This is a genomic window from Flavobacterium sp. LPB0248 (assembly GCF_013388355.1).
GTDB lineage: Bacteria > Bacteroidota > Bacteroidia > Flavobacteriales > Flavobacteriaceae > Flavobacterium.
Genome location: NZ_CP058246.1, coordinates 1,095,759 through 1,153,429, shown reverse-complemented (window position 1 = coordinate 1,153,429; position 57,671 = coordinate 1,095,759). Strand labels below are relative to the sequence as shown.

At 33.0% G+C, this 57,671-nt stretch carries 47 protein-coding genes (1 of these 47 only partly in view); 23 read left to right on the top strand and 24 right to left on the bottom strand.

Features of this window, described 5'->3' with window-relative positions:
* Positions 1–100 precede the first annotated feature (100 nt).
* The 15 genes from LPB248_RS04770 to LPB248_RS04700 form a co-directional block, all read right to left on the bottom strand.
* Positions 101–1,240, bottom strand: a complete 1,140-nt coding sequence (locus LPB248_RS04770) for an FAD-dependent oxidoreductase (protein ID WP_177210435.1) — start codon at positions 1,238–1,240, stop codon at positions 101–103.
* Between the two features lie 130 nt (positions 1,241–1,370).
* Positions 1,371–1,961 (bottom strand): TetR/AcrR family transcriptional regulator, encoded by a 591-nt coding sequence (locus LPB248_RS04765; RefSeq protein WP_177210434.1) that lies wholly within the window; start codon positions 1,959–1,961, stop codon positions 1,371–1,373.
* Positions 1,962–2,260: 299 nt separating this feature from the next.
* A complete protein-coding gene (locus LPB248_RS04760) occupies positions 2,261–3,145 on the bottom strand; it encodes a L,D-transpeptidase (protein ID WP_177210433.1) in 885 nt (294 codons plus the stop codon).
* A gap of 88 nt (positions 3,146–3,233) precedes the next feature.
* Positions 3,234–4,121, bottom strand: coding sequence for an alpha/beta hydrolase (locus LPB248_RS04755; protein ID WP_255463011.1), 888 nt, complete (start codon positions 4,119–4,121; stop codon positions 3,234–3,236).
* Positions 4,122–4,237: 116 nt separating this feature from the next.
* Positions 4,238–4,822 (bottom strand): NUDIX domain-containing protein, encoded by a 585-nt coding sequence (locus LPB248_RS04750; protein ID WP_177210431.1) that lies wholly within the window; start codon positions 4,820–4,822, stop codon positions 4,238–4,240.
* Between the two features lie 55 nt (positions 4,823–4,877).
* The gene (locus LPB248_RS04745; protein ID WP_177210430.1) at positions 4,878–6,149 is read right to left on the bottom strand and encodes an adenylosuccinate synthase; all 1,272 of its coding nucleotides are present in this window, start codon (positions 6,147–6,149) and stop codon (positions 4,878–4,880) included.
* 93 nt (positions 6,150–6,242) lie between these two features.
* Positions 6,243–6,707, bottom strand: coding sequence for a Fur family transcriptional regulator (locus tag LPB248_RS04740; RefSeq protein WP_008462215.1), 465 nt, complete (start codon positions 6,705–6,707; stop codon positions 6,243–6,245).
* Between the two features lie 88 nt (positions 6,708–6,795).
* Positions 6,796–9,015: a RelA/SpoT family protein gene (locus LPB248_RS04735; RefSeq protein WP_177210429.1), complete on the bottom strand. Its 2,220-nt coding sequence runs from the start codon at positions 9,013–9,015 to the stop codon at positions 6,796–6,798.
* A gap of 251 nt (positions 9,016–9,266) precedes the next feature.
* A complete protein-coding gene (locus tag LPB248_RS04730) occupies positions 9,267–10,055 on the bottom strand; it encodes a TrmH family RNA methyltransferase (protein WP_177210428.1) in 789 nt (262 codons plus the stop codon).
* 185 nt (positions 10,056–10,240) lie between these two features.
* Positions 10,241–11,326, bottom strand: a complete 1,086-nt coding sequence (locus LPB248_RS04725; RefSeq protein ID WP_177210427.1) for a phosphoglyceromutase — start codon at positions 11,324–11,326, stop codon at positions 10,241–10,243.
* A 119-nt stretch (positions 11,327–11,445) separates the two neighbouring features.
* The gene (locus LPB248_RS04720; RefSeq protein WP_177210426.1) at positions 11,446–12,777 is read right to left on the bottom strand and encodes a DUF58 domain-containing protein; all 1,332 of its coding nucleotides are present in this window, start codon (positions 12,775–12,777) and stop codon (positions 11,446–11,448) included.
* 83 nt (positions 12,778–12,860) lie between these two features.
* Positions 12,861–13,874, bottom strand: coding sequence for an AAA family ATPase (locus LPB248_RS04715; RefSeq protein WP_177210425.1), 1,014 nt, complete (start codon positions 13,872–13,874; stop codon positions 12,861–12,863).
* 103 nt (positions 13,875–13,977) lie between these two features.
* Positions 13,978–15,180, bottom strand: a complete 1,203-nt coding sequence (locus tag LPB248_RS04710; RefSeq protein ID WP_177210424.1) for a DUF4350 domain-containing protein — start codon at positions 15,178–15,180, stop codon at positions 13,978–13,980.
* A complete protein-coding gene (locus LPB248_RS04705) occupies positions 15,173–15,949 on the bottom strand; it encodes a DUF4129 domain-containing protein (protein ID WP_177210423.1) in 777 nt (258 codons plus the stop codon). Before LPB248_RS04705 ends, LPB248_RS04710 begins: the two co-directional genes overlap by 8 nt.
* A gap of 9 nt (positions 15,950–15,958) precedes the next feature.
* Positions 15,959–16,939 carry a stage II sporulation protein M gene (locus LPB248_RS04700; RefSeq protein WP_177210422.1) on the bottom strand — a complete coding sequence of 327 codons (981 nt, stop codon included), beginning with the start codon at positions 16,937–16,939 and terminating at the stop codon, positions 15,959–15,961.
* Positions 16,940–16,959: 20 nt separating this feature from the next.
* Between LPB248_RS04700 and LPB248_RS04695 the strand changes: the two genes are divergently transcribed.
* From LPB248_RS04695 to LPB248_RS04665, 7 genes are all read left to right on the top strand, one after another.
* A complete protein-coding gene (locus tag LPB248_RS04695; RefSeq protein ID WP_177210421.1) occupies positions 16,960–17,703 on the top strand; it encodes an RDD family protein in 744 nt (247 codons plus the stop codon).
* A 109-nt stretch (positions 17,704–17,812) separates the two neighbouring features.
* Complete coding sequence (locus LPB248_RS04690) at positions 17,813–18,664, top strand: hypothetical protein (RefSeq protein WP_177210420.1); 852 nt, start codon at positions 17,813–17,815, stop codon at positions 18,662–18,664.
* An 85-nt stretch (positions 18,665–18,749) separates the two neighbouring features.
* Entirely contained in the window at positions 18,750–19,352 is a 603-nt protein-coding gene (locus tag LPB248_RS04685; protein WP_177210419.1) for a trimeric intracellular cation channel family protein, read from the top strand.
* A gap of 2 nt (positions 19,353–19,354) precedes the next feature.
* The gene (locus tag LPB248_RS04680) at positions 19,355–20,302 is read left to right on the top strand and encodes a GNAT family N-acetyltransferase (RefSeq protein WP_177210418.1); all 948 of its coding nucleotides are present in this window, start codon (positions 19,355–19,357) and stop codon (positions 20,300–20,302) included.
* Positions 20,299–21,411: a DegT/DnrJ/EryC1/StrS family aminotransferase gene (locus LPB248_RS04675; RefSeq protein WP_177210417.1), complete on the top strand. Its 1,113-nt coding sequence runs from the start codon at positions 20,299–20,301 to the stop codon at positions 21,409–21,411. The genes LPB248_RS04680 and LPB248_RS04675 overlap by 4 nt, the downstream gene beginning before the upstream one ends.
* Entirely contained in the window at positions 21,411–22,904 is a 1,494-nt protein-coding gene (locus LPB248_RS04670) for an oligosaccharide flippase family protein (protein ID WP_177210416.1), read from the top strand. The genes LPB248_RS04675 and LPB248_RS04670 overlap by 1 nt, the downstream gene beginning before the upstream one ends.
* The gene (locus tag LPB248_RS04665) at positions 22,901–23,635 is read left to right on the top strand and encodes an acyltransferase (RefSeq protein ID WP_177210415.1); all 735 of its coding nucleotides are present in this window, start codon (positions 22,901–22,903) and stop codon (positions 23,633–23,635) included. The genes LPB248_RS04670 and LPB248_RS04665 overlap by 4 nt, the downstream gene beginning before the upstream one ends.
* A gap of 4 nt (positions 23,636–23,639) precedes the next feature.
* Here the strand turns inward: LPB248_RS04665 and LPB248_RS04660 are convergent, their stop codons facing one another.
* Positions 23,640–24,776 (bottom strand): glycosyltransferase, encoded by a 1,137-nt coding sequence (locus LPB248_RS04660; protein ID WP_177210414.1) that lies wholly within the window; start codon positions 24,774–24,776, stop codon positions 23,640–23,642.
* A gap of 45 nt (positions 24,777–24,821) precedes the next feature.
* Between LPB248_RS04660 and LPB248_RS04655 the strand changes: the two genes are divergently transcribed.
* Together LPB248_RS04655 and LPB248_RS04650 are read left to right on the top strand one after the other, a co-directional pair.
* On the top strand, positions 24,822–25,904 hold the full coding sequence (locus tag LPB248_RS04655; RefSeq protein WP_177210413.1) for a glycosyltransferase: 1,083 nt from the start codon (positions 24,822–24,824) through the stop codon (positions 25,902–25,904).
* Positions 25,904–26,311 (top strand): sugar 3,4-ketoisomerase, encoded by a 408-nt coding sequence (locus tag LPB248_RS04650; protein WP_255463010.1) that lies wholly within the window; start codon positions 25,904–25,906, stop codon positions 26,309–26,311. Before LPB248_RS04655 ends, LPB248_RS04650 begins: the two co-directional genes overlap by 1 nt.
* Here the strand turns inward: LPB248_RS04650 and LPB248_RS04645 are convergent.
* From LPB248_RS04645 to LPB248_RS04635, 3 genes are read right to left on the bottom strand one after another with little or no spacing between them, the layout of a single operon-like run.
* The gene (locus LPB248_RS04645; RefSeq protein WP_177210411.1) at positions 26,294–27,220 is read right to left on the bottom strand and encodes a glycosyltransferase family 2 protein; all 927 of its coding nucleotides are present in this window, start codon (positions 27,218–27,220) and stop codon (positions 26,294–26,296) included. The genes LPB248_RS04650 and LPB248_RS04645 overlap by 18 nt on opposite strands.
* Entirely contained in the window at positions 27,221–28,102 is an 882-nt protein-coding gene (locus LPB248_RS04640) for a glycosyltransferase family 2 protein (RefSeq protein ID WP_177210410.1), read from the bottom strand. It abuts the gene before it with no gap.
* Complete coding sequence (locus tag LPB248_RS04635) at positions 28,102–28,785, bottom strand: cell division ATP-binding protein FtsE (RefSeq protein WP_177212503.1); 684 nt, start codon at positions 28,783–28,785, stop codon at positions 28,102–28,104. The genes LPB248_RS04640 and LPB248_RS04635 overlap by 1 nt, the downstream gene beginning before the upstream one ends.
* Before the next feature lie 308 nt (positions 28,786–29,093).
* Here LPB248_RS04635 and LPB248_RS04630 point away from each other — a divergent pair, with 308 nt between their 5' ends.
* From LPB248_RS04630 to LPB248_RS04580, 11 genes are all read left to right on the top strand, one after another.
* Positions 29,094–32,108, top strand: a complete 3,015-nt coding sequence (locus tag LPB248_RS04630; RefSeq protein WP_177210409.1) for a tetratricopeptide repeat protein — start codon at positions 29,094–29,096, stop codon at positions 32,106–32,108.
* Positions 32,109–32,200: 92 nt separating this feature from the next.
* On the top strand, positions 32,201–33,064 hold the full coding sequence (locus LPB248_RS04625) for a PhzF family phenazine biosynthesis protein (RefSeq protein WP_177210408.1): 864 nt from the start codon (positions 32,201–32,203) through the stop codon (positions 33,062–33,064).
* Positions 33,065–33,205: 141 nt separating this feature from the next.
* Positions 33,206–34,957 (top strand): TonB-dependent receptor, encoded by a 1,752-nt coding sequence (locus LPB248_RS04620; protein ID WP_177210407.1) that lies wholly within the window; start codon positions 33,206–33,208, stop codon positions 34,955–34,957.
* Between the two features lie 133 nt (positions 34,958–35,090).
* Entirely contained in the window at positions 35,091–35,621 is a 531-nt protein-coding gene (locus tag LPB248_RS04615; RefSeq protein ID WP_177210406.1) for a GNAT family N-acetyltransferase, read from the top strand.
* A 66-nt stretch (positions 35,622–35,687) separates the two neighbouring features.
* Positions 35,688–36,137, top strand: coding sequence for a hypothetical protein (locus LPB248_RS04610; protein WP_177210405.1), 450 nt, complete (start codon positions 35,688–35,690; stop codon positions 36,135–36,137).
* A gap of 518 nt (positions 36,138–36,655) precedes the next feature.
* Positions 36,656–38,329: an asparagine synthase B gene (gene asnB, locus LPB248_RS04605; RefSeq protein ID WP_177210404.1), complete on the top strand. Its 1,674-nt coding sequence runs from the start codon at positions 36,656–36,658 to the stop codon at positions 38,327–38,329.
* A gap of 310 nt (positions 38,330–38,639) precedes the next feature.
* Entirely contained in the window at positions 38,640–40,253 is a 1,614-nt protein-coding gene (gene asnB, locus LPB248_RS04600) for an asparagine synthase B (RefSeq protein ID WP_177210403.1), read from the top strand.
* Positions 40,254–40,574: 321 nt separating this feature from the next.
* The gene (gyrB, locus tag LPB248_RS04595; RefSeq protein WP_177210402.1) at positions 40,575–42,515 is read left to right on the top strand and encodes a DNA topoisomerase (ATP-hydrolyzing) subunit B; all 1,941 of its coding nucleotides are present in this window, start codon (positions 40,575–40,577) and stop codon (positions 42,513–42,515) included.
* A gap of 110 nt (positions 42,516–42,625) precedes the next feature.
* Complete coding sequence (gene mdh, locus LPB248_RS04590; protein WP_177210401.1) at positions 42,626–43,561, top strand: malate dehydrogenase; 936 nt, start codon at positions 42,626–42,628, stop codon at positions 43,559–43,561.
* 225 nt (positions 43,562–43,786) lie between these two features.
* On the top strand, positions 43,787–46,777 hold the full coding sequence (gene secDF, locus LPB248_RS04585; protein WP_177210400.1) for a protein translocase subunit SecDF: 2,991 nt from the start codon (positions 43,787–43,789) through the stop codon (positions 46,775–46,777).
* Between the two features lie 87 nt (positions 46,778–46,864).
* A complete protein-coding gene (locus LPB248_RS04580; RefSeq protein ID WP_255463009.1) occupies positions 46,865–47,479 on the top strand; it encodes an acyloxyacyl hydrolase in 615 nt (204 codons plus the stop codon).
* Positions 47,480–47,534: 55 nt separating this feature from the next.
* On the opposite strand, the gene lgt is transcribed toward LPB248_RS04580, so the two are convergent.
* The 5 genes from lgt to LPB248_RS04555 all read right to left on the bottom strand — a co-directional run bounded on the left by lgt (position 47,535) and on the right by LPB248_RS04555 (position 52,560).
* Complete coding sequence (gene lgt, locus LPB248_RS04575) at positions 47,535–48,467, bottom strand: prolipoprotein diacylglyceryl transferase (protein ID WP_177210398.1); 933 nt, start codon at positions 48,465–48,467, stop codon at positions 47,535–47,537.
* Positions 48,468–48,531: 64 nt separating this feature from the next.
* Positions 48,532–48,780: a membrane protein insertion efficiency factor YidD gene (gene yidD, locus LPB248_RS04570; RefSeq protein ID WP_008462282.1), complete on the bottom strand. Its 249-nt coding sequence runs from the start codon at positions 48,778–48,780 to the stop codon at positions 48,532–48,534.
* 93 nt (positions 48,781–48,873) lie between these two features.
* Positions 48,874–50,355 (bottom strand): cysteine--tRNA ligase, encoded by a 1,482-nt coding sequence (gene cysS / locus LPB248_RS04565; protein WP_177210397.1) that lies wholly within the window; start codon positions 50,353–50,355, stop codon positions 48,874–48,876.
* Positions 50,356–50,486: 131 nt separating this feature from the next.
* On the bottom strand, positions 50,487–51,158 hold the full coding sequence (gene folE, locus LPB248_RS04560) for a GTP cyclohydrolase I FolE (protein WP_177210396.1): 672 nt from the start codon (positions 51,156–51,158) through the stop codon (positions 50,487–50,489).
* A 205-nt stretch (positions 51,159–51,363) separates the two neighbouring features.
* Positions 51,364–52,560 carry a pyridoxal phosphate-dependent aminotransferase gene (locus LPB248_RS04555; protein WP_177210395.1) on the bottom strand — a complete coding sequence of 399 codons (1,197 nt, stop codon included), beginning with the start codon at positions 52,558–52,560 and terminating at the stop codon, positions 51,364–51,366.
* Between the two features lie 123 nt (positions 52,561–52,683).
* Between LPB248_RS04555 and LPB248_RS04550 the strand changes: the two genes are divergently transcribed.
* The 3 genes from LPB248_RS04550 to LPB248_RS04540 all read left to right on the top strand — a co-directional run.
* A complete protein-coding gene (locus LPB248_RS04550; protein WP_177210394.1) occupies positions 52,684–54,009 on the top strand; it encodes a PDZ domain-containing protein in 1,326 nt (441 codons plus the stop codon).
* Between the two features lie 149 nt (positions 54,010–54,158).
* A complete protein-coding gene (locus tag LPB248_RS04545) occupies positions 54,159–56,795 on the top strand; it encodes a gliding motility-associated C-terminal domain-containing protein (protein WP_177210393.1) in 2,637 nt (878 codons plus the stop codon).
* A gap of 31 nt (positions 56,796–56,826) precedes the next feature.
* A protein-coding gene (locus LPB248_RS04540; RefSeq protein WP_177210392.1) for a type IX secretion system membrane protein PorP/SprF crosses the window boundary here: on the top strand, positions 56,827–57,671 show its 5' portion. It continues 82 nt past the right edge of the window; only the first 845 of its 927 coding nucleotides appear in the window; its start codon is at positions 56,827–56,829; its stop codon lies beyond the right edge, outside the window.

Genomic DNA, 57,671 nt, shown 5'->3' with positions numbered 1-57,671 from the left:
ACATATTATCTTAGATCTGATATATGTCGCTCCGCTGGAGCTTCTTTAATTTGTTAATGAAATTCTATAAATATTTTGCCCCGCTGGGGCTTTATCTAATTTAAAATCTGCTATTCAAAATATCGTCGGCAACAATATCGGAATGCAGTAAATCTTCCATTTTCTTTGTCATACGTTGTGCTTCTAGAGCGTAACCAAACATTTTCTTTTCGTAATCAGCAATTGCTTCGTCAATGGTTTCAAATTTTCCGTTGGTTAAATTCTCGGTTAAATGGAAAGCATCAAATAGTCCCATATTTACACCTTCGCCAGCAAATGGTGGCATTAAGTGAGCTGCGTCACCAACAAGCGTAATATTTGAATGTTCTTTCCAAGGTTCTTCTAAAGAGAATAATCTTAAAGGCAAACCAGAAAATTCAGTAGAAACAGCAAAGAATTTTTTATAATCATCACCCCAGTTCTCAAAAGTTTCGTTTAAAAAAGAAATTACAGATTGATCGTCTTCAAAATTGATTCCGTGGTTCGAAATCCAATCTTCATCTGCTTTAAAAGAAACGCCAAAGTGAACAGAACCATCCCGCATAGTATGTGTGTAGAACATTTTATGTTCGCCCATTGCCATAACATTTCCGTTTCCGTATTTCGGTTTAAATTCAGGATAATCTTGATCCGGATTTACAATTTCACCCTGAATAATATAAGTTCCAGAAAGTTGAGGTTCTTGATCGCTTACAAATTTTCTAGCGTTTGATCTTCCTCCATTTGCCACAATAACAAAATCTGCAGTTGTTTTTGTGCCGTTTTTAAATTCCAAAATATATTGGTTTTCATGTTTTTCGAGATTAATCAATTGACTGTCCCAAACAACGGTATTTTCTTTAAGATTGTCCAGCATAATTTTTCTAAGATCATTTCGATCAATTTCTGGACGTGAAAAGGCATTGGTTTCGTCTGACATTTCATCAGAAGTGATATTTCCATCTATGTCAGCCATTTTTTCGCCAGTTGGTCTCGCATATTGGTAAAATTCATCCATCAAACCCGCTTTCTGAATGGCGTATTGACCAGAATCGGAGTGAATATCTAGAGTTCCTCCTGACGTTCTGGCTTGTGCATTAATGTCTCTTTCGTAAACTGTAACATCAGCACCGTTTATTTGTAAAATTCTTGCAGTTGTTAATCCAACTGGTCCACCGCCAATAATGGCAATTTTTTTATTTTCTATAATTGAAGTTTTCATTTTTATTGATATTAATATTGTAAGTGCTCTTCGACTTCGCTCAGAGTGACAAATTATTTGAATTTGGAATTTTTGAAATTAAGTTTTTTAATTGTAATTGATTTTTGAAATTGTGATTGAAATTGAAAAATCATGGAGTTAGAGCTTTTAGGACTAAATTGAAAGCTTCATTTTTAATCTTATCATTAAGAACAAAAGATTTTCCAGACATGGATTTTCCGTCTCGATGAAATTCTAAAAGAGAATAAAGTGATCCGTAAGCAATACTCCAAAATATTTCATAAGGAACAGAAATGAGTTCTTTTCGCTCAATGGCCAAAAGCATAAATTCGGTCATCATTTGCTTATACTTTCCTGTTACTTCTTGTATAATTGCATCGCCATGAGTAGAATGTCTTAAAAGTTCAAAACAGGTAGCTTGTTGAGTAAAATTTAGATTAAAATAAATACGATTTTCCCATTGATTTCGTAATCCATCTCTAAAAGACATATCTGTAGAAAAACCATCAAACATCTTTTCAAAGAAATTTTGACCAATTTCAATTCCGATTTTACGAATCAGATCCTCTTTGTCTGAATAATAGATATAAAGTGTCGCGACAGAAATACCGCATTCTTTAGCAAGACGATTCATTCCGAAACCTTCTACGCCTTGCGTAACAATCATTTCTATTGCTTTTTGTTTTACAATTTCCTCTTTATTTGTGTCTCTAGTTCTCATAATTCTAATTGATTATGGCACAAAGATACGAATAATAATAAATGAACGATCGCTTATTTATTATTTTTTTTGAGATGCTAAGATTCTAAGGTGCTGAGGTGCTGAGTTTTTTTTGGGGGTTCAAAGGTGCAAAGAGATAAAGGTTCAAAGGTTTGAAAATATGAATTGCCTCCAGCTTTAGCTGGATGTTTATAATAATTGCATGAGAGGCTTCAGCCAAATTTTGCGTTTATAGCAAATAAAAAAAAGCTGAAACGATTTTTCTATCATTTCAGCTGATTCTGTATTTAGAGTATATTTTATAAAGTTTTTGTTGGCTCGGCTTCTCTTAGGTTTTGATTCTCTAAGATTTCCTTTAAATAAGGATTTACGATGTTTTCAATATCACCTTCAGAGATGTTTAAAGCTTCGGGATCTGATGTTAATTGCAGCCATGGTTTTGGACCATCAAAATTATAACTTCCAAAAACTATAACCGGCGTACCTTTTACTTTTACATTTTCTTTATCCTTCAGAATCCATTCGTCAGCAAATTTATAAAGGTATTTAGCGTCTTTTTCTAATAGTCGTAAGCAAGAATGTGATGCTGGATATCCTGGAAGCGCATATTGATGAAAACCGACTCCCAATTTATTTTCAATATTAAAATTCCATTTTAAATCCCATTCGTCATTAAATGTACTGGTAGTTTGTTCAGCTTTCCAATTGGTGAAAAACAATCCAGTAGGAGTAGGGTCTTTTTTTCTTCCCATATTAGTTGGACCTGTACGAACCAATTCGCCATTTTCATAAGCGGCAAAAGCCTGTGCAGGATACGAAAAAAGGATAATTTTAGATACTTCTTCTAATGCTGAAACATGCAGTGGAAAGGGTAAGTAATAAACCAAATCACCACTAAAATCTGCCGGAATTACAACTGAATCTAGTTTTTTGAAATTGGCTTTATCAGTTCTATTCAATGCATACACAATATCCATTTTAGAACTGTCAGCTTCATTTAACTTGAGCCAGTCTTTGGTTTTCTCGATTTGATACCCAATCGTTTCAGGCTTTTTGTGTTCAATTACCTTTTTTTTCTCTTTTTTATTTTCAGTCAGTGTGATGGTATCGGTTTTTTTACATGAACCTAATAAAACCAACATCAAGATCAGTAGTATGTTTGCTGTGTAATATAACTTTTTCATAGGTCGAATTTTTATGAATATAAAGTTATAAATCTGATAGCTGAAAAGGGTTACATAATTTTTTGAATTGGTTTCGGGATTTACATTTTTAGATTGATGTTAAAAAAGCATTGACATCCTGACTCCACTGAGTTTTGTTTTTTAATAGATAATTTTCATGTCCAGTATCTTTATAGATACGTAATTTTTTTAAGCCTTTCAGGTTTTTATAAATCTCGTCAATTTCTAATCTGCTGACACTTTTATCTTTTTCACCGTAAAGTAATAAAGTTGGACAATGTATTTTTGTTGCGTATTCTGATGGATTATGATTAAAACCCCAAAAGCCATTTTGTATGCCACCCCAAAAAAGTAAAATTCCAGCCATTGGAATAGTAGGGGCATTCATTTTCTTAAATCTAGCGCATACAGTTTGATACATTGATCCGAATGGACATTCTATGATTATACCTTTTGGTTTTATGTTGGTGTCGTTAATGCATTTCATTATAGCAACAGCTCCCATAGAAGTTCCAAATAAATAAATATTTGTTTCTCCAGTCGAAGCGACATAATTAAAACAGGTTTTTACTTCTTCAGCTTCTTTAAAGCCTATTGTAGTTTGATTGCCTTCAGAATTACCACTTCCCATAAAATCAACTAGCAGAGTGCTGAAACCTAATTTTAAGAATTCATCTGATTTATCTAACATGGACGATTTTTCAGATCCATAACCGTGAAAAAGTATTACTGTTCCCTTTGAATTGGTGTTTTGAATTAGCCAGCATTCAATCTCTTTATTACTTTTTAATCGTAAGGTTTGATATTTTTGGTTTGGAACTTTTTTGTTCTTTGGTTTGGGATTGTTTACTCCAAGAAACAATGTTTTTACTTTTTCAAATTTGGTGAGTCTATCAGGAGTTTTAGTTTTTTCAGAATTATCTTTTGTGAAATGAGTAAATTTATAAGCATGAAAGTATGCGATAATATTTATCATTAGAAAAAATAGTATGATTATTCTAATACATTTTTGCTTATTAGATACGGTCATTTTATTATTTAAAAAAGGTTAAATTTATTTTGATAATGTAACCCTAAAATACTCAAAAACTTTTAAATCAAACCTTTAATTTTTGCATGCTGCAAAAGCATAATAGTTTTTGCATCAGTGATTTCTCCAGATTCAATCATGGCGTAAGCTTCATCAAAAGTATATTCTAAAACCTCAATATTTTCCTGTTCAGCATCAAGGCCTCCGCCAGAACTTACTTTCATGTTTTCATCATATTCTCCCACAAACAAATACAAAATTTCTGTTACAGATCCTGGAGACATATAGGTTTCGATTACTTTTTGAACTTTTGTTAAACGATATCCCGTTTCTTCTTCTGTTTCACGAATAATAGCTTGTTCGGCATTGTCTTTGTCTAAAAGTCCTGCACAAACCTCGATCATCATTCCTGTTTTATTTCCGTTAAGATAAGTCGGTAAACGAAATTGTCTTGTTAGTACAACTGTTTTTTTAGCGGTATTATATAATAATATTCCAGCACCATTTCCGCGATCGTAAACTTCGCGAATATGAGATTCTATTTTTTCGTTTTCCTTTTTGTAGTTAAAAGTAACTTTGTTTAATATATACCAATTATCGGATAATAATTTGGTGTCTGTTATTTCGATTTCTGGATTCTTTCTCATCTGAAAAATTATTTCATAAAAAAAAACGCCCTGATTATCAGAGCGTTTAAATGTATTATTTTGTTATTGTTTGTTTTCTATCTGGTCCAACCGATACAATTTTGATTGGCACTTCGATTTCTTTTTCAATAAACTCAATATATTCTTTTAGCTCAATTGGTAATTGATCGTAAGATGTTAATCCAGTTAAATCTTGTTTCCATCCTTTAAACTCTTTGTAAACCGGAGTAACGTTTTCTGGTTCAATGTTATAAGGGAAGTGAGAAATGTTTTGTCCTTTGTAGTTATACTCTGTACAAACTTTTAAAGTTTCAAAACCAGAAAGAACATCACCTTTCATCATCATTAACTGAGTAACTCCATTAACTTGAACTGCATATTTTAAAGCAACAAGGTCTAACCATCCGCAACGTCTTTGTCTTCCTGTTACAGAACCAAATTCGTTACCCACTTTAGCCATTGTAGCACCAACTTCGTCAAAAAGTTCCGTTGGGAAAGGTCCGCTACCTACACGTGTAACGTAAGCTTTGAAAATTCCGTATACTTCTTTGATTTTGTTAGGAGCAATTCCTAAACCAGTACAAGCTCCAGCAGCAGTAGTATTTGATGAAGTTACGAAAGGATAAGTTCCGAAATCAACATCTAATAAAGATCCTTGAGCTCCTTCGCAAAGAATAGATTTTCCAGCTTTTTGAGCTTGGTGCATGTATTCTTCACTATCAATAAAATCTAATTTTTTAAGTTCTTCGATAGCTTCAAAGAATTCTTTTTCTAATTCAGCTAAATTGTATTGGATGTTCACATCGTAAAAAGCAATCATCGCTTCGTGTTTGTCAGCCAAAGCTCTGTAACGATCTTTGAAATCTTCTAATTCGATATCTCCAACACGTAAACCATTTCTACCTGTTTTGTCCATATAAGTTGGCCCAATTCCTTTAAGAGTAGAACCAATTTTTGCTTTTCCTTTTGAAGCTTCAGAAGCTGCATCAAGCAAACGGTGAGTAGGTAAAATTAAATGTGCTTTTCTAGAAATGATTAATTTCTTTTTGATGTCAAGGTTGAATTTTTCTAACCCTTCAATTTCTTTTTGAAAAACTACAGGATCAATTACAACACCATTTCCGATGATGTTTACTGAGTTTTTATGAAAAATTCCAGAAGGAATTGTTCTAAGTACGTGTTTAATTCCGTCAAATTCTAATGTATGTCCTGCATTTGGTCCTCCTTGAAAACGTGCAATAATATCATAATTTGAGGTAAGTACGTCAACAATTTTTCCTTTACCTTCATCTCCCCATTGTAATCCTAGTAATAAATCTACGGTCATTCTGTTTTAATTTGCGTTGGGACAATCTAAGTCGTCCTACTGATTATGTAGTTAATTTTCTTTTTTAATTTTTTGAAAAAGTCTGTTTAAAGACTATGAATTTGAATTTTGCTTTTTGTTTCCGTAGAAATAAAGCGAATGATTTGTGATTTCAATATCAAAAATTTCTTCGATAGTTTTTTTGATGGTTTGAATTCTTGGATCGCAAAATTCAATTACCTCACCAGAATCTGTCATAATGATGTGATCGTGCTGTTTATCAAAATATGATTTTTCGTAGTAAGCCTGATTTTGCCCAAATTGATGTTTTCTAACCAAAGCGCAGTCCAACAATAACTCAATCGTGTTGTATAAAGTAGCTCTACTCACACGATAGTTTTTGTTTTTCATTTTGATGTAAAGGTTCTCTATATCAAAATGCTCCTCGCTATCGTAAATTTCCTGAAGTATAGCATAACGCTCAGGAGTTTTGCGATGCCCTTTTTGTTCAAGATATAGTGTAAAAACATTTTTTACAATTTCTTGATTCTTAGTGTTGTCAGTTGAAATAAGTGTCATATCTGGCAAAGATAATTTTTTATTTTTAATGAATAAAAGTTTCGGGTTTAAAGTTTCGTTACAAAATTCTTATAGTTTCCCTAAAAAGTTAGGTTCTATACTCTCTAGTAACCTTATCGACCCCATCAATTTTCTTGATAGCGCTAATCATTTTTTTCAAAATCGTATTGTTTTTAACAATCACAGCAACTTGTCCGTGGAAAATTCCTGCATCGGTACTTAACGAAATACTCTGAATGTTTACGCTCATATTGTTGGAAATTACCTTTGTCAATTGGTTGGTAAGTCCTAAAACGTCCATTCCTGTAATATTGATAATGGCTTTAAATTCTTCTTGAGAAGAGTCAATCCATTTGGCACTCATGATTCTGTAAGCATAATTAGACTGCATTCCAATTGCGTTCGGGCAATCTTTTTTATGCACTTTTATTCCTTCATTAATGGTAACAAAACCAAAAACATCGTCACCAGGAATTGGGTTACAGCATTGCGAAAGTTTATAGTCTAACTTGTCATGTTCGGTTCCGAAAACCAACATGTCATAATTGCTGCTGATGACGGGTTTATGAATGTCCTCGTCTGCAGTGTCTTTTGTTCGCTTAATTTTATTTTTGAAGAAATTGATAAACGAATTGCTTTTCTGCGCAGCATAATCTTTTAACTGCTGATTTTCAATCGCACCAATTCCAACTCGGTAAAATAAATCTAAACTTGTTTTTAATTTGAAGAAGTTAACTAACTCGTTGGTAACTTGTTCGTTGAATGTTACTTTTAAGTGTTTTAATTTTCTAACAAGTAATTCTTTTCCTTCTTCTGCAATTTTTTTGGTGTTCTCGTTTAGAACGTTTTTGATTTTATTTTTAGCTCTAGAAGTGGTTACATATTCCAACCAGTTTACGGTTGGTTTCTGGTTTGGAGAAGTAATTACTTCAACTTGATCACCGCTTTTTAATTCGTAATTCAACGGCACTAGACGACCGTTTACACGAGTTCCTCGAGTTTTAATTCCGATTTCAGAGTGAATGCTGAAAGCAAAATCAAGAGAAGTGGCACCTTTTGGCAGCGATTTGATTTCTCCTTTTGGCGTAAAGACGAAGATTTCTTTAGAATACAGATTCATTTTAAAATCTTCCACAAAATCGACTGCATTGGTTTCTGGGTTTTCTAAAGCTTCGCGAAGAAGATTCAGCCAAGTATCCAGACCGCTTTCTTCTGTTGCGCCGTTTTTATATTTGTAATGCGCTGCATATCCTTTTTCGGCGATTTCGTCCATACGTTCGCTTCGAACCTGAACTTCGACCCAACGTCCTTTTGGACCCATTACGGTAATGTGAAGCGCTTCATAACCAGTCGATTTTGGAGATGAAATCCAGTCACGCAAACGGCTCGGACTTGGTCTATAATGATCTGTTACGATAGAATATATTTTCCAGGCAATAAATTTTTCTTCATGCGGATCGGCTTTATATACAATTCTAAGAGCGAACTTATCGTAAACTTCATCGAAAGTTACGTTTTGAGCACGCATTTTTCGACGAATAGAATAAATCGATTTTGGACGCCCTTTGATGATGTAATCTACACCTTCATTGTCTAAAGATTTTTTCAAAACATCCGAAATATCTTTGATGTATGCATCCTGTTCTTCCTTAGTTTCACGAATTTTACTTACGATATCGTCATAAACTGCAGGTTCAGTATATTTTAATCCTAAATCTTCTAATTTGGTTTTGATATTATACAATCCCAAACGGTGGGCAAGGGGAGCATAAATATATAAAGTTTCAGATGCGATTTTGGTTTGTTTGTATTCCGCCATCGAATCCATTGTTTGCATATTATGAAGACGATCGGCAAGCTTAATTAAAATCACACGAACATCATCATTCAGCGTTAGAATCATTTTTCTGAAATTCTCAGCCTGCATTGAGGCATTCAAATCTTTTTGAACTAACGAAATCTTCGTAAGTCCCTCAACCAGCTGTGCCACTTTTGGGTTAAACAAACGTTCAATATCCTCAACTGTCATTGGTGTATCTTCGACAACATCGTGAAGTAAGGCCGCGGCGATAGAGGTCGCACCCAGACCAATTTCTGAGGCAACGATTTTTGCAACTGCAATAGGATGAAAGATATAGGCTTCGCCCGATTTACGTCTTTGTTCTTTGTGAGCATCAACGGCAACATCAAAAGCTTTTCTAATTAATTTCTTGTCAGTAGGGCTTAAAGTTTGGTAACTTATTCGAAGTAATTCCTTGTATTCCTGCGCAATAGCTTTGTTTTCTTTTTCTATATCTATTTCTGTCATAACGGCATAGTTCAAGTACTAAAAATAAGAATTAGTTTGAACATACGCAAGGCTTTGCCATTGTAGATTTTAGAGTGCAGATTTTAGATTTTTCCATGTAGGAATAAGGCTTCGACTCGGCTCAGCCTGACATTGAAGCAGTTATTTTTTTAAACTAAAAATTGAAGATTAAAAATTAAAAGTTGAAGACTTTTAATTTGAACCTCAGAACCTCAGAACCTCAGAACCTTTGTCCCTTTGAGCCTTTAAAACTAAAACCCTCTCTGTCTTTTTGCTTCGAAAATTAAAATAGCGGCAGCAACAGAAACGTTCATACTGTCAATTTCGCCTTGCATTGGAATAATGATATTTTGAGTTGCTTCGTCACGCCATTGCTGGGTTAAACCAGTAGCTTCTGTACCTACGACTAAAGCAGTTGGAGTAGTAAAGTTTTGTGTATGATATGAAGTTGAATTTTGTAAAGTCGCACTGTAGAAATTGATTTTTTTCTCTTTCAAAAAAGCAATAATTTCTTCTGATGTTCCAGTTGCGATTTGGTTGGTAAAAAGGCATCCAACGCTAGATCGCACAATATTCGGATTGTATAAATCGCTTTTCGGATTGGCTATCAAAACAGCATCTAAATTGGCTGCATCGGCGGTACGCAAAACAGCACCGATGTTACCTGGCTTTTCTAAAGATTCGACAACCAGAATTAATGGATTATCAGATAACTTTAAATCGGATAATTTTAAAGATTTAGTTTTCGCTACAGCTAAAATTCCTTCTGTGGTATCGCGATAAGCTAGTTTTTGGTAGACTTCTTTATTGATTTCGATAATCTGAAATGAATTCTGAATCAGTTTATTGATTTCTGATTCTGAAACTAATTCTGGTAAAAATAGAACAGTTTCAATTTCGTAACCACCTTTTATGGCTAATGAAATTTCGCGTTGTCCTTCAATCAAAAATGTGCCGGTTTGTTTTCTGGCTTTGGATTTTTCTTGAAGTAAAACCAAAGATTTGATAAACGGATTTTGAATTGAAGTGATTTGTTTCATTTTTTTAAGCGACTAAGATTCTAAGGCGCTAAGGTACTGAGTTTTTTTCTTCTTGCAAGGTTTTTAAAACCTTGTAGGTATAGTAATAAAGTTTTTTTAGCCACGAATTACCCGAATTTTCACAAATTTATTTTGATTATGTTCAATTATAATTCGTGAAAATTCGTGTAATTCGTGGCTAAAAACTATTTCTCAAAAATTTCTTTAATCTCAGTTTCTACAGGGTGATCGGTTTTGAAATCATATCCCATCAATTTTGCCAAAGTTTGAGCAAACTGTTTTTGATAAAGTTGAGAATTTGTCTTGATTTCGCCTTTTGCTGCAATTTCTGGTCCCATTGCTGCGAACCAAATTTCTGAAGCACCTGGAACATCAGAACCGTGATCGGTCCATTGTGCTTTTACTTTGTCTCCGCGCCCGTGATCGACTGTTATAAAAAGCGTCGTTTTGTTTTTGTATTGTGGATCATTTTGAACAAAATTCCATATTTCCTGAATCCATTTATCAACTTGATTGGCTGCGTCCAAATAAGAACGATATTGTGCATGATGCGCCCATTCGTCGGTTTCGCCATAAGCGATATAAAGTACTTTTGGTTTTTTATTTTTTAATTCATCCATTGCCTCATAATGCGTAAAAACATCTAGGCATTCATCCATATGAAATGGTTTGTAAGAGTTGTCACGCATCTCATTTAATAAGTGTTGCGCTGCTGTTGGTTTATTTCCGCCCACTTTATCAAATGCTGAAATTACAGGAAATCCACTTCTTTCCTCGTTTAAGATTCTGTCAAAAGCATCCCAAGCGCCAAAAGCAGCAACTTTTCCTTTTAGTTTAGACTGCTTATTTAAAAATTCCAAAACATTTACATTCGGATTGGCTTTGTAACCGTTTGAATTGACTTTTAAATCTACATTTCCAGTCATGATTTCGCTATAACCAGGATAACTAAACCAATACGGATTGGCAACATCGACTTTGTTTCCTAAATCACGATTTCCATAAATCTGACCTTTAGTAGCAATTTCAGACCAGAAAAAAGGCATTAGTTTTTTGCGCGCTTCTTTTACATTAGCATCACTATATTTTTTATAAATGTAAGCGCTGTCTCCCTGATTGAATTTTTTATCGTTGGCAATTGCAGGATCAAGTCCTTTAAAAACTTCCTGCCATCTAAAACCGTCTGTAGTGATGATGATGATATTTTCTGTTTTTTGGGCTTGAGATTGAATGCCTAATAAAACGAACAGAATTAGAATTGTCTTTTTCATTTTTATCTGTTTTTAAGTTGTTATATTCAGATTGATATTTTATTTCAAAACTAATTTAATAATAAAGATAACAGTAAAGCCAATCTGTAAAATAACCATAAGTTAACAGATTAAAATGCCTACAAAATCCCTCGCGACTTAATCTCCAAATATTTATTAATAGCGTCAAGCGTAAGATTTTCGGGTTGTGTTAAAACAGAATGGATTCCGTATTTTTTGAGTTCGTTTACAATTAATCGTTTTTCGAACATGAATTTTTCGGCAATTACTTTGTCGTACACTTCCTGAATTGTTGCTGTTTTTTTATTGATGATTGAATTCAGTTCTGTGTTTTGAAAGAAAACCACAACCAATAAATGACTTTTGGCAATTCCTTTTAAATAAGGTAATTGGCGGTTTAAACCGTCCATGGTTTCGAAATTGGTGTACAAAATTATTAAGCTTCGCTGATTGATATTTTTCTTAATATCAACGTACAATCTGCTGTAATCACTTTCGAAGAAATCGGTTTTTACGTTGTATAACGTTTCAAGAATTTTCTGCATCTGTGAGCCTCTTCTTTCTGCAAAAACTCTATTTTCTACTTTTTTAGAAAAAGAAAAAAGTCCCGCTTTGTCCTGTTTTTTCAAAATCACATTAGATAAAACCAAAGAAGAGTTAATCGCATAATCTAACAAACTTAATCCATCAAAAGGCATTTGCATCACACGACCTTTGTCGATTGCCATGTAAACCGATTGCGATTTTTCGTCCTGAAACTGATTAACCATCAAGGAATTTCTTTTGGCTGTAGCTTTCCAGTTTAAAGTTCGTAAATCGTCGCCCTGAACGTATTCTTTAATCTGTTCAAACTCCATGGTATGACCAATGCGACGTATTTTTTTAATTCCGTATTGAAACAGATTATTCGAAAAAGCAATTAAATCGTATTTTCTTAGCTGAATATAAGATGGATATGTTGGAACCATTTGACCATTGTCGAAAATAAATCTTCTGGAAATCAATCTTAATGGAGATGAAACATAAATATTCAAAGAGCCAAAATGGTATTCTCCACGTTCTGTTGGACGAAGATCATAACCAATTTCTTTTTGTGTTGCTGCTTTTATTGTTTTTACAATTTTAAAATCGCGAACCTGAAATTGAAACGGAATCTCGTCAATAATTTTAGCCGAAACAGGAAAAGTATAATGGTTTTTTAAATTAATTTTTATCGGATTTAAATCTCCATTTGATAGTTTTTCGGGCGTAATTCTTTCAGCTTCAAGTCCTGTTCTTGCTAAATATAAAAGTAAGATATCAAGTCCCAAAAAAGTAATTAAACCTAGAACTAGCAGCCAAACTGCATGATACATATTCGGAAAAATAAAAGCGCAGACAAACAATCCTATAATACCAATCAGTATATAGAAAAAGAAATTGTTCAGATATAGACTTTTTATGAATTTCATTTTTTTAGTTTTCGGTCTCAGTTTTCAGCTTCAATTTTGGTCTCAGAATTACGGTAAACTGAGACTACGACTGAAAACTTAAACTATCTTGGTATTTCCACCGTTTCAATAATCTGTTTAATAATTTCTGAACTCGTAATCCCTTCCATTTCGCGTTCTGGTGCTACAATAACACGGTGTTGTAAAACGGGAATCGCTGCTTCTTTAATATCTTCTGGAGTAACAAAATCGCGTCCTCGGATTGCAGCAAAACCTTTTGATGCATTTAAAATGGCGATTGAAGCACGAGGCGAAGCTCCTAAATATAAAAAGGCATTTTCGCGTGTGTTTACCACAATTCTGGCAATGTATTCTAACAGATTTTGTTCCACTCTAATTTGTTTGACCAAACCTTGATATTCTTTGATTTCTTCAGCAGAAAGAATTGTTTTTATTGCATCCAATTTTCCGTGATCTTGCAAAGTATGTTCTCTCTGAATGATTAAAATCTCTTCGTTTAATTTTGGATAATCAATGGTGATTTTAAAAAGAAAACGATCCAATTGCGCTTCTGGCAAACGATACGTTCCTTCCTGTTCAATTGGATTTTGAGTAGCAATAACCAAAAACGGTGCGTCTAACTGATAGGCAGAACCATCAATTGTAATTTGGCGCTCTTCCATAACTTCAAAAAGTGCGGCTTGTGTTTTTGCTGGCGCACGATTAATCTCGTCAATTAAAATCAGATTAGAGAAAATAGGCCCTTTTTTGAATTCGAATTCTGAGCTTTTCAAATTAAAAATAGAAGTTCCCAGAATATCTGAAGGCATTAAATCGGGTGTAAACTGAATTCTGCTGAAACCGATATTTAAGGTTTTAGCCAATAATTTTGCTGTTATTGTTTTGGCAACTCCAGGGACACCTTCTAAAAGTACGTGACCATTTGACAAAATAGCAACCAAAAGTTGATCTACCATTTTGTGCTGTCCTACAATTACTGTTTCAATCTCTTTTTTGATCGTGTTGACGTGATCTAAAAGCGGTCCTAAATTAATTCTTGTTTCAAAATTCACATTTTCATTTGTGATTTCGCCTGATGTTGTATTGATATCGTCCATAATTTGGTCAGTTATTTTATGTTTTTTGCCACAGATTAAAATGATTAACGCAGATTATTTTTTATAAAATCATTTTAATTCTTTTAATGTATGACTAAATAAATTAATGTAAAATCTTTTCTATTGCTGTATTAATTCTAATCAAATCTTCTTCAAGACTTCCATGATAACTATTTCTATGATCATTGATTAGCTGAATCACATCGCGTATATCTTTTTCGTCTTTCCCTGTTTTATAATGCAATTTGGTTATAAAATCGTCATCGAGTTTGCTAGTATCAAGCAGATAATCGGTTCTAATTTTTTCTAAAAAGTAAATAATCTTTTTATCAATAATATTAGTATGATCTCCTTCTTGATAATATAAATTACCAATAGTTTTGGTAAAATCAACCGTTAAATTCTGCAATGGTTTTATGATAGGCACAATACGCTGTTTGCGTTTTGCATTAAAAATCATAAAAATTAGAATTCCGATTAAGCCTAAATACCACGCCGATTTTAAAGCGGGCTGACTCCAAATATAACGGAGCGGAGAAGTTGAAATTCGCTTATCGTTAAAAGGTTTATTGTACCAGAAAATATTTCCTTTTGGAATATAAGAAAGTACATTTTCTGCATATTGATAATGATCTTTTTTTAGCAGATTATAATTGGTAAATGCCACTGGCTGTGTGTGCAGATAGAGATAACCGTTTTTATAAGGGACTTCTATAAAATTGACCTGTTTTTCTTTTTTACGATTGATTTGATATCCTAAAACTTTTGTATTTAAAGTATCTATTTTAGAAAAATAATCACTTAATCCAGTATTTAAAGTATATTTTTTTGTGCTAACTTTTTTGTTTGCCATCCAAGTCGAAATACTGTCATTAGGCATAAAATCGGTTTTTAGCTCAATTTTTAAAGAATCTAGTAACGTTTTCGGAAACACTTTCATGCTTAAAAATGCGTTATTTCCGTGCGAAACAAAATATAGAATTTCTTTCATCGAACCTTCGTCAATATTATCGGCTTCAGAAATATTCATGAAAGTACCTTTAATTCTATACGATTCTACATTTTCTCTATCATCATATTGAGAATCGAAATATTCGTAAGGAGTCTGTGTTGAAATTCTTTCCACTTTTTGTTTAAAAATACCTTCGACTTCTTGATCGAAAACGTACAATCCGAACGGGATTTTGTCTTCAACAGAATAGGTTGGAGTCCAATCAATAGGTTTTGGCTCTCCTTTGTCTACGAGTAATGTTATTCCGAAAATTAAAACCAGAATAGCAATGTATATTTTAATTTTATTATCCATTACCAAAGGTTTTTAATGCTTTTTTAAATCTGTTTTCAGTTTTTCTGAATGTTGCATCATCAATTTCAAATTCTCCATACCAAATATAATTGTATAGATAAGAAAGATAAGTAAACTCTTCTTTATGAGCAGGGTTATAAAGTTCGTACAAATAATCAGAATTGGTTTTTTCGATATCCCATTCAATATAATGATGCTGTGCCATTACTTTTAAAAGCCATAAATAGTAATAACGTATAGCAATTCTTTTTTCGCCAGCTTCTATACTTTCTTTAATGAGTTTTTCAAAATCTAAAAGATGGATGTTTTTTTCGGCATCAGAATAAAACAATGTTCTTTTATTGGCATTTTTGCCAAAAATCCATCTTCCTTCTTGCTTGGTTAAAGCTCTAACGATAAAATAAATTAGGACAATAACTACCAAAATGGCAATTATTCTAAATAGAATAGAAACAAAATTGAGAGACGTTTTTACACTGCTGAAATTAAAGAAATTAAAAATTTGTCTTGCTAGCCAATGTTTGAAATGATCCCACCAGCTTTTTTCGGGAGCTTTGTATTCGTAGACAAAATCTTTATCAGTATATTTTTTTTTGAAATCCTTTTCAAAATGTCTAATCTGTATATTGCTAGAATCTACCTTAATATCTTTTTCGGTATACTTAATTCCGCTAATTTTTGGAGGATCTTGAGCCATGATAATAGTATCCTGAGCCTGAGAAATACTGCAGCAAAAAAGAAAAGATAAAATAAAAAATAATCTTGTCATTACTTGGTCTTAAAGTTTTTCGGCGGTTAAAGAGTGAACTTTTTTGTGTACAATAAAAGGGTATATCAAGTAATAGAACGAAATTATTGCAAGCGTCACTAAGATAATAAAACTGCTTAGCCAATTGGGCATATCGATAGAATATCGAGTAATAAAACCTTCTAAAAAACCAGCGCTTATGGTAAAGGGGAATGTGCTTAAGAATATTTTAAAGCTGTTTTTAAAACCTATTTTAAAAGAATTCATTCTCGAAAAAGTTTTAGGAAATAGGATAGAAGCTCCTAAAATAAATCCAGCAGTTGTTTCGATTACAATTGCGAAAATTTCCATAGAACCATGAATCCAAATTCCTCGCACACTTTTCCAAAAAACGCCCTGTTCGTAGAAAAAGTATTGAAAAGAACCCAGCATAATACAGTTTTGAAGAAAAACATTAAAAGTTCCGATTCCCGCAAAAATGCCATAGAAATAACATTTGGCTCCTACAAATAAGTTATTTACAGTAATTCCGATGAAACTTCCCCAATTGCTGCCAGAACCATATACGGCCATCGGATTGCCTTTTTTGATGTTTTCTAAAGTCATGTTTACGTATTCGTCGCCCAAAATTAAGCGGACAAAATCACGATCATAACGAGCAGAAAGAACACCAATTGAAACCGTAACAAAAAATAAAACAAAAGCATAAACCAAATATCTTCTGTATTCGTAAACCAATAAAGGGACTTCGGTTTTAAAGAAATCTATTAAGCGATTTTGGTCAGTGCGTTTGGTTTTGTAAATTTTCTGATAAATCTGAGAGGCGAGATGATTGAGGTATACAACCGTTTTACTTTTAGGGTAATACGTTTGAGCATACGACAAATCATTCATCATTTGAATGTACAAATTAGCTAATTCATCAGGATTTTTTTTAGCTTTACCAAAAATTGCCAGCTCAAACTCGAGCCACTTTTCTCTGTTTTGTTTTATAAAGGCGATTTCTCTCATTGTAGGCTAAAATATGAAATATGTCAGAATTATCTATTAATACGACACAAAATGTCAAAATAAATTTTATTGCTGCTTCTGTAGGTGAAAGATTAGGTGCTTTCTTTATCGATTTGTTCATCGTAATCTGCTATATAACGGCGCTTTCGATAATTCTTTTTGACTGGTTACAGCTCGATAGATTGATGGTCAATTTGGATGGCTGGTCACGAGGAGCCATTTTTTTATTACTCTATTCGCCAGTTATAGTGTATTCGTTAGTTTTAGAAAGTGTTTTTGAAGGACAGTCACTTGGAAAAAAATTACTGAAAATTAAAGTCGTAAAAATTGATGGTTATCAGGCTGGTTTTGGAGACTATTTAATCCGCTGGTTTTTTAGAGTGATAGACTTTTTTACCTTTTTCGGACTTCCCGGACTTATCTCAGTTATTACAAGTCAGAAATCGCAAAGATTGGGCGATATGGCAGCCGGAACTGCGGTTATTACTTTGAAGAATAGAATTAACATCAGCCATACTATTTTGGAAGAAATTGGAGAAGCTTATGTTCCAACTTATCCTTTGGTAATTAAACTTTCAGATAATGATATGCGTATTATTAAAGAAACTTTTCAAAAAGCGGTGGCTAAAAACGATCATGAAATTATTTACAAATTGGTTGCTAAGATCGAAAGTGTTACGGGGATTAAAAATCAATCAGGAAACAATAGCGATTTTATTAGGGTAATTTTAAAAGATTATAATTTTTATACACAGAACATGTGATTTTTTTTCTTTGAATAATTGATGATTTTTTCGGGTTTTTACTGATAATTGTTTAAGATTTATTCGTAAATTTATATGTACATAATTAATTCATAAAATTTCCAATACAATGAAAGTTACAAAGCCATTTTTATTCTTATTAGTATTATTGTCTGCTTTTGTTAGTTTTGCTCAAAGCGGAAAAAAATTAGATAAAATTATAAAAAGAGATTATCAGATTATTGAATGTACCGTTTTAAAAATGTCTGATAAAACAGTAGAATATTCACTTCCTGGCGAAACGGTTCAGATTTCGCTAGATGTTTCGCAGATTGCTAAAATCGATTTTGCAAGTGGAAGATCTCAAACCTTTGATGTTTCTGCAGATGCAAGCACTACTTCTCAGAGTTCCTCTCAAAGTATTGCGAGTGCAGATATGAAACACAATACAATTGCGGTATTGCCAGTTCCTTATGTAAATGCAGATAATCAACAAGGTTCTGAGGATATGGCAAAATTTGCTCAAAACGATTTATATAACAAATTGTTAGACAAATCTTCTAACATTTTTCCGTTGACAGTTCAGGATTTAAGAACCACAAATAGCTTATTGCACAAAGCAGGAATAGATCATACGAACATTGATGAAACGCCAATTGAGGATCTAGAAAAAATATTAGGAGTTGATAATATTGTGGCCGCAAAAGTTTCATATACAATTGGAACAGGTACTACAGCTACTACTTATAATAGCGGAAATGCGAAAGTGAGCAATAACAACAAAAAAGTAACTACAAACGACATTTCTACAACAACAGCAAACAATCAGACGTATTACTACTATACGGTTTATTTTGACATGTATAGAAATACTGACAAAATCTATTCGCAAACCCGCAAGCCATTCTTGGCGGTAAAAGACGGTTGGATGGATTCGATTACGTATTTGCTAAAAAGAAGTCCGATTTACGTAAAAAAATAAGGAATGTTTTATGAGCGAGAGTTGTTAAGATTATTCGTTGCAACTTTGTAACTTTGACCCTTTGCATCTTTGTAACTCAAAAAAAATGTTTCACTTACTTGATATTATTGGGACAATGGCATTTGCAATGTCAGGCGCCTTAACCGCAATGCATAAAAAACTCGATCCGTTTGGGGTTTTTATCATTGCATTTGTTACTGCCGTTGGAGGCGGAACACTTCGCGATGTCTTAATCGGAAGAACTCCTGTTGGCTGGATGCGTGACATGCAATATGTGTATGTGATCATTTTAGGATTTTTTTTAGCAATTCTTTTTAGAAAAAGTTTCGATAAACTTCGAACCTCATTGTTTCTTTTTGATACAATTGGGCTCGGAGTTTTTACTTTGATAGGTCTTGAAAGAGGAATTGTAACAGGTCTTCATCCGGCAATTTGTATTGCATTAGGAACAATGACGGCTTGTTTTGGCGGTGTAATTCGAGATATTTTATGTAACGAAATTCCAAACGTTTTTCGAGAAGAAATTTACGCGACGATCTGTATTTTTGGCGGAATTGTATTTTTTGGACTACGAAAACTAAACTTAGAAGATGATATATTGTATTTGGTTACTTCGCTGGTTATCATTATCATCAGATTAATGGCGGTTAAATACAAATGGCATTTAAAAGCATTTGATCATAAGTAAATATGAAATATACCATAAAAAAGTATTCTCAAGACGATTATTCAATTTGGAACGATTTTGTTGCTCAAGCTAAAAATGCTACATTTTTGTTTCATCGCGATTTTATGGAATATCACAAAGATCGTTTTGAAGATTTTTCTCTTTTAATTTTTGAAGAAGAAAAACTGCGAGCTGTCTTACCAGCCAATAAAAAAGAAAATGCTGTTTATTCGCATCAAGGACTTACTTATGGAGGTTTGGTTTATTTACCAAAATTGAAAGCAGTAAAAGTTGAATTAATTTTAGACGAAATTTTATTTTTTCTGAAAGAGAACAAAATCGATACTTTTTATTATAAACCTATTCCAGATTTTTATTTTTCTGAAGGAAACAAAGAAGCGGACTTTTTCTTAATGAAAAGAGGAGCAGTTCTAGAACGAAAAGAAATGAATCTGGCAATTAATCTTACAGCTTCTTTAAAGATTTCTAAAAGTAAAATGAAGCATTTTAGAAGAATTGAAAATTTGGATTTAGATATTTTTGAAGAAGAAAATTTTGATCCTTTTTGGGAAAAAATTTTGGAGCCGAGATTAGCAGAAAAATTTAGTGCAAAACCAGTTCATTCCAAAGAAGAAATCTCACTTTTAAGATCTAAATTTCCTAAAAATATCAGACAATATTCTGCTTACAGAAATGACGAAATTATAGCGGGAATAACGATTTTTGAAACCAAAAATGTTGTAAAATCGCAATATGGCGCCACTTCAAAAATTGGAGAAGAATTTAGAGCATTAGACTTTTTATTCATTAATCTGATTCATAAGTACAAACGAAAAGGGAAACACTTTTTTGATATGGGAATTGTGGATGATGAAAATGAATCTGGATATAATCTTGGACTTTTGGCGCAGAAAGAAGAATTAGGCTGTACGGTTTACAATCAGGATTTTTATAAAATAGCAATAAAGTGATACCATTTTTAGATCTAAAAAAAATAAACGAACCATATGAAACTGCATTTCAGGAAAAACTGAAATTGGTTTTAGAAAACGGGTGGTATATTTTAGGAAAAGAAGTGGAAACATTTGAAAAAGCTTTTGCGCAATATTGTGAATCAAAATATTGTATTGGTGTAGGAAATGGTTTTGATGCTTTAGTTTTAATTTTTAAAGGATATATTGAACTCGGAAGACTTAAAAAAGGGGATGAGGTTATTGTTCCCGCAAACACCTACATTGCAAGTATTCTAGCTATTTTACAAGCCGATTTGATTCCCGTTTTGGTCGAGCCTAGATTAGAAACCTATAACATAAATCCAGATTTAATTGAGGAGAAAATTACTTCAAGAACAAAAGCCATTTTAGCGGTTCATTTATACGGACAATTGGCTGAAATGGAAGCAATAAATGAGATTGCAGAAAAACACCATTTAATTGTTGTAGAAGATTGTGCGCAATCACATGGAGTAATTAATAACCAACAATTAACAAATAACAATTTAAGTTCGGCTCAGGCTTACAGTTTTTACCCTGGGAAAAATCTGGGTTGTTTAGGCGACGGCGGAACAATTACAACAAATGACGAAGCATTAGCAGAAGTCCTTTTTTCGCTTCGAAATTATGGTTCAGAAAAAAAATATCACAACGAATATATCGGTATAAATTCAAGATTAGATGAATTGCAAGCTGGATTTTTGAATTTGAAATTACCAAACTTAGATTCGGATAATGAGAAACGAAGAACTATTGCAAAACGTTATTTGGCTGAAATTAAAAACAATAAAATAATACTTCCGTTCTGGGATTTTTCTAGCAATCATGTTTTTCATTTGTTTGTTATTCGAACAGAAAATAGAGAAAAGTTGCAAGAGTATTTAGCTCAAAACAAGATCCAAACCGTAATTCATTATCCGATTCCACCACATCAGCAAAAAGCTTTTTCTTCCGAAAGTTTAGGATGGAATAATTTATCATTTCCGATTACGGAAAAGATTCATAAAGAGGTTTTAAGCTTGCCAATGAGTCCGGTTTTGACTGAATCTGAAGTGGATTATGTTATTAAAATTATTAATGAATTTTAATGTCTGATAATAAAGCTTCATATCAGCAGATTTTAAAAGCAACTTCTATTCTTGGAAGTGTGCAGTTTTTAACCATTTTATTTTCAGTTATCAGAACTAAAATAATTGCAGTATTTATTGGACCTTCAGGAATGGGAATTATAGCTTTGCTAAATTCAACATTGAATTTAATAGGCGGCGTAACTGGGTTAGGAATTGAAACTAGCGCCATAAAAAGCATTTCTGAAAATTATAAGGATGATAATATTAAATCGGTTTCTAAAATTGCAGAAATAGTAAAAAAAATAATGTTTTTTGCGGGCATTTTTGGAGCTTTTTTAACCATTGTTTTTTCAAAATGGATAAGCATTTTAAGTTTTGGAAATGATGATCAAATGTACGCTCTCATTTTTCTGTCTATAACTTTAATTTTTAAGCAATTGACATCTAGTCAGATGGTTGTTTTACAGGGGTTAAGAAAACTCAAATTATTAGCAAAAGCTAATTTGTATGGAAATCTGTTTGGGTTGTTATTTTCGATTCCTATTTATTATTTTTTTAGGATTGACGCCATTGTTCCCACTATTATTTTAAGTTCTTTTATCGCACTAGTTTTTTCATTTTATTATGCATCAAAAATTAGATTGCAAAAAGAAAATATTGATACAAAACAGCTTTTAAGTGAAGGGAAAAGTATTGTCAAACTCGGAATAATGCTTACTGTAAGCTCCTTATTAACGTTATTATCGGCTTATCTTACCCAGATTTATATAAGCAATGTAAGCAGTACAGAACAAGTTGGATTGTATAGCGCTGGTTTTACTTTGTTGAATTCTTATGTGGGGATAATTTTTACAGTTATGAGTACAGATTACTATCCTAGATTAGCAGCAATAAATAGTGATAATACCAAAATAAGAACTGTTGTTTTACAGCAATCCTATATTTCAATACTAATAATTACACCAATTATAGTTTTATTTTTAACATTCGTCCCATTTATTATTAAGGCCTTATATACTTCTAAATTTATCGTGATAGTTTCTATGGTTTGTTTTGGAATTGTTGGAATGCTTTTTAGAGCAGTTTCATTTGCAATGGGATATATTTTGATTGCTAAAGGAGATGCTGCAATGTTTACAAAAACAGCAATTGCATTTAACACCTTATCTCTTGCGCTGAATATAGTTGGATATTATTTTTATGGTTTAGAGGGACTGGGAATCAGTTTTTTAATTTATTCTGTTTTTCATTTTTTTGCTTTGAAATTAATTACTAAAAAGAATTATGACTTTTATTTGAATAAAAAAATCAGCGTCACTTTTTCGATTTGTTTTTTATTATGTATTGCCAGCTTTTTTGCGAGATATATTGAATTAACAATTTTAAGATCTCTATTGATGGGAATACTTTGCATGATTGCGATTGCTTATTTTTTATATGAAATGAATAGAGAAATCTATTTAAAGGAAATTGTAAGTGCAGTATTCAGAAATAACAAAAAGGAATCATGAAAGCAAGGTTGAGACTTCTGTATAATCAGTTGAAATTTTATTATTCAGTAAACTGGACTAAAACTTTGTATTTTAATTTTAAGAAATTTCCATTTGGTGTTGCTAAAAAGCTTCCAGTTTTCTTTTATGGAAGAGTTAAGTTTACTTCTTTATCAGGAGAGATTTTTATTAATGCACCAATTCGCAAGGCAATGATTGGTTTTGGACAACCTTATGAAATGAACACCGTGCATAAAGGAATAGCAGAAATTAATCTATCAGGCAGCTTAACATTTAATGGACATGTGCAATTTGGAAAAGACTATTTTGTCTATATAAAAAAAGGCGGATTTTGTGAGTTTGGCCATATGTCCTCAATTGCATCTAATGGAAAAGTGATTTGTGTCGAAAAAATTAGTTTTGGAAATTATGCGAGATTAGGTTCTGAATGTCAGCTAATGGATACCAATTTTCACACAATGATTGATACCGAAAACGGTGAAATCTACAAAATGACTGCTCCAATACAAATCGGGAATTATAATTTTATTAGTAATAGAGTTTCAATTATGAAGGGTACAATAACTCCGGATTATTGTACAATTGCTTCAAACAGTTTATGTACTAAAGATTATTCTATATTGGGAGAAAATATTTTGATTGGAGGAATTCCTGCGAAACTGCTTAAAAATAATATTTCGAGAGATTGGAAAGGAGAATTGGAAGATATGGACAGATGGTTAATAATCTAAAACATTAGTTAACAGTCCACATTTCGATATATTTTTGCGCAATTTTCACAAAGCGATGTTCTCTCTCAATAAAAGCTCTCGCACGTTTTCCAATGGCAATAATTTCGTGTGGATTTTCAATTAAAAAAGACAACTCATTTACCAGATCATCTACGTTTGGAATGGCGTTTATGCACACTTTTTCAGAAAGATTATATTGCGCGGTAAATTCTTTTTCGGCGCCTGTAAAAACTACTTTCCCTTTTGCCATTGCTTCCAGTGCATTGTAGCCTTGATCGTACGCATAAACCTGATCCAGCAAAATATGACAACTACGGTACAGATTGATATATTCAGCATAAGGAACGCTTCGAACTGTTATAATTTCTACTTTAGAAGCATATTTATGCTCGATTATTTCTAACGCTTTTTCAAAATAATCATTTCCTTTTTTTAAATAATTCTCATTATTGATTCCGTGAAAAATGATGATTTTATTAGTGATTTCTAACGGCTTAAAAAGAAGTTTATCAATATTAATTGGATTCGGAATCATTCCTAAATATTTTTCATTTCCTTTTAATGGAAGATGGTAATCTAAATCTGTAGCAATAATTCCACGAATGTTTTTATAGATAAACTGATGCAGTTTGAAAAAAGCTTTTTCTCGGAATTTTAAAACATTTCCAAAAGATTTTTTATCAATTTTATGATTAAGATATAACGGAATTACAGATTTAAAATCAGGATTTTCAAAACAATATTTCACATTCAAATAATCGTAACCTGTACTTAAAAGAAATAGTTCCTGGTTGTTTTTTAAGAGGTTTGAAATGATTTTTTTTTCAAAATAATAAGTGCAATAAAAGCTGTTTTCGTTAATCAGCTGTACAACATCAAAACCAGAACATTGTTTTTTGAATTTTAAAAATTGTCTAAAGGTTAGATACGAACTAATATCAAATCCAGAGATTTTATAAATTCCAATTTTTACTTTTTTCAGAAAGCCAGAATCCCATTTTTTTTGAATAGGAAAATCAACAGGAAAATTTTTAAAACCATCATTGTGACCAATAATAAAAACTTCATGTCCTAAAGCCTGCAAACCATCTTTTAGAGAATTGTGTAAATGGCTGTATTCGCCTACCAGTAAAACTTTCATTTATATGTATATTTGACAAATATATTTACTTTTTCGCTTAAAAACATGAATAAAAAGAAAGTTGCTATTGTTTCAATTTCCTTAGGAAAAGGAGGTGCAGAACGTTTTGCTGCTTTGCTTACTTTTATGTTAGAAAGTTCTGGTTTTGAAGTTCATTCTATTGTTATTAATGATGATGTAGATTATGAGTATACAGGAACTTTATTCAATTTAGAAAAAGAAAGTTTAGGTTCGTTTTCTGTTTTTAGAAAATTAAGAAAAGGGAAATTGCTAAGAAATTATTTAGTCCAAAATAAGATTGATATTGTGATCGACAGCCGGCCTAAAAATGTTTTATTACGCGAATTAATTACGAACTTTATTTACCGCGATTCAAAAGTCTATTACATTGTCCATAGCTTTAATTTTAAGGATTATTTTCCTTCTTCAAAAATTTGGTCGCGAATACTTTATAAGGACGTAAATACTGTGATCTGCGTTTCAAAAACGATTGAAGAAAAAGTGAAGAAGTGGTATGGATTTGAAAATACAATTACAATTTACAATCCTTTTTTTATTGCTCAAGAAGAATTGAAAAAAGCAGTTTTAGAACCGCAAAAAATAATCTTATATTTTGGACGATTTGAAGAAAAAGTGAAAAATTTCACCTTGATGTTAGACGCTTTTTTGCAATCAAAAATATATGAGAAAGGATATCGTTTGCATTTAATGGGATCTGGAGATGATGAAGATTTTATCCAACAGAAAATAAAAACTTTGAATTTAAATGATTATATAAAAATTCTTCCCTTTAAACCAACACCTTTCGATGAGGTTCGTGAAGCAAAATTTACGATTTTGACCAGTAAATACGAAGGTTTCCCTTTATCAATAGTAGAATCTTTGGCATTAGGAACGCCTGTTATTGCCGTTGATTGTAATTCTGGACCGCGAGAAATTATTCAGAATGCATTTAATGGTTTATTGGTCGAAAATCACAATTCTGAAGCTCTTGCTCAAGCAATGAATCGATTTGCAGATGACGCCGAATTGTATCATTTTTGCAAACAAAATGCTGCTGAAAGCGTAAAACATTTGTCTTTAAAACCTATTTCAGATCAATGGAAAAATCTTCTAAATTCTCAATAATGACAAATATTTCAGACATTCAATTGATTGAAATTCCTAAAATTCAGGATCGAAGAGGAAATCTTTCGGTTGTAGAAGGCAATACAATTCCGTTTGTTTCTAAAAGGGTATATTATTTATACGATATACCAAGCGGAAGCAAAAGGGGAGGACATGCACATATTGAACAGCAAGAATTTTTAATCGCTTTGAGCGGTAGTTTTGACGTGGTTTTGAAAGACGGAAAAAGTATAAAAACAATTACACTAAATAAGCCAAATGTAGGTTTGCTTATTGTTTCTGGAATTTGGCGTGAACTTAAAAATTTCTCTTCAGGAAGTGTTTGTCTTGTTTTGTCTTCTGGCGAATTTAGCGAAGAAGATTATATTCGAGAATACAAAAAGTTTCGATTATTTAAAGACAGATGATCCAATTCCTAAATTTGCTAAAAAGGTTTTAAAAGAAATTAAAAAACGTAAAGCGAATGCAGGTAAAAGCAACAAAGTTCTTTTCATCCAGCCAATTTTTTTTAAATCAATTGGATTGTAATAGTTGTAAAAAAGTTGCTTTTCTCCAGCTAACTTGCTTTTTACAGTAAGTGAAAAACGGTTTAAATCTAAAAAGTATTTTAGGTCTAAATTTGTTTTTTCGACCTCTTCAAATTTCGAAAAATCAATGTTTTCTTTTACATTGTTTATTTTAGATAAACTTTTAGAATCGTAAACATAACGTGCCAAAATTTTCCATGAAAACACAATTGGATAAATTAGTCCAATTCGAATCCATAAATCAGTGTCTTCGCCACTTTTAATTTTGGTGTCAAATTTTCCAATTTCTTGGAAAACAGATTTATGAAAGACAGAACTAGAAGTCCAGAGAACAGATTCTTTTATACTGGATTTAAAGTAATTTATAATTTCAAATTCTTCATTTGTTTTGAGAATAGAATACTCTGCCGGAATTATTTTTTTTGAAGTATCAAATTCTATAGCAGCAGAAAACACTTTCTGGTCTGGAAGTTTTGAAATATTGGTAAACATAGTTTCCAAAAAAGTTGGATACCAATAATCATCTGCATCAAGAAAAGTAATGAAATTAGAATTTGCTTTTTCGATTCCGTAATTTCTAGTTGCAGAAGCACCTTCATTTTTTTTGCTAAAATAATGGATTCTAGAATCTTTAAATTGAAGTAATTTCTCTTCGCTTTTATCCGTTGATCCGTCATTTACAACAATAATTTCGAAGTTCTGAAAAGTTTGATTCAAAATACTTTGAATCGTATTTTGAATGAAGTTTTCTTTGTTGTAAAGCGGAATTATGATTGAAAAGAAAGCCATTTATTTTGTTTTAAGAAAACAGTAATAACCTAATTTGTAAATGTCAAACAGAAAAAGCGAAGGTTTGTTTGAAAGCAAATTTCGTTCAATTTTTTGTTTCGATTTTTTAAAAACTAAATTAAAAATAGAAATCAGTTTTATTTTTTTTAAGAAGTCAAAAGAACCAATGATTTTACTTTCGTTTTTCGATATCTTATTCAAATAATCTAAAAGAACTAGATTTTCTAATGCAGTTTTTGTTTTGTTTAGAAATAAACAGGAAGATTCTAAATTTAAATGAAAAACAGGATTTTCAATATGTTTAATCTCAATTTGATTGGATTTTAAAACGGTAAAAAAAAGCAGATCTTCATAACCATATTTTGTTAGATTTTCATCGAAAGGGAAGTGATTAAGAATTTCTTTCTTTATCAATAAATTAGAAACCAATGCAGTATTTGATGGGTTTTTATTTCTTTCTGATAGACTTAGGGCTTCTCTTTTTTTTCCATAAATCCAGCGTAAAATTTGTTCTGGGAGTGGCTTTTTATTTTCATACAAAAGTCCACCAAAAACAATTTTGTTTTCTATTTCTGAAATATATTTCGAAATAAAATTACGGTGGACAGGAATAGTATCGGCATCCAGAAAAAGCAGATTTTCATAAACTGCTTTTTGAGCCAATAGATTTCGGATTGCGCTTCGTCCGATATTTTTTTCTAAAATAGAATAACAGGTATTTTCGAATTGATTAATTCTTTGGTTTTCTATAGTAAACTCTTGTGAAGCATCGTCCAGACAAATAATTTCAAAAGGAATATGGCATTCTAAAGTTTGCTCATATAACGTTTCTACAAGAGCAAAAACATCATAATTGTAAACCGGAATTAAAATAGAAAGCATTACACGCTTCTTTGCACCACTTCGAAGATTCTTTCATCTTCACATTTTAATGTTTTCGATGGGAATTTCATTAATAAAGCATAATCGTGAGTTGCCATGATAACAGTTTTACCTGCAGCATTGATTGCTTTTAGTACTTCTAATACTTCAGAACTGGTTTGAGGATCAAGGTTTCCTGTTGGTTCGTCAGCTAAAATAAACTCTGGATCGTTAAGCAATGCTCTTGCAATCGCAACACGTTGCTGTTCTCCGCCAGAAAGCTGATGGGGCATTTTGTTCATAAAGTCTTTCATGCCTACTTTATCCAAAACTTCATCAATTTTGTGCTGCATGGCTTCTTTTTCGACCCATCCTGTAGCTCTTAAAACAAAAAGCATATTGTCTTTGATTGAACGGTCTGGAAGTAGTTTAAAGTCTTGAAATACGATTCCGATTTTACGTCTTAAATATGGAATGTCGTTTTCTTTTAAAGTAGCCAAATCAAATTCAACAATATGTCCTTCACCTTCAATTAACGGTAAATCAGCATATAAAGTTTTTAGGAAACTACTTTTTCCAGAACCGGTTTTCCCGATAATGTAGATAAACTCACCATGGTTAACATCTAGGTTAATATGAGATATAATTTTTCTTCCTTCTTGATATATAGTGACTTCTTTAAGAGATAGTACGGTTTGTGACATAATAAAATTGGTTTGAATGGTAAAAGTAATAAGATAACGCTTGTATTCAAAATAAATTTCAATCATTTCTTAAGAAAAGTTCTAGAAAAAGGACGAAAATTTAAATCGTATAATCAGCCTTAGTTCATTTTAATTAATATGTCAAAAGCTCCTAACTTAGAATAACTTATAATGTCTCTTATGGTTCAGATTCCTTTTTTATAATGCTCTTAAATGTTTAGTATCGAATATTTGTTCATAATAAAACCTCAAAACGTTTCGTTATAAACCGTATAAAATGATAAATTTGAATACTAAATATTATTACAATGCGTAAACTTTCCAGGTTCTTTTTATTCCAAATTATCCTTACCTCGACTATAGCCTCGGCACAAAAATCGGCTATTTATACTTACGAATTAAAGGATTTTGACAAAGCACTGGCTTTATATAATGACAAACAATACGCTTCGGCTCAATTGATTTTTGAAAAAGTAAAAAACAATACTACAAATGAAGAAGTACAGTCTGACTGTGCTTTTTATATTGCTAATTCTGCCATAAGAACCAACAAAGCAAATGCTGATGCTTTGGTGGAACAATTCGTAAATGATTATCCGACAAGCACCAAACAGAATCAGGCTTACATTGAGGCTGCTCAATTTTTCTTTGAGCAGGGAAATTACCCAAAAGCATTGCAATGGTTTGATAAAGTAGACGAAAGTTACATGAGTAAAACCGAATCGGATAAGTTTAACTTCATGAAAGGCTACAGCTATTTTAATGCTAAAAAGAAAAAAGAAGCCACCAATTATTTTAATAAAGTTGTCAATTCTAAAGAATATGGTTCTCAAGCCAAATATTACTTAGGTTTTATGGCTTATGAAGGCGACGATTATAAAGAAGCTACCAAATATTTTGATGAGGTTTCGGGCGAAGAAAAATACAAAGAAAAACTGTCGTACTATCAAGCCGATATGAATTTCAAATTAGGAAATTTCCAAAAAGCAATTGATTTAGGTTTGGTAGCCATGAATAAATCAAACGATATTGAAAAATCGGAACTGAATAAAATTATCGGAGAAAGTTATTTCAATTTAAAACAATACGGAAAAGCAATTCCGTATTTAGAGCAATATGCAGGCAAAAAAGGGAAATGGAACAACACCGATTTCTATCAGTTGGGTTATGCATATTATGAGCAAAAAGAGTACGAAAAAGCAATTTCTCAATTCAATAAAATTATTGAAGGAAAAGATTTTGTTGCGCAGAATGCCTACTACCATTTAGGATTAAGCTATTTAAATACAGGAAAAAAGCAGGAAGCTTTAAATGCTTTCAAAAATGCTTCAGAAATGGATTTTAATGCTCAAATTCAAGAAGATGCAGCTTTAAATTATGCTAAATTGAGTTATGATATCGGAAATGCATATCAAGCTGTTCCAGGTATTTTATTGGATTTTCTTAAAAAATATCCAAATAATTCAAGCCGTGCAGAAGTAGAAAAATTATTGGTGGATTCTTATATTTCTTCTAAAAACTATAAAGAAGCTTTGGCTTTATTAGAGAAAAACAGAACTGCTGAAAACAAAGCGGCGTACCAAAAAGTGCTTTTTTATCACGGATTGGAATTGTATAACGAAAATAATTACCAAGAAGCGGGTAAAATGTTCAAAAGTGCTATCAGCGAACAAAAAACACCTGAGTTTACAGCTCGTGCTACATTCTGGAAAGCAGAAACAGAATATCTAAACGATGACATGCAGAATGCTTTGTTAACGTACAAGCAATTTGCTGGAATGGCTGCGGCAAAATCTACAGACGAATATAAAAACATCAATTATAATATTGGCTACACCTATTTTAAACTGAAAGATTACGATCAGGCAGCAAATTCTTTTCAAGCCCAGATTGATAATTCGCCTTCAGATAAAAACCGTTTAAACGATTCTTATTTACGTTTAGGAGATTGTCGTTTTGTAACTTCAAAATATACTGCGGCAAACGAAGCATATTCAAAAGCAATTGCTGCAAAGGGCGTAGATGCGGATTACGCACAGTTCCAAAAAGCACTTTCTTTTGGGTTTATGTCGAAACATGATAAAAAAGTAGAGGAATTGAATAATTTCCTTCAGATGTACAAAAAATCATCTTATCGTGATGATGCTTTGTTCGAATTAGGAAACACTTATGTCACGGAAAAGAAAAACGATCAGGCAATTAAAACTTACGATCAATTGATTTCGGAGTTTAAAAACGGATCTTTTACTTCAAAAGCAATTTTAAGACAAGGTCTTATTTATTATAATTCTGATCGTGACGAACAAGCTTTAACAAAATTCAAAAAAGTAGCTGCCGAATTTCCAAAAACTCCGGAAGCTCTTGAAGCAGTTGCCACAGCAAGATTAATCTATGTAGATTCTGGAAAAGTAGACGAATATGCAACTTGGGTTCGTACATTAGATTTTGTTGCCGTTACAGATGCTGAATTGGATAATGATACTTACGATGCAGCTTTTAAACAATACAGCCAAAATAATTCGAAACAAGCAATTACTGGTTTCGCGGGTTATGTGTCTAAATTCCCGAACGGAATGCACGCATTGGAAGCTAATTTCTATTTGGCACAGCTGACTTATGCAGAAGGTTCTGAAACGAAATCAATTGCTAATTACCAATTTGTAATTGATCAGCCTAGAAATGAGTTTACAGAGCAGGCTTTAAACAGATTGGCTCAGATTTATTTGAAAGCTAAAGATTGTGATAAAGCAATTCCAGTTTTAACCAGATTGGAAAGTGAAGCCGATTATCCTCAGAATAAAACTTTCGCACAAGCAAACCTGATGAAATGTTATTATGATAAAAAGGATTATGACAATTCTGTTATCGCTGCCGATAAAGTTTTGGAAAATGCAAAATCTGATGCTGGAGTAAAAGCCGATGCGCAAATTATTGTAGCAAGAGCAGCAATTCAAACAGGAAATGAAGATAAAGCAAAAACAGCTTACGCTAAATTATTGACCACTTCTAAAGGTGAATTAGCTGCAGAAGCGTTGTATTATGATGCGTATTTTAAAACGAAAGAAGGAAAATATGATGCGTCGAATACTGCCGTTCAGAAATTAGCAAAAAGCTATTCGGCTTATAAATATTATGGAGCAAAAGGTTTAGTGTTAATGGCGAAAAACTTCTACGGATTAAAAGACAGTTATCAGGCGACTTATATTTTGGATAACGTAATCAACAATTTTACAGATTATCCAGATGTTGTAGAAGAAGCGAAGAAAGAATTAACAACAATTAAATCGGAAGAGTCTAAAACAAATTCGTCGATTAATAAATAGTTTAAGTAGTGAAAAGTGAAATGTTTTCTGTGAAATAGAAAATAACGAAAAACATTTTACATCTCACAAATCACATTTTACAAGAAAAAACAATGAGTTTACCTTTTTATATAGTTGATGTTTTTGCTGATAAAAAATATGCTGGAAATCAGCTGGCGGTTTTTATGGATGCAGAAAATCTAAGTACAGCACAAATGCAACAGATGGCACGTGAAATTAATTTTGCAGAAAGCACATTTGTAACTAAACTGGATAAAGCCAATAACAAAGCAGAAATTAGAATTTTTACCCCAGCTCACGAAATGCAATTTGCGGGACATCCAATAATTGGGACTTCTTGGGTTTTGATGAATAAGATTTTTGAAAATTCGCCTAACGAAATAAAATTAGAAGTTCCTATTGGACCAATTGCAATTAATAAAACCGAAGATTTGATTTGGCTAAAAGCAGCTCAGCCAAAGTTTTGGGACACTTTTTCTAAAATAGATTTTACTTTTTTCAGCAACTTGAAAGTAAGTGATTTCGAAAATCAGTTTCCAATTCAGGAAGTCACAACTGGAAGTGCTTTTGTAATGGTTGGATTAAGCAGTAAGAGAGCTTTAGAAAATTTGGTTTTGGATAAAGATAAAGCTGATGAATGGATGAAACAGCATTGCAAAACAGATCATAGAGGTTTATACTTTTATTATTTAGAAGGAGAAAAATTGTTTAGTAGAATGTTGTGTATTGAACATAATCAATTGGTAGAAGATGCCGCAACAGGAAGCGCTAGTACTTGTTTGCAGGCCTTTTTATTAAAATATCATAAACCTGAATTTGAATTGACAAATCATCAAGGAGATTACATTGGCCGTCCGTCTGAGATCTATTTTGATGGGAAACTAAACGGAGAGCAATTCGACATTAAAATAGGAGGAAAAGCTCAGTTTGTGGCTAAAGGAGAGTGGGAAGCTTAGAAATTAGATAATTGAGATAATTAGAAAATTAGATAATGTAAAAAGTGAAATGTGAAAAGAAAGATGTAAATGTGAAAAGAGAATATTGGTTGAAAACACATTTTACATTTTACAAACAACATTTTACACAATAATATAAATATGAAATTAAACTGCCGACATAAAATAATCATTTTGTTAGTGTTATTTGCTGCTCAGTTTTCGATTGCGCAAAAGAAAAATGAAACCATTGGAACCGAAACTGTAAACGTAGTAAAACCTTATTCGCCGACTATTTCAGATGCTTTTAAAGTGAAAGAAACGCCTTCGCTTGACGATAGCGGTAATCAGCCGAAAGAAGTTATTAAATACAGTATTTTGTCTGTTCCTGTGGCTTCTACTTTTACGCCTTCAAAAGGAAAAGCAGAAGGCGTTGAGAAGGCTAAAAGAGAAAAACTGTTTAATAATTATGCGACTGTGGGAGTTGGAAATTATGGTACTTTAAACGGAGAATTATTCGTAAATCAGGATTTAGGGAATAATGATTATGTGGCGGGAATGTTTCGTCATCACTCTTCTCAAGGCGGAATTAAAGATGTGGAATTGAATGATGAATTTTACGATACTGCAATAAATGTTGGTTACGGTCAAAATAACAGAGATAATAACTGGAACGTTGATTTAGGATATCAAAACCAGATTTATAATTGGTACGGACTTCCATCAGATTTTGGCTCTACAATTCCAGATCAGCGTTATGATTTGGTAAACAGCATTAATCCGGATCATTCTTATAATACAATTTGGCTTGGCGGAAATGCTGAATTTACAGAAAGTATTTTTAGTAAGCTTTCTGCGAAATTTACTCATTTTTCAGACAGTTATTCTTCTTCAGAAAACAGATTTTATGTAAAGCCGACTTTTACTGTTGATGTAATGGATCAGGCAATTAAAACTAATGTAATTGTAGATCACGTAAGCGGTTCTTTCAAAAATAATTATTTCCAAGATAACACAGAAGCTTTAAAATACAGTTTTACCAATGTTGGAATTGAACCAAGTTTTGTGATTAATGAAAATGAGTGGACATTAGAATTAGGAGCTGGAATTTACTACAGTGCAGATTCTGAAAATAGCGGCAATAAATTCTATTTCTATCCAAAGGTAAATGCTTCTTATAAATTAGTTGGCGATTTAATGATTTTCTATACTGGAGTAAACGGAGGTTTAAATCAGAATTCTTATGCCGATTTTGTGACCGAAAATCCGTTTTTGTCTCCGACATTAAACATGCGTCCATCGAGCACACAATACAATGTTTTTGCTGGATTAAAAGGGAAACTGGCGAACAATGTAAATTATAACGTGACTGCTTCTTATTTAAATGAAAAAGACAAAGCGCTGTTTAAAGCAAATGATTACACAGAAGTAGTTACAAACGAAGATTATGCTTTCGGAAACTCGTTTGGAGTAGTTTATGAAGATATTAGAACGTTCCGTTTCTATGGAGAATTAAAAGCCGATTTTTCTCAAAATGTAACTTTTGGAATCAACGGAACTTTTAATAGTTACAATACTGACAATGTGGTTGAAGCTTGGAATTTGCCAACAATGAAATTAAGTTCGACTTTAGACGTTAATATTACAAAGCAATGGTACGCAGGATTGAATGTGTTTTATGTTGGAGAAAGAAAAGATATGCAGACAAATACTTCTTTAGGAATCGATGCTACGCCAATTACCTTAAAAAGCTATTTTGACGCGAATGCTCATGTAGGTTATAAATTCAATGAAAGATTAACGTTTTTGTTGAAATTGAATAATATAGGAAATCAAGCTTACGAAAAATGGTTGAATTATCCTGTACAAGGATTCCAAGTTTTAGGAGGCGCAAATTATAAATTTGATTTTTAAGAGATCTTTGCCATAAAGATACTTAGGCACAAAAACATTTTTAAATGAATGTGCCTTTTTTTTTCAGCCATGAACTCATGAATTTTTTGGAGTAGATTCGTGAATTCGTGGCTGTTTTTTTTAATTTTATAAAATGGAAATTAAATTACGTCAAGAAAATAAAAACGATTTTGAAAGTGTTTTTCATTTGATTGAAAAAGCTTTCGAAAAGGAAGAATGCAGCGACCATAAAGAACAGTTTTTGGTAGAAAGACTAAGGAATTCTGAAGCTTTTATTCCTGAATTGTCAATCGTTGCCGAAGTGGATAATAAAATAGTCGGACATATTTTATTTACTAAATTGCAGATAAAAAATGAATCGCAAACCTTTCCTTCATTAGCACTTGCTCCAGTTTCGGTTTTACCTGAATTTCAAGGAAAAGGAATAGGTTCTAAACTCATTTTGCATGGACATGAAATCGCAAAAAGCTTAGGTTACAAATCGGTTATTTTATTAGGACATCAAGATTATTACCCGAGGTTTGGATATGAACTTTGTAGAAAATACAATATCAAAATGCCGTTTGATGTTCCGGCTGAAAACTGTATGGTTATCGCATTAACGGAAGATGCTTTAAAAGGGATAAGCGGAGAAGTAGTATACCCAAAAGCTTTTTTCGAATAAAAATTTAGACCAAGAAAGAAAACCTTTGCACCTTTGTCCCTTAAAACCTCAGTACCTTTAAAAAAAATGACTTTCAAAGAAAAAATATATTCTCACTACACTCAAATGGTTCAAGATCGAATAGATGTTTTTAAAGACATGATTTCGGGCTTGACCGAAGATTCAAAAAATGATGCCAAAGGTTCTGCAGGCGATAAGCATGAAACGGCTTTGTCAATGATGCATATCGAGCAAGAAAAATTGACTAATAAATTAAAAGAAGCTTTAGAGCAAAAAGCAATTTTAGATAAGATAGATCCGCTAAAAACGACAGAAAATATTGTTTTAGGAAGTTTGGTGAAAGCAAACGGAATCTATCTGTATGTTAGTGTTGCACTTCCTAAAATTACAATTGACGGAATTAATGTCATTGCGCTTTCTCCACAATCTCCTTTGGGGAATCATTTAATGGGCAATAAAGTTGGGTTTCAGTTTGAAATAAACAAGACGCATTATACTATTCAAAGCGTTGAATAATGTATTGGTCTATAAACAACTTTGTCAAAGTTTCAAACTTTGACAAAGTTCTCTAAAGATTAGACATAAAGTAATTCCACACAGTTTGTCATCCTGACGAAGGAAGGATCACACTAGAAACTCGATAAAGATTGGCGAACTAGCATTTGGAATTACTTGTGTGATCTTTCTTTCGTCAAGATGAGATGTAAGACTCAAAATCTAGGCAACACTAGATAAACAATAATTTCAGAACAACTTTCTATCTCTTCTTTACGAATCTTTCATTTGTAATGGAATAACTCAAAAATTAACTCAAAAAACTGCTTAAAACTTTCAATTTTCAACCAGTTTTATAGTCAAAATTAAAATTTTCAAGTTTTAAGCTCATTTTTACTTCTAAATTTTACATTTTATATGTAAAAATCAAATTATGGTTTTAAATTGTAATTGAAATCAATGTTTATGTTTTTCAATTATAACTAATATCACATCTTTGCCCTATCAAATTAAAATTTAAAGAATTAAAATATAAAATTATGTGTGGAATTGTATGTGCCTTTGATCTTAAACAAAAAGCCGAAGCGTTAAGACCTCAAGTATTAGAAATGTCAAAAATCATTCGTCACCGTGGACCAGACTGGAGCGGAATTTACAGCAATGATAAAGCGATTCTTTCTCATGAGCGTTTGGCAATTGTAGATCCAGCTTCAGGAAAACAGCCTTTATTTACAGAAGACAAAAAACTAGTTTTAGCTGCAAATGGTGAGATTTACAACCACAGAGATTTGCGTAAACAATTTGAAGGAAAATATAACTTTCAAACTGAAAGTGACTGTGAAGTTATTTTAGCACTTTACAGAGAAAAAGGAGTAAGTTTTGTTGATGAATTAAATGGAATCTTCGGTTTCGCAATTTATGATGTTGATAAAGACGAGTATTTCGTAGCTCGTGACCACATGGGAATTATTCCATTATATATTGGTTGGGATCAGCACGGAACTTTCTATGTAGCTTCTGAGTTAAAAGCTTTAGAAGGATATTGTACAAAAATCGAATTATTCCCTCCAGGACATTATTTATCAAGTAAAGACGGTGAATTTGTACAATGGTACAAAAGAGACTGGACAGAATATGATGCAGTAAAAGATAACGAAACTAGCATTCCAGAAATCAGAAAAGCGTTGGAAGCTGCGGTTCACAGACAATTAATGAGTGACGTTCCTTACGGAGTTTTACTTTCTGGAGGTTTAGATTCTTCTATTACTTCGGCTGTAGCTAAGAAATTTGCTCAAAAAAGAATCGAGTCAGATGATACTACAGATGCGTGGTATCCGCAATTGCACTCTTTTTCTGTTGGATTGGAAGGTTCTCCAGATTTAGCTGCAGCAAGAAAAGTAGCAGATCATATCGGAACTATTCACCACGAAATTAAATTTACAATCCAAGAAGGTTTAGATGCAGTTCGTGATGTAATTTACAACTTAGAAACGTATGATGTAACTACAGTTAGAGCTTCAACTCCAATGTGGTTAATGGCGAGAGTGATCAAATCTATGGGGATCAAAATGGTTCTTTCAGGAGAAGGAGCAGATGAGTTGTTTGGAGGATATTTATATTTCCACAAAGCGCCAAACGCTAAAGAATTCCACGAAGAAAACGTTCGTAAATTAGGAAAACTTCACATGTACGATTGTTTACGTGCAAACAAAAGTTTAGCAGCTTGGGGAATCGAAGGTCGTGTGCCATTCTTAGATAAAGAATTTATGGATGTTGCAATGCGCATCAACCCACAAGATAAAATGATCAACAAAGAGCATCCGATGGAAAAATGGGTTGTTCGTAAAGCTTTTGAAGATATGCTTCCAGAAAGTGTTGCTTGGAGACAAAAAGAGCAATTTTCTGATGGAGTAGGATACAGCTGGATTGATACTTTAAAAGAAGTGGTAGCTAGAGAAGTTTCAGATGAGCAATTAGCAAACGCTAGATTCAAATTCCCATTGCAGACTCCAACTTCAAAAGAAGAGTATTACTATCGTTCAATTTTTACAGAACATTTCCCAAGTGATGCTGCAGCATTATGCGTTCCTCAGGAGGCAAGTGTAGCTTGTAGTACAAAAATTGCTTTGGAGTGGGATGAAGCTTTCAAAAACTTAAACGACCCATCAGGAAGAGCAGTAGCAAATGTTCATGATGATGCTTATGTTAAATAATTAAGAGTTTAATTTTTAGAATTAGTATATATATTGCCGAAAGACGTTCTTTTATGAGAGCGTCTTTCTTGTCTAAAAAAGTTTCTGTTTTTCAATGTATTAAAATAATTTTTTTTGGTAATCGATTGAAATTTATTTCATATTGGACTTTCATCGAAATAAAAGTTAAACCATGAAATTTTAGGATGTAAAATGTAGGAAAGCAGAAAATAATATTTAGTTTTGCTTTTAAGCGGAAATTTTAATGATTTTTTAATGTACAGTTTATTTGAGGCTGGTACATCAGAATAAAAATAAAAAATAAAATAGTATGTCTGGATTGTTAGCCGTTATTGGCAAAGGAAAAGACCCCAAGCTTGTAAAAGAACTTTCTGAGAGAATGTCACATCGCGGACCTGATGAAAGCGATATTCATATTATGGAAAATGGCAGTATACTTTGTCATGAAAGTCTGTCTATAATTGATCTTAATTCAGGAAAACAACCTATTCAAGGAACGAACAAAGCTTGGATGGTTCATGATGGAGAGATTTATAATTATCAGGAACTTAAAGAAACCATTTTAAAAGATCATACTTTTAGAACCGAATCAGATTCAGAGGTAATTGTACACTTGTATGAAGAATTTGGATATGATTTCTGTAACAAATTGGATGGCGATTTTGCCTTTGTTGTAATTGACGGTGATAAATATATTGCGGGTCGTGATCCGATTGGAGTAAAACCTTTGTATTATGGTTTGGATGAAAGAGGACGAATTTATTTTTCGTCAGAAATGAAATCTATTGCAGATCAGTGCAAGTCGTTTTCTACTTTTCCTCCGGGACATTATTATACGGCAAAAACAGGTTTTGTAAAATACTATCGTCCAGAATACGAAGATCATAAAAACGCAACTCATGCATTAGATTTAGGGTTGATTCGTGAAAGTTTGATTCAAGCTACAAATAAACGATTATTAGGCAATGTGCCTTTAGGGACTGTTTTGTCAGGAGGTTTAGACACTTCGTTGATTTCTTCTATTGCTTCTCGATTGCTGAAAGAAAAAGGACAAAAATTGCATTCGTTTTCTATCGGATTAGATGCTGAAGCGCCTGATAATATCGCAGCAAGAAAAGCGGCAGAATTTTTAGGAACAGAGCATCACGAAATCCATTTTTCTGTTGAAGAGGGAGTTAAAGCATTAGAAAAAGTAATTTATCATTTGGAGACATACGATATTATTTCTGTAAGATCTGGTGTTCCTATGTATTTGCTTTCTAAAGCGATTGCTGATCAAGGCATCAAAGTAATTCTTTCTGGCGAAGGAGCCGATGAGGTTTTTGGAGGGCATTTGTATTTTAGAAATGCACCATCAGAAGAAGAATTTCAAGATGAAACGATAGAAAGAGTTCAAAAGTTATTTACAGCTGATTTGCTTCGTGCAGATAAAACGACAATGGCAAATGGATTAGAAGTTCGTATTCCATTTTTGGATACAGAATTTTTAGATGTTGCCATTCGAATAAAAACAGAAGAAAAACAGCCAAAAACTTATGATGGCGTTGAGAAATACATTCTAAGAAAAGCTTTTGATACTGAAGATGCTTATTTACCGTCGGAAGTTTTATGGAGACAAAAAGAGCAATTTTCTGATGGAGTAGGATATAAATGGGTAGATGAATTAATTGAATATTGTGCTTCGCAAGTTACAGATGAGCAATTAGCTGGTGCAAGTGCCGAATTTCCGTATAATTCGCCAACGACGAAAGAAGCGTACTTATATCGATCAATTTTTCATAAATACTATCCACAGGTCAGCGCGGCGCAAACCGTTCGTAAATGGATTCCGAAATGGCAAGAAAACCTCGATCCGAGCGGACGAGCAAATGCAGCTCATTTAAATGGAAATTTTGAACCTGTAAAAACTACTGTTATTGCTTAAAAAATGAAATTCCAAATTCGAAGTTGGAATCGATATAGAAAAACCGAAATGCGTTAAAAATGCATTTCGGTTTTTTGATTTTAAAATTTCAAAGCTAGAATTTGGAATTTTAGAAAGAGTTGGTTTTTTGCGTTATTTCCATTTTTAGAATTTGGAATTTCAGAAAATTGGAATTTAAATTCATTTTTAAGTCTATTTTTAGGTTTTTCAGACAATTGTGTTGATAACTTAAGTGCTTTAAGTCGTATTTTACTGGGTATATAGCTCGCGTTTTTATATATTTGCGTGTTAGACATTAATTACATTTTTAGAATAAATTATATGAGCGAAGAAATCAAGAAGAACAATTATTCAGCAGATAGTATTCAGGCATTAGAAGGGATGGAGCACGTAAGAATGCGTCCGTCGATGTATATTGGTGATGTAGGGGTTCGAGGACTACACCATTTGGTTTACGAGGTTGTTGATAACTCTATTGATGAGGCCATGGGAGGACATTGTGATACAATTAGTGTCGCAATAAACGAAGATGGTTCTGTTACAGTTGAAGATAATGGTCGTGGTATTCCAGTTGATTTGCATAAAAAAGAAGGTGTTTCTGCACTTGAGGTTGTAATGACAAAGATTGGTGCTGGAGGTAAATTCGACAAAGATTCATATAAAGTTTCAGGAGGTTTGCACGGAGTTGGGGTTTCTGTAGTAAATGCCCTTTCTGTTCACATGAAATCTACTGTATTTAGAGAAGGTAAAATTTATGAGCAGGAATACGAAAGAGGTAAATCTTTATATCCAGTAAAACAAATTGGAGAGACTGATAAACGAGGAACTCGCCAGACTTTCTATCCAGATGATACGATCTTTACTCAGACTACTGAGTTTTCATATGATACACTTTCAGCGCGTATGCGTGAGCTTTCTTTCTTGAATAAAGGAATTACAATCACATTTACAGATAAGAGAGAAGTGGATGAAAAAGGCGAATTCAGAAGTGAAGTATTTCATTCTGATGAAGGTCTTAAAGAATACATTCGTTACTTAGATGGTAACCGTGAGCCAATTGTTTCTCACGTTATCAGTATGGATAATGATAAAGGCGAAATTCCAGTTGAGGTTGCCTTGATTTACAATACAAGTTATACAGAGAATATTTTTTCTTACGTAAATAATATCAATACTCACGAAGGAGGAACGCACTTACAAGGTTTTAGAAGTGGTTTGACAAGAACGCTTAAAAAATATGCTGATGCTTCTGGTTTATTAGATAAATTAAAATTCGAAATTTCTGGAGATGACTTCCGTGAAGGATTAACAGCAATTATTTCGGTAAAAGTATCTGAGCCTCAATTTGAAGGTCAAACGAAAACTAAGCTTGGAAATAGAGAGGTTGTTTCTCCAGTTTCTCAAGCGGTTGGAGAAATGCTAGAGAATTATTTGGAAGAAAATCCAAATGATGCGAAATTAATTATCCAAAAAGTAATCTTAGCGGCGCAAGCACGTCACGCAGCGAAAAAAGCGCGTGAAATGGTACAGCGTAAAACCGTTATGGGCGGTGGAGGATTGCCAGGTAAATTATCTGATTGCTCTGAGCAAGATCCAGCAAGATGTGAGGTTTATCTTGTCGAGGGAGATTCGGCTGGTGGAACAGCAAAACAAGGACGTGATCGTAACTTTCAAGCGATTTTGCCATTACGTGGTAAAATCTTGAACGTTGAAAAAGCGATGCACCATAAAGTATTCGAAAACGAAGAGATTAGAAATATCTTTACTGCTCTTGGAGTAACTGTTGGAACTGCAGAAGATAGTAAAGCGTTAAATTTAGAAAAACTTAGATATCATAAGGTAATCATCATGTGTGATGCCGATGTCGATGGTAGCCACATTTCTACCTTAATATTAACGTTTTTCTTCCGTTTCATGAAAGAGCTAATTGAAGAAGGTCATGTTTACATTGCAGCACCACCTTTATACTTAGTTAAAAAAGGAAACAAAAAAGAATATGCTTGGAATGATGTTCAGCGTGATCAGGCCAACGAAAGAATGGGAGGAAGTGCTAATATTCAGCGTTATAAAGGTCTTGGAGAGATGAACGCGGAGCAATTATGGGAAACTACAATGGATCCGAATTTCAGAACTTTACGCCAAGTAAATATTGATAGTCTTGCTGAAGCTGATCAAGTTTTCTCTATGTTAATGGGTGATGAAGTGCCGCCTCGTAGAGAATTTATCGAGAAAAATGCAGTTTATGCAAATATTGATGCATAAAATAAAAATTTAATAATTCCAATTCGTTTAATTGTTTAAATTTACTAGACAATTAAACGAATTGTCTTTTTAAAGAATAGACAAAATTAATAACCGATAAAGTATAAAATATGAAAGTTACCATTGTAGGAGCAGGAAATGTTGGAGCTACATGTGCAGATGTTATTTCTTATAGAGGAATTGCAAGCGAAGTAGTATTGTTGGATATTAAAGAAGGTTTTGCCGAAGGTAAAGCATTGGATATTACACAATGTGCGACAAATACTGGTTTTAATACTAAAGTATCTGGCGTTACCAACGATTATTCTAAAACTGCAGGAAGCGATGTAGTAGTAATTACATCAGGAATTCCGAGAAAGCCAGGAATGACAAGAGAAGAATTAATAGGCATCAATGCAGGAATTGTGAAAACAGTTGCTGAGAATGTATTGAAATATTCTCCAAATACAATTATTGTTGTAGTTTCCAATCCGATGGATACTATGACGTATTTAGCTTTAAAGGCTACAGGTCTTCCAAAAAACAGAATTATAGGTATGGGTGGAGCTTTGGATAGTTCTCGTTTTAGAACGTACCTTTCATTAGCTTTAGACAAACCAGCAAATGATATTTCGGCAATGGTAATTGGAGGGCATGGAGATACTACTATGATTCCGTTAACGCGTTTAGCTTCTTATAACGGTATTCCGGTATCGCAATTTCTTTCAGAAGAAGTATTGCAAAAAGTTGCTGCAGATACAATGGTAGGAGGAGCAACCCTTACAGGTCTTCTAGGAACTTCTGCTTGGTATGCGCCAGGAGCTTCTGTTGCATATTTAGTGGATAGTATTTTGAACGATCAGAAAAAAATGATTGCATGTTCTGTTTTTGTAGAAGGAGAATATGGGCAAAATGATATCTGTATAGGAGTGCCTTGTATAATTGGTAAAAACGGTGTAGAAGAAATTCTGGATATAAACTTAAACGATCAGGAAAAGGCTTTATTTGCGAAAAGTGCAGATGCAGTTCGTAGTATGAATGATGCCTTAAAAACGATTTTAGTATAATAAAAACGGCAAAAAAGAAAAGAAGCTGCACTTTTGCAGCTTTTTTTTTGAGATTAATTAATAAATAAATTGGTTAATATTTTCGTTAATTATATATTTGCTCGGTTTAAAAAAAAATTGGTAATTCGTGATCTCGTTTTTTTGTTTTAAAAAATCATGTCAGGGCTTATTTTATGGGACTTTAAAACAAAAACAAAAATAAAACATAATTAATTTTTAGTAATAATGCAGAATAAAGGACTTATTAAATTTTTCGCAATTCTATTTGCATTGGTAAGTATTTACCAACTATCATTCACTTTTGTGGCAAATGGTGTCAAAAGTGAAGCTAAAGCTTTTGCAGGAGATAATCCTGATAAAGAGCTGAAATATTTAGATTCTATTGGTAAAGAAAAAGTATTAAACCTTGGTTTTACTGATTTCACTTATAATGAAGTGAAAAACAAACAACTTAATAAAGGTCTTGACTTAGAAGGAGGAATCAACGTAATTCTTCAAATTTCTATTAAAGATGTATTAAAAGGTTTGGCTAATAATTCTAAAAATCCAGTTTTTAATAAATCATTAGCTGATGCATCTGCAAATTTAGAAGGAAACAAAACGTATTTAAATAAGTTTTTTGAAGCTTTTGAAGCAAATTCAAAAGGAACTGTAAAACTTGCATCTCCAGATATTTTCGCTAACAGAAGTCTTCAAGGAGAAGGTGGAGTAGACTTTCAAATGTCTGATGCGCAAGTTCAAAAAGTTATCAAAAGAAAAGTTGATGAGTCTGTAGAAAGTGCTTTTAAAGTATTAAGAGAGCGTATCGACAAATTTGGTGTTACACAGCCAAACATCCAGAAATTAGGAGAAACAGGAAGAATCTTAGTAGAGCTTCCAGGTGCTAAGGATGTTGATAGAATTAAAAAATTATTGGGTGGAAAAGCTCAATTAGAGTTCTGGGAAACTTATAAAATTGAAGAAATTGGTAATTTCTTAGTTTCTGCTAACGAGGCTTTGAAGAAAACTGAAGTTAAGAAAACTGAAACTAAAACAGTTGCTAAAGATTCATTAAATGCATTATTAACTGATGCGAAAGATTCTTCAGAAGTTAAAAAAGGAAACAATCCTTTATTTGATAAAATAATTGGTAACGGTGGTGGACCAGTTTTAGGTTACTTTGCTCCTAAAGATACTGCAACTATCAATGATTATTTTAAAAGACCTGAGATTAGAGTTTTATTGGCAGCTGACCAACACTATGCAAAATTTGTATGGAGTAAGCCAACAACTATAAAAGATCCAAAAGCTAAAGATGCAAAAAGTGCAGCTGATATCGAAGTTGTAGAATTATACGCTTTAAAAGGAAACAGAGACAATACTCCAGCAATGAGCGGTGGTGTTGTTACTGATGCAAAAGATACTTTTGACCAAATGGGTAAACCTGCAGTTTCTATGCAGATGAACAGCCAAGGTGCTAAAGTTTGGGAAGAACTTACAGGAAGAGCATTTGCTCAAAAAAGCTACATTGCTATTGTATTAGATGATATCGTATATTCTGCTCCAGGTGTAACAAGCGGTCCTATTGCTGGAGGAAGATCTGAGATTACAGGTTCATTTGATGTAGCTGAAACTAAAGATTTAGCTAACGTATTAAATGCAGGTAAATTACCAGCTTCTGCAGATATTATCCAATCAACTGTTGTAGGTCCATCTTTAGGACAAGCGGCTATTGATGCAGGTACAATTTCTTCTGTATTAGGTTTCTTATTAGTTTGTGTTTGGATGGTATTCTATTATGGTAAAGCTGGTTGGTATGCAAACCTTGCGTTATTATTAAACTTACTATTCTTATTCGGAATTATGGCAAGTTTTGGTTTTGTATTGACATTGCCAGGTATTGCAGGTATCGTATTAACATTAGGTACTGCGGTAGATGCGAATATTATTATCTACGAAAGAGCGAAAGAAGAATTGCGTGAAGGAAAATCTCTTTCTGAAGCAGTTCGAGCTTCTTACGGATGGCATGGTGCAATGCGTTCTATTATTGATGCTAACGTTACTCACGTTTTAACTGGAGCTATCTTATTTATTTTCGGAACAGGTCCTATTAAAGGTTTCGCTTTAACATTATTAATTGGTATCGTAACTTCATTGTTTACTTCTATTTTTATTGCTAGAATTTTCATTGACAGAAATATTGCTGGAAAAGGTGATTTAACTTTTTCTACAAACATTACTAAAAACTGGTTTACAAACTTCCACTTTGACTTTATCAAGATTAAAAAATTTACTTACATCTTCTCTTCAATTGTAGTTGTGGTAAGTTTAGTTTCTATCTTCTTCGTTAACGGATTGGATGAAGGTGTTGATTTTGTTGGAGGAAGAACTTTCCAAGTTAAATTTGAAAAACCGGTTGATGCAACTGCAGTTTCAGATGAATTATCCGCTGCTTTCGGTACGCCAGTTGAAGCTAAAATTTTAGGTGATGATGATCAATTGAAAATCACTACTAAATATAAAATTAAAGAAGACGGTGTCGCAATTGACGAAGAAGTAAACCAAAAATTATACGCTGCTTTACAGAAATATTTCCCAAATACAACTTACGATAAATTCATCAACTCATTTGATGGTAAAAGAGTAGGTGTGTTGCAAGCTTCTAAAGTTGGAGCTTCTATTTCTGAGGATATCAAAACTAACTCTTACTGGGCAGTTCTAGGTGCAATGGCAGTTATTTTCTTATACTTAATGGTTTCTTTCCGTAAATGGCAATATTCATTAGGTGCAATTGCAGCTGTTGCGCACGACGTAATCTTCGTATTAGGAATTTACTCTTTATGTTATAAATTTATGCCATTCCACATGGAAATGGATCAGCACTTTATCGCTGCGATCTTAACAGTAATTGGTTACTCTATGAACGATACTGTAATCGTATTTGACAGGGTGAGAGAGTTTATCATCGGAAACCGTAAAGGAAGTTTCGAAGATATCGTAAACGCTTCTATTAATACTACATTATCTAGAACATTGAATACTTCATTAATGATGATCATCGTATTATTAACGATGTTTATCTTCGGTGGAGAATCTATCAGAGGATTTATCTTCGCGATGTTAATTGGTATTATCGTTGGTACTTACTCTTCATTATTTATCGCTACGCCAGTATTGGTTGACACGATTTCAAGTGATGAGAAACACACAATTGAAGACAAACACAATAAGGCATAATTAAAAACCTTATTCTAAATAAAAAAAAAGATCCAGTGAAAGCTGGATCTTTTTTTTATGTTTGTATCTGCCAACCCAAAACAAATTATGATTCTAAGACAAATATTCTTTGTGCTTTTTTTATTCGCTATATTCCAGCTTAAAGCGCAAGAGAAAAATAGTAATTTCAGAGTAGGTTTGAGTTATGGTTTTGGAAGTGAATTTAGTAACACGGATTATACTTTTGAAAATCATTTTTATAAAGCACAACTCTATTACAAAATAAAAGAGACTACGAATTTTGTTTATGAAGTTTTAATTCAACCCGAAATCAATTTTGGGAAGCACCAATTGCTGAATTATTATTTTGTAAAACCAGAGACACCCAATTTCGAACAGAAAAGAATAGAATATATGAAACTAAAAGAGGTGAGGGAGTATGTTCTTAATATTGGTTTTGTAGTTAGAAAACCCATTGGTAAGATCTTTTCGGTTTATGCATTAGGAAGTGTCGGTCCTCTTATTACAGATACAGAAACAGAAAGAATGTCTAAAGGTTTTGCTTTTGCCGATGTTTTTGCGCTTGGTTTTGCTGTTGATTACAATAAATTGCGGTTTGATATCCGTCCTAGTGTGAGGCATGTTTCTAATGCCGGTTTAGGAAGCAGTAATGCAGGATATAATACTAAGAATATCGAATTTGGTATTTCGTATCAGTTATAAAAAGAAAAAGCCCAATATTTGAATATTGGGCTTTTTTATAATGGTAAATTATTTTTTATGATTCTGCTAAAGGATTTCTCTGCGCTCTAATGACAAAGAAAAGCCCGATAATGATAAATGGTATACTTAACCATTGTCCTGTCGAAAACAAGCCTAATTCGCTCTCAAAACCACCTTGGCTTTCTTTTACAAACTCTACGATGAAACGTACAACGAATAAAAGAACTAAAAATAATCCGAATAATAGACCAGATTTAAGTCTTGCATTTGTTTTCCAGTATAAAAAGTATAAAATAGCAAAAACAAAAACATAACAGATTGCTTCGTAAAGTTGAGTAGGATGTCTTGAAGGTACTTCTGCTAATAAATTAGCAAATCTTGGGTCCGAAACGATTGCATTATAAGCTTCTTTTGGATCTGCTATTCCTGTTTTTTGAACTGCTTCAGCCTTACTGAATTTATCATGAAGAAAACGGATTCCAAAAGCAGAGTCAGTTTCGTTTCCGATAATTTCTGAGTTAAAGAAATTCCCTAAACGAACAAAGATCGCACCACTAGCAACTGGAATTACAACACGGTCTAAAATCCATAATAACGGACGTTTTAGTATCTTTTTACTGTAATAATACATGGCAACAATAATCGCAATTGCTGCTCCATGACTTGCTAATCCTTGGAAGCCTGTAAATTGAAATTCTGGTTCAAATCTAAACGGAAGGAAAATTTCTAGTAAGTGATTTCTGAAATATTCCCAATCATAAAATAAAACATGACCTAAACGAGCTCCAATTAAAGTGGCTAATACTGTCCAAACAAATAAAGAATCTAGTTTTTCTATTGATTCGTTTTCTCGTTCGAACATCTTTTTCATTAGGAACCATCCTAAACCAAAAGCAATTACAAACATTAAGCTGTAATAGCGAATCATAAAAAATCCTAAGTTGATTCCCTCCGAAGGATTCCAAACTAAATTTAAGGCGTGTGTCATGTATTGATTTTTTTATATAGCTGTAAAAATAAATATTTAATGTAAAGTACCGCTTTCTAAAAAGTTAATGTTTGTGGTTGCATTTCTTTTCTGGTACAGGATCATATCCGCTTCTTCCCCAAGGATGACAGCTTAAGATACGTTTGATGCCTAAAAATCCGCCATAAAACAATCCGTGAATTTGTAACGCCTGAATCATGTAAGTGGAACAAGTTGGCTCAAATCTGCAGGCGGCAGGTGTAAAAGGTGAGATAGCAGTCTGATAAAAACGGACTAACAATACAAAGGGATATATTAGAATTTTTGAAAACATATTTTTTTGTATCAGTTAGTTTAGTGTTCAGTTTTTAGTATTCAGTATAAAGTTTGAAACTGAATACTAAAAACTGAACACTGATCACTTTTTTTATTGAATGCTAAACGTAGTTCCTTCTTTTCCGTCTTTAAGCTGAATTCCTAAAGCGATTAATTGATCACGAATTTGGTCAGAAAGCGCAAAGTTTTTATCTGCTCTCGCCTGATTTCTCATTTCGATAAGCATGTTTACCACGCCATCCAATTTGTCGCTATCGCCATCGGCAGCTTTATCATCGTTAAGTCCTAAAACGTCAAAAACAAAAGCATTTACTGCTGTTTTGAAATCGGCTAAATCTTCAGCAGAAATCGTTTCTTTGCCATCTTTTAATAAGTTGATGTAGCGAACGGCTTCAAACAATTGCGCAATTAAAATTGGCGTATTGAAATCGTCATTCATAGCGTCGTAGCAAAGCTGTTTCCATGCTGCAAAATCTATAGAGCTAGAAGCGCTTGCATTGATATTTGGTAAAGCATCTAGTGCTTCCATTAATCTTTTGTATCCTTTTTCGGCTGCAACAATGGCATCATCAGAAAAGTCTAAAATGCTTCTATAGTGTGCTTGAAGCATGAAAAAACGTGTTACAGAAGCAGAAAATGGTTTGCTTAAGATGTTATTATCTCCGCTTAAAATCTCACCTGGAAGAATGTTGTTTCCAGTTGATTTTGCCATTTTCTTTCCGTTTAAGGTAAGCATGTTAGCATGCATCCAGTAATTTACTGGAGCTTGACCAGTGCAAGCCTCATTTTGGGCAATTTCACATTCGTGGTGTGGGAATTTTAAATCCATTCCGCCTCCGTGAATGTCAAAATGATTGCCAAGATATTTGGTGCTCATTGCCGTACATTCTAGATGCCATCCTGGGAAACCATCGCTCCAAGGAGAAGGCCATCTCATAATATGTTCTGGCTCTGCTTTTTTCCACAACGCAAAATCCTGAGGGTTTCTTTTATCTGACTGTCCGTCAAGATCACGCGTGTTAGCCAACATATCATCGATATTTCTACCGCTTAAAATACCGTAATTGTTAGTCTCGTTATATTTTACAACATCAAAATATACCGATCCATTAGCTACATAAGCGATGCCTTTATCAATAATTTTTTTAATAATTTCAATCTGTTCAATAATATGACCAGTTGCTGTAGGCTCAATACTTGGCGGTAAAAAGTTGAATGCCTTTAGGATGTTATGAAAATCAACAGTGTAGCGTTGTACTACTTCCATTGGTTCCAATTGTTCTAAACGTGCTTTTTTAGCGATTTTATCTTCACCTTCATCGACATCGTCTACAATATGCCCAACATCGGTAATATTTCGGACATAACGAACTTTATAATCCAAATGAAGAAAATATCTAAAAATTACATCAAAAGACATAAAAGTTCTCACGTTTCCTAAATGGACATTACTATATACGGTAGGTCCACAAACATACATTCCAACGTTTCCTTCATGGATTGGTTTGAAATCTTCTTTTTCACCCGAAAGTGAATTGTATATTTTCAGAGGTTGTGTTGTATATAATGGCATATTAAGTTTATTGATGTTTTATAGGAGCTAATCCTGCTATCAGCTATATCTTTTATGGTGAACCCCACCATAAAAGGATGCCGCTTCTATCAGGGCTAGATCATAAATATAATAGAAATAACCGTAAAAAATTAAAACTGCGTTTCCAGTTTGATATAGTCAAGAAATTCTCTCTTCGTTTGAGGATCTTTGAATTTTCCGCCAAACTCAGAAGTTACTGTACTGCTTTCGATATCTTTAATTCCGCGAGAGTTTACACAAAGGTGTTTTGCATCAATTACGCAAGCAACATCTTCTGTTCCTAAAGCTTTTTGAAGTTCCTGAACAATCTGCATAGTTAAACGTTCTTGTACTTGAGGTCTTTTTGCATAATACTCAACGATACGGTTCATTTTTGATAAACCAATCACACGTCCGCTTGAGATGTAAGCAACGTGAGCACGCCCGATAATTGGCAGTAAATGGTGTTCGCAAGTAGAATAAACCGTGATGTTTTTTTCTACAAGCATTTCTCCATATTTGTAATTATTGTCAAAAGTAGAAGCTTTTGGCTGTTTTGCAGGATTAAGACCTCCAAAAATTTCTTTTACAAACATTTTTGCAACTCGATTTGGAGTTCCTTTAATGCTGTCATCTGTCAAATCCATTCCTAATGTTTGTAGAATGCTTTCGACATCTTTTTTAATTTTTTCTATTTTTTCTTCATCAGTGATGTCAAAAGCATCCTCTCTTAAAGGGTTTTTTGCATTACTGCTGAAGTGACTGTCACCTATTTCGTCTAAAAAATCTTCGTTATTTATCATTAAGAACTACTATTATAATGTGGTATATCTTTTTAAGGCGGTAAAGATAATTAATAAATAGGAAACCTATTCTATGGTTTTTAGGATTTAATTGCTGCTTTTTGGATATAATTTAAAATTTGAAGATAAATACTATTATTAAAAATAAAAAAAGACAACAACGAAAAACGTTATTGTCTTTTTAAAGTGTATTATAATGAATTGATTATCTGTTATTGTAAACTAATAAAGCTTCTTTTAAAATGTTTACGGCTGTAATCAAATCTTTTTTGTTTAAAACATAGGCAATACGAACTTGATTTAGTCCCATTCCAGGTGTCGAATAAAAACCTTTAGCAGGAGCAATCATTACTGTTTCGCCATTTAAATCATAACTTTCAAGAAGCCATTGTGCAAAATCATCTGAATCCTCTATCGGAAGTTCGGCAATACAATAAAAAGCACCTTTTGGTTTTGTAACCACAACGCCATCAATTTTGTTTAATTCAGCGATTAAAGTGTTTCGGCGCTCTTTGTATTCTCCAATTACTTCGTCAAAATAACTTTGCGGTGTGTCTATTGCGGCTTCACAAGCAATCTGTTCAATAGTTGGCGGACTCAAACGTGCCTGGGCAAACTTCATTACAGTTGCTAAAACATCTTTGTTTTTTGTCACCAAACAGCCAATTCTTGCTCCGCACATACTGTAACGTTTAGAAACAGAATCGACCATAATTACATTTTGCTGTACATCTTCTAAATTCATTACAGAAAAGTGCACATCATCGCCATCGTATAAAAATTCACGGTAAACTTCATCGGCGATTAAGTATAAATCGTGTTTTTTAATCAAATGAGCTAGTTGTTTAATTTCGGCTTCAGAATATAAATATCCAGTCGGATTTCCAGGGTTGCAAATCAGAATGGCTTTTGTTTTTGGTGTTATTAGTTTTTCAACTTCGTCAATGCTTGGCAAAGCAAATCCTGTTTCAATTGTAGAAACAAGAGGCACTACAGTTGCACTTGTAGAAGAAGCAAACGCATGATAATTAGCATAAAAAGGTTCTGGGATAATAATTTCATCTCCTGGATCTGTAATTGTGGCCAGTGCAAAAAGTAAGGCTTCAGAACCACCAGTTGTAACAATGATGTCTTCTGTGTTAACGTTTACGTTTTGGCGCTGGTAAAATTGTGCTAATTTTTTTCTATAGCTTTCATATCCGGCAGACGGACTGTATTCTATAAGAGTCAAATCAATATTTTTTACCGCCTCGATGGCCACTTCCGGTGTCTTGATATCCGGTTGACCAATGTTTAAGTGATACACCTTGTGTCCTTTTTTCTTTGCTAAATCAGCAAAAGGAGCCAGCTTGCGTATCGGAGATTCGGGCATGTTTTTTCCCTTGAGTGAAATTGTCGGCATGAGTATAAATTATTGAAGTGCAAATTTGCATTTTTTTTTCCAATTTAACGTAAACAATACAAGGACTTGCGAAAATGTAACAATAATAAATATATTTACTAATTTTATAATAAAATATTGTCAATGAAAAAATATATAGTATTGTTTTTTGGGTTATTCTTACCTTTTTTGCTTTTCGGGCAAGGCGATTTTTTATTAGAAAACAATGCAACAAAGGCTACGATTCCTTTTAAACTGATTAATAATCTTGTTTTTATTCCTATAAAAGTAAACGGAGTTGAGCTAAATTTCCTTTTAGATTCAGGAGTTGAAGAAACAATTTTGTTTAGTATGGAAGAAAAGCAGGAAGTCAGTTTTAACAATGTGGAGAAAATCAAGCTACGTGGTTTAGGAAGCGAAGAAGAAATAGAAGGCTTAAAATCAACCAAAAATATTCTCGAAACGCATGGTCTCAAATCAAAAGACCACATGGTTTTTATTATTTTAGATCAGAGCTTCAATTTATCTTCTCATATTGGAATTCCTGTTAATGGAATTATCGGTTATAAATTCTTTAGAAATAATTTTGTTGAAATCAATTATCAAAAAAGAAAAATAATAGTGCATGCTAATAATGCTAAGTTTGAAGAAAAGCTGAACAGAAAATTTAAAAAAGTTCCGATTACCATAGAAAAGTCAAAACCTTACATTATGACAACGGCTACTGTGAACAATCAAGAAATTCCAGCAAAGCTTTTGATTGATATTGGAAATAGTGATGCTTTCTGGATTTTTGAAAATGATAAAATAAAACTCCCAAATAAAAATTTTCCTGATTTTCTCGGAAAAGGATTTAGCGGCGATATTGAAGGGCATAGAGCCAAAATTGATGAATTTTCTATTGACGAATTTGATTTTAAAAAACCGATTGTCTCTTTTCCTGATTCAGCGTCAGTTCGAAACGTTAAGATGGTTCCAGGACGTATTGGATCTGTAGGTGGCGAAGTCTTAAAACGATTTACTATGGTTTTGGATTATAAAGGAAAAAAACTGTACCTGAAAAAAAACAGTAAGTATGGAGAGCCGTTTACCTATAATAAGAGTGGAATCACAATTCAGCACAATGGGCTTCAATGGGTTCAGGAAACAGTGCATTTAGAAACAGTGCAGGTAGCTGCTACAATTGATGAATTGCAAGAGAAAGACAAAAACAATAATAATTTTAAATATAAATTTGCTCTTAAGCCTGTTTACGAGATTGTTAATGTAAGGAAGAATTCTGCGGCCGAAAAATGCGGATTACGCAAAGACGATGTTATTGTCAGTATTAATAATGCTCAGCCATATAAATATAGTCTTGAGCAGATCAATAACCTTTTGAAATCTGAAGATGATATTTGGATTAATCTGGAAGTAGAACGAAATAGTGTTGTGCTTAAATTTAGATTTAAATTAGAAGACGAACTGTAAAAGCTATTGAATTGTAGTTTCTTTAATTTATTGGAAAACGACGTTTTATGATGCTGTATCGCAGAAACATCTTTTTTTTGTGAAAATAAGTTTACTAAAAATTAGTTTTTTTGTTAAATATTTTCTTATGTTTAGCAAAAATTTAATCTATGGCAAAAAACTACATAAGCTACCTATATTTTGTATTGTTTTTTATTTTTTTTAATCCCTTTTCTTCAAAACTAGCAGCTCAATGTGCTGGCAATGATAACACAAACGAATTGATTTGTGATGTTACGAATCCTATTTATCAATCTGTAAATTTATTTTCTTTACTAGGTGGTTCTCCTGTTCCTGGAGGAACTTGGACAGACAATAATAACTTAAGAGGACTAGATACTTCTACTGGTGTTTTGAACGCTCAGCTTATTCGTGCGGGAGGAACTTACAAGTATACTTATACAGCTCCTGCAACTTCGGGATGTACAGATAATAAAGCTGTCATTACCATTACCATAGGAGCATATGTTGGGGTTGGGTCGCAAGTGACAGTTTGTAATGAAGATGAATCTTTTAATCTTTTTACGGCTTTTGACAGTAAAGTTATGGGGCCACATACAAATGGCAGATTTACTTACATTACAGGAGAGCCTGCCGAAAATCCAATAAAGATTGGGGCTATAAAAAACAAAACGACGCTTCGTTTTGTTTATACAGTACCCGCTGTGCTTGCCTGTTCTCCAGACGAAAAATCGACTAATCTGGAAGTTACAGTTTTGATAGCTCCAAAAGAAGGAAAACCGGAAAATTTACTTTTATGTGGAACTACTGATTTGGATGCATACACTGATTTAAATTTAAATGATCAGCTTACTGATGAAGACCCAGGTGGTACATGGACAGGTATAGGAATAACTTCTCCTACAGATCATAATATTAATCTACAAGAATTGTTTGATACCAACGGGCCTGGAGAATATGCTTACACTTATAAAGTTTTAGCAATTCCTGACAATAATATATGTCCTGATAAGGAATCTACAGTAAAAATAACTCTGGAAAAAAGACTTGATTTTACTGGAGCTAAAATCGTAGTCAATAAAGATATCTGCGAATCGGAAATTGCGACAGCAACTTACTCGGCAAAAATTACGCAAGGACCAGATGCTATTCCGAATGGTGAATATAAAGTTTCTTATACTGTTGTTGGGCCAGGAATATCTGTTTCAAACGCAAAGACCGCAAATTTTGTAGATGGAGAACTTAATTTTCCAATACAAACAGCTTATTTTAATCAGGTTGGTAAATACAATATTACGGTTACCAATATAGTATCAACATCGAGTAAAGGAAAATGTGTTAACATTTTTAGTCCATTTTCAACTATTTTAACGATTTATCCTTTACCGCGATTGACGAATGCTTCATTAACAGCACTTCCAGTTTGTCAAAATGATGATGCAGTAATTCAAGTTACTGCGCCCAATTTACTAGATGGAAATTATCGTATTTCTTATAATGTGAATGGAGATAACCTTGCTCTTGGTGAAACTGCAGAAATGCTTGCCGCTGGTGGAAAAGCCTCTTTTATAGTTCCTGGAAACCTGAGTACCAGAAGCGGATTATCAGTAATTACCATTTACAGTATTACCAATATCACAAATCCTACACCTCAATGTAGTAATACAGCAAATGTGGCTGGAAATCTAAATATAAATCCGTTGCCAAATGCGTTGACGGTGATCGCGAAAGTGAATGATTATTGTTTGAATGCTCCAGTTTCTGTAACAGTTTCAGGATTAGGAAGCTTAACCAACGCCAGTATCTCTTATACGTTGTCCGAAAGCAATTCTTCATCCGTTCAAACTATTACTAAAGCGATTACAAATGGCAAATTAGATTTTATAATTCCAGCTGAATTGCTTTTAAATACTGGCGCCACAAAAATTACATTATTGAATTTAACCAATACGGTTACAAATTGTGATGTAGACTTAATCAATGTTACAGATGATTTCATAATAAATCCAATTCCGCCAGCGCCAATTGTTCTAGATCAGAATTTTTGTAAAGTTGATGAAGCGGTAATTGCCAATTTAGAACCGAAAGGAACTCAATATAAATGGTATAATTCGGCAACAGCAACAACACCGCTTGCTGCTGATTATGTTTTAAAAACAGAAGATTACTTCGTTAGAGAAACTTCTTTAGCGGGTTGTGTTTCAGAACCTGCCAAGGTTACGGTAGTTATTTACGATACTCCTGCGCCAGAAATGAATGAAACGGCAGATTTTTGCGGATTAGCAAACCCGAAAATAAGTGATTTGTCTAATAAAACAAATGTTCCGACAACAGTGGCTTGGTATGATGCTGTAGGTGGAAATTTATTGCCTTCAACCACAATATTAGTTCATAATGCAACTTATTATGGGTACGATTTAAATGAAGTAACAAGATGTTTGTCAGAAAATTATAAAGAAGTAAAAGTTTCGCTTCAGGACTGTGAAGTTGCTCAATACGATTTTTTTATCCCAGACGGATTTTCTCCAAACGGAGATGGGGTAAACGATTCGTTTGTGATAAAAGATATTGAATTTTTATATCCAAATTATACACTTGAAATTTATAACAGATACGGAAACGGAATGTATAAAGGAGATAATAGTAAACCTGCTTGGGATGGCAAAAATTACGAAAAGAGCGGTATCGCAGCTGGTATTGCGCCCAACGGAGTTTATTTTTATGTACTGCATTTCAATAAAGACAATAAACCGCCCAAACAAGGCCGTCTTTATTTAAATCGCTAAACCACTTTTTACATTTTAATATAATTTTCAAATGAAAAAAATAATACTCCTTATAAATTTCCTTTTCTGTTTATCTATTTCTGCCCAGCAAGATCCCGAATACACACATTATATGTACAATATGAGTGTAGTCAATCCGGCTTATGCTACAGGTATTCCTGCCATGATGAATTTTGGAGGATTGTACAGAACACAGTGGGTAGGAGCAGTTGGAGCTCCTAAAACATTTACATTTTTTGCGCATAGTGCTATTTCAGATAAAATAGAAGCTGGTATTTCATTTGTTTCAGATGATATTGGAGATGGTGCAAAAAAGGAGAATAATGTGTACGCTGATTTTGCATATGTTTTAAAATTGGGTGGACAAAATAAATTATCGCTGGGTTTAAAGGCAGGTTTTTCATCCATGCAGACCAATTTTAATGGTTTTCAGTTCACAGATCCTCAGACTGATCTAGCTTTTGCGGAAAATATAAATGCAACAAAACCAAATATTGGAGTAGGAGCCTACTATTTTAGAGATAATCTATATGTTGGATTATCGGTGCCAAATCTGTTAAAATCCAAATGCATTGAAGAAAAGTCGGGAATTAATGCTTTTGGTTCCGAAGAGATACATACTTTTTTAACCGCAGGTTATGTTTTTCAGCTAAACGACGCATTGAAATTGAAGCCAGCATTTATGTCAAAATTTGTAAAAGGCGCACCAATAACATTAGATGTTACGGCCAATGTTCTGTATAACGAAAAATTTGAATTTGGAGCTGCGTACAGAATCGATGATTCGGTAAGTGCATTATTCAATATTAATGTTACGCCGACGCTAAGAGTGGGCTATGCTTACGATTATACGCTCACAAACTTCGGACAGTTTAA

Excerpts from the sequence above, each read along its gene's own strand:
- lgt (WP_177210398.1), bottom strand. The coding sequence starts at position 48,467 with ATGACACACGCCTTAAATTTAGTTTGGAATCCTTCGGAGGGAATCAAC.
- LPB248_RS04670 (WP_177210416.1), top strand. The coding sequence starts at position 21,411 with ATGTCTGATAATAAAGCTTCATATCAGCAGATTTTAAAAGCAACTTCT.
- LPB248_RS04660 (WP_177210414.1), bottom strand. The coding sequence starts at position 24,776 with ATGAAAGTTTTACTGGTAGGCGAATACAGCCATTTACACAATTCTCTA.
- yidD (WP_008462282.1), bottom strand. The coding sequence starts at position 48,780 with ATGTTTTCAAAAATTCTAATATATCCCTTTGTATTGTTAGTCCGTTTT.
- LPB248_RS04710 (WP_177210424.1), bottom strand. The coding sequence starts at position 15,180 with ATGGATAATAAAATTAAAATATACATTGCTATTCTGGTTTTAATTTTC.
- LPB248_RS04735 (WP_177210429.1), bottom strand. The coding sequence starts at position 9,015 with ATGACAGAAATAGATATAGAAAAAGAAAACAAAGCTATTGCGCAGGAA.
- asnB (WP_177210404.1), top strand. The coding sequence starts at position 36,656 with ATGTGTGGAATTGTATGTGCCTTTGATCTTAAACAAAAAGCCGAAGCG.
- LPB248_RS04640 (WP_177210410.1), bottom strand. The coding sequence starts at position 28,102 with ATGCTTTCTATTTTAATTCCGGTTTACAATTATGATGTTTTTGCTCTT.
- LPB248_RS04765 (WP_177210434.1), bottom strand. The coding sequence starts at position 1,961 with ATGAGAACTAGAGACACAAATAAAGAGGAAATTGTAAAACAAAAAGCA.
- LPB248_RS04680 (WP_177210418.1), top strand. The coding sequence starts at position 19,355 with ATGAAATATACCATAAAAAAGTATTCTCAAGACGATTATTCAATTTGG.
- LPB248_RS04730 (WP_177210428.1), bottom strand. The coding sequence starts at position 10,055 with ATGAAACAAATCACTTCAATTCAAAATCCGTTTATCAAATCTTTGGTT.
- LPB248_RS04635 (WP_177212503.1), bottom strand. The coding sequence starts at position 28,785 with ATGTCACAAACCGTACTATCTCTTAAAGAAGTCACTATATATCAAGAA.
- LPB248_RS04610 (WP_177210405.1), top strand. The coding sequence starts at position 35,688 with ATGACTTTCAAAGAAAAAATATATTCTCACTACACTCAAATGGTTCAA.
- LPB248_RS04760 (WP_177210433.1), bottom strand. The coding sequence starts at position 3,145 with ATGAAAAAGTTATATTACACAGCAAACATACTACTGATCTTGATGTTG.
- LPB248_RS04615 (WP_177210406.1), top strand. The coding sequence starts at position 35,091 with ATGGAAATTAAATTACGTCAAGAAAATAAAAACGATTTTGAAAGTGTT.
- LPB248_RS04720 (WP_177210426.1), bottom strand. The coding sequence starts at position 12,777 with ATGAAATTCATAAAAAGTCTATATCTGAACAATTTCTTTTTCTATATA.
- LPB248_RS04755 (WP_255463011.1), bottom strand. The coding sequence starts at position 4,121 with ATGATAAATATTATCGCATACTTTCATGCTTATAAATTTACTCATTTC.
- folE (WP_177210396.1), bottom strand. The coding sequence starts at position 51,158 with ATGATAAATAACGAAGATTTTTTAGACGAAATAGGTGACAGTCACTTC.
- LPB248_RS04655 (WP_177210413.1), top strand. The coding sequence starts at position 24,822 with ATGAATAAAAAGAAAGTTGCTATTGTTTCAATTTCCTTAGGAAAAGGA.
- LPB248_RS04550 (WP_177210394.1), top strand. The coding sequence starts at position 52,684 with ATGAAAAAATATATAGTATTGTTTTTTGGGTTATTCTTACCTTTTTTG.
- LPB248_RS04650 (WP_255463010.1), top strand. The coding sequence starts at position 25,904 with ATGACAAATATTTCAGACATTCAATTGATTGAAATTCCTAAAATTCAG.
- LPB248_RS04750 (WP_177210431.1), bottom strand. The coding sequence starts at position 4,822 with ATGAGAAAGAATCCAGAAATCGAAATAACAGACACCAAATTATTATCC.
- LPB248_RS04715 (WP_177210425.1), bottom strand. The coding sequence starts at position 13,874 with ATGGACGATATCAATACAACATCAGGCGAAATCACAAATGAAAATGTG.
- LPB248_RS04685 (WP_177210419.1), top strand. The coding sequence starts at position 18,750 with ATGTTTCACTTACTTGATATTATTGGGACAATGGCATTTGCAATGTCA.
- LPB248_RS04695 (WP_177210421.1), top strand. The coding sequence starts at position 16,960 with ATGTCAGAATTATCTATTAATACGACACAAAATGTCAAAATAAATTTT.
- LPB248_RS04745 (WP_177210430.1), bottom strand. The coding sequence starts at position 6,149 with ATGACCGTAGATTTATTACTAGGATTACAATGGGGAGATGAAGGTAAA.
- LPB248_RS04705 (WP_177210423.1), bottom strand. The coding sequence starts at position 15,949 with ATGACAAGATTATTTTTTATTTTATCTTTTCTTTTTTGCTGCAGTATT.
- LPB248_RS04555 (WP_177210395.1), bottom strand. The coding sequence starts at position 52,560 with ATGCCGACAATTTCACTCAAGGGAAAAAACATGCCCGAATCTCCGATA.
- LPB248_RS04700 (WP_177210422.1), bottom strand. The coding sequence starts at position 16,939 with ATGAGAGAAATCGCCTTTATAAAACAAAACAGAGAAAAGTGGCTCGAG.
- gyrB (WP_177210402.1), top strand. The coding sequence starts at position 40,575 with ATGAGCGAAGAAATCAAGAAGAACAATTATTCAGCAGATAGTATTCAG.
- cysS (WP_177210397.1), bottom strand. The coding sequence starts at position 50,355 with ATGCCATTATATACAACACAACCTCTGAAAATATACAATTCACTTTCG.
- LPB248_RS04665 (WP_177210415.1), top strand. The coding sequence starts at position 22,901 with ATGAAAGCAAGGTTGAGACTTCTGTATAATCAGTTGAAATTTTATTAT.
- LPB248_RS04690 (WP_177210420.1), top strand. The coding sequence starts at position 17,813 with ATGAAAGTTACAAAGCCATTTTTATTCTTATTAGTATTATTGTCTGCT.
- LPB248_RS04630 (WP_177210409.1), top strand. The coding sequence starts at position 29,094 with ATGCGTAAACTTTCCAGGTTCTTTTTATTCCAAATTATCCTTACCTCG.
- LPB248_RS04545 (WP_177210393.1), top strand. The coding sequence starts at position 54,159 with ATGGCAAAAAACTACATAAGCTACCTATATTTTGTATTGTTTTTTATT.
- LPB248_RS04725 (WP_177210427.1), bottom strand. The coding sequence starts at position 11,326 with ATGAAAAAGACAATTCTAATTCTGTTCGTTTTATTAGGCATTCAATCT.
- LPB248_RS04580 (WP_255463009.1), top strand. The coding sequence starts at position 46,865 with ATGATTCTAAGACAAATATTCTTTGTGCTTTTTTTATTCGCTATATTC.
- LPB248_RS04645 (WP_177210411.1), bottom strand. The coding sequence starts at position 27,220 with ATGGCTTTCTTTTCAATCATAATTCCGCTTTACAACAAAGAAAACTTC.
- LPB248_RS04770 (WP_177210435.1), bottom strand. The coding sequence starts at position 1,240 with ATGAAAACTTCAATTATAGAAAATAAAAAAATTGCCATTATTGGCGGT.
- secDF (WP_177210400.1), top strand. The coding sequence starts at position 43,787 with ATGCAGAATAAAGGACTTATTAAATTTTTCGCAATTCTATTTGCATTG.
- mdh (WP_177210401.1), top strand. The coding sequence starts at position 42,626 with ATGAAAGTTACCATTGTAGGAGCAGGAAATGTTGGAGCTACATGTGCA.
- asnB (WP_177210403.1), top strand. The coding sequence starts at position 38,640 with ATGTCTGGATTGTTAGCCGTTATTGGCAAAGGAAAAGACCCCAAGCTT.
- LPB248_RS04625 (WP_177210408.1), top strand. The coding sequence starts at position 32,201 with ATGAGTTTACCTTTTTATATAGTTGATGTTTTTGCTGATAAAAAATAT.
- LPB248_RS04740 (WP_008462215.1), bottom strand. The coding sequence starts at position 6,707 with ATGACACTTATTTCAACTGACAACACTAAGAATCAAGAAATTGTAAAA.
- LPB248_RS04620 (WP_177210407.1), top strand. The coding sequence starts at position 33,206 with ATGAAATTAAACTGCCGACATAAAATAATCATTTTGTTAGTGTTATTT.